The sequence below is a fragment of the Pseudoalteromonas sp. Ld20 genome, from assembly GCF_045064175.1.
Taxonomy (GTDB): domain Bacteria; phylum Pseudomonadota; class Gammaproteobacteria; order Enterobacterales; family Alteromonadaceae; genus Pseudoalteromonas; species Pseudoalteromonas neustonica.
The window spans coordinates 1-56809 of record NZ_JBISHB010000028.1; the positions used below are offsets into that span (position 1 = coordinate 1).

The 56809-nt window shown below is 41.1% G+C and carries 55 protein-coding genes, 2 rRNA genes and 1 pseudogene (1 of these 58 cut by a window edge); 35 read left to right on the forward strand and 23 right to left on the reverse strand.

Annotation, left to right across the window (positions count from 1 at the left end; genetic code table 11):
• The 3 genes and pseudogenes from ACJJVX_RS04890 to ACJJVX_RS04900 all read left to right on the forward strand — a co-directional run.
• A 23S ribosomal RNA gene (locus tag ACJJVX_RS04890) occupies positions 1–2248 on the forward strand; the annotation flags it as partial.
• Positions 2249–2438: 190 nt separating this feature from the next.
• Positions 2439–2553, forward strand: a 5S ribosomal RNA gene (gene rrf, locus ACJJVX_RS04895).
• 5 nt (positions 2554–2558) lie between these two features.
• Positions 2559–2666: pseudogene (locus ACJJVX_RS04900) on the forward strand (elongation factor Tu); the annotation flags it as partial.
• 297 nt (positions 2667–2963) lie between these two features.
• Here ACJJVX_RS04900 and ACJJVX_RS04905 read toward each other — a convergent pair.
• From ACJJVX_RS04905 to ACJJVX_RS04935, 7 genes are all read right to left on the reverse strand, one after another.
• Positions 2964–3818: a hypothetical protein gene (locus ACJJVX_RS04905; protein WP_405630451.1), complete on the reverse strand. Its 855-nt coding sequence runs from the start codon at positions 3816–3818 to the stop codon at positions 2964–2966.
• A 495-nt stretch (positions 3819–4313) separates the two neighbouring features.
• On the reverse strand, positions 4314–5252 hold the full coding sequence (locus ACJJVX_RS04910; RefSeq protein WP_405630453.1) for an alpha/beta fold hydrolase: 939 nt from the start codon (positions 5250–5252) through the stop codon (positions 4314–4316).
• 120 nt (positions 5253–5372) lie between these two features.
• Positions 5373–6278: a hypothetical protein gene (locus ACJJVX_RS04915; protein WP_054206057.1), complete on the reverse strand. Its 906-nt coding sequence runs from the start codon at positions 6276–6278 to the stop codon at positions 5373–5375.
• Between the two features lie 167 nt (positions 6279–6445).
• Positions 6446–7642, reverse strand: a complete 1197-nt coding sequence (locus ACJJVX_RS04920; RefSeq protein ID WP_054206134.1) for a dipeptidase — start codon at positions 7640–7642, stop codon at positions 6446–6448.
• 59 nt (positions 7643–7701) lie between these two features.
• A complete protein-coding gene (locus tag ACJJVX_RS04925; protein WP_054206058.1) occupies positions 7702–7947 on the reverse strand; it encodes a YheU family protein in 246 nt (81 codons plus the stop codon).
• Positions 7944–8924, reverse strand: coding sequence for a hydrolase (locus ACJJVX_RS04930; RefSeq protein ID WP_054455378.1), 981 nt, complete (start codon positions 8922–8924; stop codon positions 7944–7946). Before ACJJVX_RS04930 ends, ACJJVX_RS04925 begins: the two co-directional genes overlap by 4 nt.
• A 546-nt stretch (positions 8925–9470) precedes the next feature.
• Entirely contained in the window at positions 9471–10178 is a 708-nt protein-coding gene (locus ACJJVX_RS04935; RefSeq protein WP_405630456.1) for a pirin family protein, read from the reverse strand.
• A gap of 117 nt (positions 10179–10295) precedes the next feature.
• On the opposite strand from ACJJVX_RS04935, the gene ACJJVX_RS04940 reads away from it, so the two are divergent.
• Positions 10296–11198: a LysR family transcriptional regulator gene (locus ACJJVX_RS04940; protein WP_235575802.1), complete on the forward strand. Its 903-nt coding sequence runs from the start codon at positions 10296–10298 to the stop codon at positions 11196–11198.
• 164 nt (positions 11199–11362) lie between these two features.
• Here the strand turns inward: ACJJVX_RS04940 and ACJJVX_RS04945 are convergent, their stop codons facing one another.
• The 3 genes from ACJJVX_RS04945 to ACJJVX_RS04955 form a co-directional block, all read right to left on the reverse strand.
• Positions 11363–12184 (reverse strand): alpha/beta hydrolase, encoded by an 822-nt coding sequence (locus ACJJVX_RS04945; protein WP_054455380.1) that lies wholly within the window; start codon positions 12182–12184, stop codon positions 11363–11365.
• A 355-nt stretch (positions 12185–12539) separates the two neighbouring features.
• The gene (locus tag ACJJVX_RS04950) at positions 12540–12962 is read right to left on the reverse strand and encodes a TIGR02444 family protein (protein WP_405630460.1); all 423 of its coding nucleotides are present in this window, start codon (positions 12960–12962) and stop codon (positions 12540–12542) included.
• On the reverse strand, positions 12946–14871 hold the full coding sequence (locus ACJJVX_RS04955) for an ATP-binding cassette domain-containing protein (protein WP_054206063.1): 1926 nt from the start codon (positions 14869–14871) through the stop codon (positions 12946–12948). Before ACJJVX_RS04955 ends, ACJJVX_RS04950 begins: the two co-directional genes overlap by 17 nt.
• Positions 14872–15002: 131 nt before the next feature.
• Between ACJJVX_RS04955 and ACJJVX_RS04960 the strand changes: the two genes are divergently transcribed.
• Complete coding sequence (locus ACJJVX_RS04960; protein WP_054206064.1) at positions 15003–15206, forward strand: YheV family putative zinc ribbon protein; 204 nt, start codon at positions 15003–15005, stop codon at positions 15204–15206.
• 14 nt (positions 15207–15220) lie between these two features.
• Here ACJJVX_RS04960 and ACJJVX_RS04965 read toward each other — a convergent pair whose 3' ends face one another.
• Positions 15221–15436 (reverse strand): SlyX family protein, encoded by a 216-nt coding sequence (locus tag ACJJVX_RS04965; protein WP_054206065.1) that lies wholly within the window; start codon positions 15434–15436, stop codon positions 15221–15223.
• Positions 15423–16421: a WD40 repeat domain-containing protein gene (locus ACJJVX_RS04970; protein ID WP_054206066.1), complete on the reverse strand. Its 999-nt coding sequence runs from the start codon at positions 16419–16421 to the stop codon at positions 15423–15425. The genes ACJJVX_RS04965 and ACJJVX_RS04970 overlap by 14 nt, the downstream gene beginning before the upstream one ends.
• A gap of 203 nt (positions 16422–16624) precedes the next feature.
• Between ACJJVX_RS04970 and fkpA the strand changes: the two genes are divergently transcribed.
• Entirely contained in the window at positions 16625–17377 is a 753-nt protein-coding gene (gene fkpA / locus ACJJVX_RS04975) for an FKBP-type peptidyl-prolyl cis-trans isomerase (protein WP_054206067.1), read from the forward strand.
• A 302-nt stretch (positions 17378–17679) separates the two neighbouring features.
• Here the strand turns inward: fkpA and ACJJVX_RS04980 are convergent, their stop codons facing one another.
• On the reverse strand, positions 17680–18150 hold the full coding sequence (locus ACJJVX_RS04980; protein ID WP_054206068.1) for an Rsd/AlgQ family anti-sigma factor: 471 nt from the start codon (positions 18148–18150) through the stop codon (positions 17680–17682).
• A 502-nt stretch (positions 18151–18652) separates the two neighbouring features.
• Between ACJJVX_RS04980 and hemE the strand changes: the two genes are divergently transcribed.
• The gene (gene hemE / locus ACJJVX_RS04985; RefSeq protein WP_054206069.1) at positions 18653–19717 is read left to right on the forward strand and encodes a uroporphyrinogen decarboxylase; all 1065 of its coding nucleotides are present in this window, start codon (positions 18653–18655) and stop codon (positions 19715–19717) included.
• A gap of 79 nt (positions 19718–19796) precedes the next feature.
• Here hemE and sthA read toward each other — a convergent pair whose 3' ends face one another.
• Both sthA and ACJJVX_RS04995 read right to left on the reverse strand, forming a co-directional pair.
• Positions 19797–21224: a Si-specific NAD(P)(+) transhydrogenase gene (gene sthA, locus ACJJVX_RS04990; RefSeq protein ID WP_054206070.1), complete on the reverse strand. Its 1428-nt coding sequence runs from the start codon at positions 21222–21224 to the stop codon at positions 19797–19799.
• 13 nt (positions 21225–21237) lie between these two features.
• Positions 21238–22371, reverse strand: a complete 1134-nt coding sequence (locus tag ACJJVX_RS04995; RefSeq protein WP_405630466.1) for an acyl-CoA desaturase — start codon at positions 22369–22371, stop codon at positions 21238–21240.
• A 126-nt stretch (positions 22372–22497) separates the two neighbouring features.
• On the opposite strand from ACJJVX_RS04995, the gene fabR reads away from it, so the two are divergent.
• The 6 genes from fabR to ACJJVX_RS05025 all read left to right on the forward strand — a co-directional run bounded on the left by fabR (position 22498) and on the right by ACJJVX_RS05025 (position 30604).
• The gene (gene fabR, locus ACJJVX_RS05000) at positions 22498–23133 is read left to right on the forward strand and encodes an HTH-type transcriptional repressor FabR (RefSeq protein ID WP_054206072.1); all 636 of its coding nucleotides are present in this window, start codon (positions 22498–22500) and stop codon (positions 23131–23133) included.
• Between the two features lie 396 nt (positions 23134–23529).
• Positions 23530–25083, forward strand: a complete 1554-nt coding sequence (gene leuA / locus ACJJVX_RS05005) for a 2-isopropylmalate synthase (protein ID WP_054206073.1) — start codon at positions 23530–23532, stop codon at positions 25081–25083.
• Positions 25080–26156 carry a 3-isopropylmalate dehydrogenase gene (gene leuB, locus ACJJVX_RS05010; RefSeq protein WP_054206074.1) on the forward strand — a complete coding sequence of 359 codons (1077 nt, stop codon included), beginning with the start codon at positions 25080–25082 and terminating at the stop codon, positions 26154–26156. The genes leuA and leuB overlap by 4 nt, the downstream gene beginning before the upstream one ends.
• A gap of 60 nt (positions 26157–26216) precedes the next feature.
• A complete protein-coding gene (gene leuC, locus ACJJVX_RS05015; protein WP_405630470.1) occupies positions 26217–27617 on the forward strand; it encodes a 3-isopropylmalate dehydratase large subunit in 1401 nt (466 codons plus the stop codon).
• The gene (gene leuD, locus ACJJVX_RS05020) at positions 27617–28216 is read left to right on the forward strand and encodes a 3-isopropylmalate dehydratase small subunit (RefSeq protein ID WP_054206076.1); all 600 of its coding nucleotides are present in this window, start codon (positions 27617–27619) and stop codon (positions 28214–28216) included. The genes leuC and leuD overlap by 1 nt, the downstream gene beginning before the upstream one ends.
• A gap of 48 nt (positions 28217–28264) precedes the next feature.
• The gene (locus ACJJVX_RS05025) at positions 28265–30604 is read left to right on the forward strand and encodes an Ig-like domain-containing protein (RefSeq protein WP_405630473.1); all 2340 of its coding nucleotides are present in this window, start codon (positions 28265–28267) and stop codon (positions 30602–30604) included.
• A 42-nt stretch (positions 30605–30646) separates the two neighbouring features.
• Here the strand turns inward: ACJJVX_RS05025 and ACJJVX_RS05030 are convergent, their stop codons facing one another.
• On the reverse strand, positions 30647–30958 hold the full coding sequence (locus ACJJVX_RS05030; RefSeq protein ID WP_054206078.1) for a hypothetical protein: 312 nt from the start codon (positions 30956–30958) through the stop codon (positions 30647–30649).
• A gap of 181 nt (positions 30959–31139) precedes the next feature.
• On the opposite strand from ACJJVX_RS05030, the gene ACJJVX_RS05035 reads away from it, so the two are divergent.
• Positions 31140–31733, forward strand: coding sequence for a hypothetical protein (locus tag ACJJVX_RS05035; protein WP_054206079.1), 594 nt, complete (start codon positions 31140–31142; stop codon positions 31731–31733).
• 3 nt (positions 31734–31736) lie between these two features.
• Here the strand turns inward: ACJJVX_RS05035 and ACJJVX_RS05040 are convergent, their stop codons facing one another.
• On the reverse strand, positions 31737–32108 hold the full coding sequence (locus ACJJVX_RS05040) for a hypothetical protein (protein ID WP_054206080.1): 372 nt from the start codon (positions 32106–32108) through the stop codon (positions 31737–31739).
• 66 nt (positions 32109–32174) lie between these two features.
• Here ACJJVX_RS05040 and ACJJVX_RS05045 point away from each other — a divergent pair, with 66 nt between their 5' ends.
• A complete protein-coding gene (locus tag ACJJVX_RS05045) occupies positions 32175–32618 on the forward strand; it encodes a TerB family tellurite resistance protein (protein ID WP_054206081.1) in 444 nt (147 codons plus the stop codon).
• A 331-nt stretch (positions 32619–32949) separates the two neighbouring features.
• Here ACJJVX_RS05045 and ACJJVX_RS05050 read toward each other — a convergent pair whose 3' ends face one another.
• A complete protein-coding gene (locus tag ACJJVX_RS05050) occupies positions 32950–33519 on the reverse strand; it encodes an NADPH-dependent FMN reductase (RefSeq protein ID WP_054206082.1) in 570 nt (189 codons plus the stop codon).
• 127 nt (positions 33520–33646) lie between these two features.
• Between ACJJVX_RS05050 and ACJJVX_RS05055 the strand changes: the two genes are divergently transcribed.
• The gene (locus ACJJVX_RS05055; protein WP_054206136.1) at positions 33647–34531 is read left to right on the forward strand and encodes a LysR family transcriptional regulator; all 885 of its coding nucleotides are present in this window, start codon (positions 33647–33649) and stop codon (positions 34529–34531) included.
• An 8-nt stretch (positions 34532–34539) separates the two neighbouring features.
• Here the strand turns inward: ACJJVX_RS05055 and norR are convergent, their stop codons facing one another.
• Positions 34540–36123 (reverse strand): nitric oxide reductase transcriptional regulator NorR, encoded by a 1584-nt coding sequence (norR, locus tag ACJJVX_RS05060; RefSeq protein ID WP_235575803.1) that lies wholly within the window; start codon positions 36121–36123, stop codon positions 34540–34542.
• Between the two features lie 144 nt (positions 36124–36267).
• Between norR and ACJJVX_RS05065 the strand changes: the two genes are divergently transcribed.
• Genes ACJJVX_RS05065 through hmpA form a run of 3 tightly spaced genes read left to right on the forward strand, consistent with a single transcriptional unit; the run spans position 36268 to position 38973 of the window.
• A complete protein-coding gene (locus tag ACJJVX_RS05065; RefSeq protein WP_054455393.1) occupies positions 36268–36537 on the forward strand; it encodes a hypothetical protein in 270 nt (89 codons plus the stop codon).
• A complete protein-coding gene (locus ACJJVX_RS05070) occupies positions 36537–37769 on the forward strand; it encodes an NnrS family protein (RefSeq protein ID WP_054455395.1) in 1233 nt (410 codons plus the stop codon). The genes ACJJVX_RS05065 and ACJJVX_RS05070 overlap by 1 nt, the downstream gene beginning before the upstream one ends.
• 22 nt (positions 37770–37791) lie before the next feature.
• The gene (gene hmpA / locus ACJJVX_RS05075) at positions 37792–38973 is read left to right on the forward strand and encodes an NO-inducible flavohemoprotein (RefSeq protein WP_054455398.1); all 1182 of its coding nucleotides are present in this window, start codon (positions 37792–37794) and stop codon (positions 38971–38973) included.
• 182 nt (positions 38974–39155) lie between these two features.
• Here the strand turns inward: hmpA and ACJJVX_RS05080 are convergent, their stop codons facing one another.
• The gene (locus ACJJVX_RS05080) at positions 39156–39809 is read right to left on the reverse strand and encodes an endonuclease (protein WP_054206086.1); all 654 of its coding nucleotides are present in this window, start codon (positions 39807–39809) and stop codon (positions 39156–39158) included.
• A 202-nt stretch (positions 39810–40011) separates the two neighbouring features.
• The gene (locus ACJJVX_RS05085; protein ID WP_054455399.1) at positions 40012–40722 is read right to left on the reverse strand and encodes a hypothetical protein; all 711 of its coding nucleotides are present in this window, start codon (positions 40720–40722) and stop codon (positions 40012–40014) included.
• A 208-nt stretch (positions 40723–40930) separates the two neighbouring features.
• On the opposite strand from ACJJVX_RS05085, the gene ACJJVX_RS05090 reads away from it, so the two are divergent.
• Complete coding sequence (locus tag ACJJVX_RS05090) at positions 40931–41311, forward strand: hypothetical protein (protein ID WP_054455401.1); 381 nt, start codon at positions 40931–40933, stop codon at positions 41309–41311.
• Here ACJJVX_RS05090 and ACJJVX_RS05095 read toward each other — a convergent pair.
• Positions 41289–41750, reverse strand: coding sequence for a PaaI family thioesterase (locus ACJJVX_RS05095; protein WP_054206089.1), 462 nt, complete (start codon positions 41748–41750; stop codon positions 41289–41291). The genes ACJJVX_RS05090 and ACJJVX_RS05095 overlap by 23 nt on opposite strands.
• A 178-nt stretch (positions 41751–41928) precedes the next feature.
• On the opposite strand from ACJJVX_RS05095, the gene lexA reads away from it, so the two are divergent.
• From lexA to ACJJVX_RS05120, 5 genes are all read left to right on the forward strand, one after another.
• Positions 41929–42546: a transcriptional repressor LexA gene (lexA, locus tag ACJJVX_RS05100; protein ID WP_054206090.1), complete on the forward strand. Its 618-nt coding sequence runs from the start codon at positions 41929–41931 to the stop codon at positions 42544–42546.
• Positions 42547–42964: 418 nt separating this feature from the next.
• Positions 42965–44107: a cytochrome c oxidase subunit II gene (gene coxB / locus ACJJVX_RS05105; RefSeq protein WP_054206091.1), complete on the forward strand. Its 1143-nt coding sequence runs from the start codon at positions 42965–42967 to the stop codon at positions 44105–44107.
• Positions 44107–45708, forward strand: coding sequence for a cytochrome c oxidase subunit I (gene ctaD, locus ACJJVX_RS05110; protein ID WP_054206092.1), 1602 nt, complete (start codon positions 44107–44109; stop codon positions 45706–45708). Before coxB ends, ctaD begins: the two co-directional genes overlap by 1 nt.
• Positions 45708–46235 (forward strand): cytochrome c oxidase assembly protein, encoded by a 528-nt coding sequence (locus tag ACJJVX_RS05115; protein WP_054206093.1) that lies wholly within the window; start codon positions 45708–45710, stop codon positions 46233–46235. Before ctaD ends, ACJJVX_RS05115 begins: the two co-directional genes overlap by 1 nt.
• Positions 46236–46270: 35 nt before the next feature.
• Positions 46271–47146 carry a cytochrome c oxidase subunit 3 gene (locus ACJJVX_RS05120; protein ID WP_405630480.1) on the forward strand — a complete coding sequence of 292 codons (876 nt, stop codon included), beginning with the start codon at positions 46271–46273 and terminating at the stop codon, positions 47144–47146.
• Here the strand turns inward: ACJJVX_RS05120 and ACJJVX_RS05125 are convergent.
• Complete coding sequence (locus ACJJVX_RS05125; protein WP_082379065.1) at positions 47046–47360, reverse strand: DUF2909 family protein; 315 nt, start codon at positions 47358–47360, stop codon at positions 47046–47048. The two genes, ACJJVX_RS05120 and ACJJVX_RS05125, sit on opposite strands and share 101 nt — an antisense overlap.
• A 12-nt stretch (positions 47361–47372) precedes the next feature.
• Between ACJJVX_RS05125 and ACJJVX_RS05130 the strand changes: the two genes are divergently transcribed.
• From ACJJVX_RS05130 to ACJJVX_RS05175, 10 genes are all read left to right on the forward strand, one after another.
• Positions 47373–48110: an SURF1 family protein gene (locus ACJJVX_RS05130; RefSeq protein WP_405630484.1), complete on the forward strand. Its 738-nt coding sequence runs from the start codon at positions 47373–47375 to the stop codon at positions 48108–48110.
• On the forward strand, positions 48110–48604 hold the full coding sequence (locus tag ACJJVX_RS05135; protein WP_054206096.1) for a hypothetical protein: 495 nt from the start codon (positions 48110–48112) through the stop codon (positions 48602–48604). The genes ACJJVX_RS05130 and ACJJVX_RS05135 overlap by 1 nt, the downstream gene beginning before the upstream one ends.
• A 17-nt stretch (positions 48605–48621) precedes the next feature.
• Positions 48622–49611: a heme A synthase gene (locus tag ACJJVX_RS05140; protein ID WP_054206097.1), complete on the forward strand. Its 990-nt coding sequence runs from the start codon at positions 48622–48624 to the stop codon at positions 49609–49611.
• Between the two features lie 8 nt (positions 49612–49619).
• Positions 49620–50528, forward strand: coding sequence for a heme o synthase (cyoE, locus tag ACJJVX_RS05145; protein ID WP_054206138.1), 909 nt, complete (start codon positions 49620–49622; stop codon positions 50526–50528).
• A complete protein-coding gene (locus tag ACJJVX_RS05150; protein ID WP_054455411.1) occupies positions 50525–51136 on the forward strand; it encodes an SCO family protein in 612 nt (203 codons plus the stop codon). The genes cyoE and ACJJVX_RS05150 overlap by 4 nt, the downstream gene beginning before the upstream one ends.
• Positions 51137–51312: 176 nt before the next feature.
• Entirely contained in the window at positions 51313–51585 is a 273-nt protein-coding gene (locus tag ACJJVX_RS05155) for a lipid asymmetry maintenance protein MlaB (protein ID WP_054206099.1), read from the forward strand.
• A 9-nt stretch (positions 51586–51594) separates the two neighbouring features.
• Complete coding sequence (locus ACJJVX_RS05160) at positions 51595–51957, forward strand: response regulator (RefSeq protein ID WP_054206100.1); 363 nt, start codon at positions 51595–51597, stop codon at positions 51955–51957.
• A gap of 14 nt (positions 51958–51971) precedes the next feature.
• Positions 51972–54053, forward strand: a complete 2082-nt coding sequence (locus tag ACJJVX_RS05165) for a chemotaxis protein CheA (RefSeq protein ID WP_170174273.1) — start codon at positions 51972–51974, stop codon at positions 54051–54053.
• Complete coding sequence (locus ACJJVX_RS05170) at positions 54050–54547, forward strand: chemotaxis protein CheW (protein WP_054206102.1); 498 nt, start codon at positions 54050–54052, stop codon at positions 54545–54547. The genes ACJJVX_RS05165 and ACJJVX_RS05170 overlap by 4 nt, the downstream gene beginning before the upstream one ends.
• 33 nt (positions 54548–54580) lie before the next feature.
• On the forward strand, positions 54581–56809 hold the 5' portion of the coding sequence (locus ACJJVX_RS05175; RefSeq protein ID WP_405630492.1) for a methyl-accepting chemotaxis protein. 492 nt of this gene lie beyond the right edge of the window; 2229 of the gene's 2721 nt are visible here — the first part of the coding sequence; it begins with the start codon at positions 54581–54583; its stop codon lies off the right edge, out of view.

Consider the following 56809-nt stretch of genomic DNA (forward strand, 5'->3'; position numbering starts at 1 on the left):
AGTTGCAAGGTATAGACCCGAAACCCGGTGATCTAGCCATGGGCAGGTTGAAGGTTGAGTAACATCAACTGGAGGACCGAACCCACTAACGTTGAAAAGTTAGGGGATGACCTGTGGCTAGGAGTGAAAGGCTAATCAAACCGGGAGATAGCTGGTTCTCCCCGAAATCTATTTAGGTAGAGCCTCGGACGAATACTTACGGGGGTAGAGCACTGTTAAGGCTAGGGGGTCATCCCGACTTACCAACCCTTTGCAAACTCCGAATACCGTAAAGTAATATCCGGGAGACACACGGCGGGTGCTAACGTCCGTCGTGAAGAGGGAAACAACCCAGACCGCCAGCTAAGGTCCCAAAGTCATAGTTAAGTGGGAAACGATGTGGAAAGGCCCAGACAGCCAGGAGGTTGGCTTAGAAGCAGCCATCCTTTAAAGAAAGCGTAATAGCTCACTGGTCGAGTCGGTCTGCGCGGAAGATGTAACGGGGCTAAACTATGCACCGAAGCTGCGGATTCAGAATTTATTCTGAGTGGTAGGGGAGCGTTCTGTAAGCGGTTGAAGGTGTACCGGGAGGTATGCTGGACGTATCAGAAGTGCGAATGCTGACATGAGTAACGATAATGGGAGTGAAAAACTCCCACGCCGGAAGACCAAGGGTTCCTATCCCATGTTAATCAGGGTAGGGTAAGTCGACCCCTAAGGCGAGGCCGAAAGGCGTAGTCGATGGGAAACAGATTAATATTTCTGTACTCGATATAATTGCGATGGGGGGACGGAGCAGGCTAAGCAAGCATGGCGTTGGTAGTCCATGTGAAAGTGAGTAGGGCGTTTGTTTAGGTAAATCCGGACGAACATTAAACCTGAGACACGAGACGAGTCACTACGGTGATGAAGTTGCTGATGCCATACTTCCAGGAAAAGCCTCTAAGCTTCAGATTATATGGAATCGTACCCCAAACCGACACAGGTGGTCAGGTAGAGAATACTAAGGCGCTTGAGAGAACTCGGGTGAAGGAACTAGGCAAAATCGTACCGTAACTTCGGGAGAAGGTACGCTCCTATCTGTGATGAGACTTGCTCTCTAAGCGGACGGGAGCCGCAGTGACCAGGTGGCTGGGACTGTTTATTAAAAACACAGCACTGTGCAAAATCGCAAGATGACGTATACGGTGTGACACCTGCCCGGTGCCGGAAGGTTAATTGATGGGGTTATCTTCGGAGAAGCTCTTGATCGAAGCCCCGGTAAACGGCGGCCGTAACTATAACGGTCCTAAGGTAGCGAAATTCCTTGTCGGGTAAGTTCCGACCTGCACGAATGGTGTAACCATGGCCACGCTGTCTCCACCCGAGACTCAGTGAAATTGAAATCGCAGTGAAGATGCTGTGTACCCGCGGCTAGACGGAAAGACCCCGTGAACCTTTACTACAGCTTGGCACTGAACATTGAACCTACATGTGTAGGATAGGTGGGAGACTTAGAAGCAGCGACGCTAGTTGTTGTGGAGTCGTCCTTGAAATACCACCCTTGTAGTTTTGATGTTCTAACGTTGGCCCCTGAATCGGGGTTACGGACAGTGCCTGGTGGGTAGTTTGACTGGGGCGGTCTCCTCCCAAAGAGTAACGGAGGAGCACGAAGGTTGGCTAAGTACGGTCGGACATCGTACGGTTAGTGTAATGGTAGAAGCCAGCTTAACTGCGAGACAGACACGTCGAGCAGGTACGAAAGTAGGTCATAGTGATCCGGTGGTTCTGAATGGAAGGGCCATCGCTCAACGGATAAAAGGTACTCCGGGGATAACAGGCTGATACCGCCCAAGAGTTCATATCGACGGCGGTGTTTGGCACCTCGATGTCGGCTCATCACATCCTGGGGCTGAAGTCGGTCCCAAGGGTATGGCTGTTCGCCATTTAAAGTGGTACGCGAGCTGGGTTTAGAACGTCGTGAGACAGTTCGGTCCCTATCTGCCGTGGGCGTTTGAGAATTGAGAGGGGTTGCTCCTAGTACGAGAGGACCGGAGTGAACGAACCGCTGGTGTTCGGGTTGTCATGCCAATGGCATTGCCCGGTAGCTACGTTCGGAACTGATAAGCGCTGAAAGCATCTAAGCGCGAAGCAGGCCTCGAGATGAGTTCTCACTAGAGCTATAAGCTCTCTGAAGGGCCGTTGGAGACTACAACGTTGATAGGCAAGGTGTGGAAGCATAGTGATATGTTAAGCTAACTTGTACTAATTACCCGTGAGGCTTAACCATACAACGCCAAACGCGTTTTATGTGATAGTTGATAGCGCAAGAAGTTAAGATTGTAGGTCGTGATTTATCGCGACAACTAAAGTAGATTTACTAACAGCTGTAAGCGATAAGCTTAAAGTTGTAAGAAGACAATTATCAGCATTTTCAAATTTTAGTTAGTGCGTAGAGATACGAACTGACACCCAATTTGCTTGGTGACAATAGCGTTTTGGACCCACCTGATCCCATGCCGAACTCAGTAGTGAAACGAAACAGCGCCGATGATAGTGTAGCATTTGTTATGTGAAAGTAGGTCATCGCCAGGCTCCAAATTGTAACTCTAATCTCGCCAATCGCGATGGATGAAGGTCTTCGTTTTGCTATCCGTGAAGGTGGCCGTACTGTAGGTGCTGGTGTTGTAGCAACTATCGTAGAGTAATAATTAACGTTTAAGTTAATTGTTAGAAAAAGGTCACTTCGGTGGCCTTTTTTAATGTCTGTAGAAAAGTTCGCGAGCTGCCCGGTATGAATTCAAACGCCGTAGCTTGGGTTGAGTTTTACGAAACCCGAGAATCGGGTATATTAGAGCAAAGTCATTTAGTGGCCTTTTTAATGCTTGTAGAAAGTTAGAAAGTTTACGGGAGTAAAGTGTGCTAGCTGCACAATGTGAATTCAAACGTCTTAGCTTGGGTTGAGTTTCGCTAAACTCCACCCAAACTAAGGGGATGTTTAAAATTTATTTTTTATTTTGTTCTGTTAATTTCGAAATTAACTCAATAATGTCATTTGTAGATGATTCAGAGTAGTTATTCACTTTCATTATTTCTAGCACATTTTCCCAGTCAGCGACCTTATTGGAATTAACTCCTTCTAAAATGGCTTGAGTGACAATTGGCGGTTCACTTAGGGCATTCTGAGAATTAATTGAATTGATAAATTGGTCCAAGTCACTTGCCTCATAAGTATCAACGACCATCAGTAGCGTTTTATTGTTGCGCATCTCAAAATATTCGAAACCAAAGTTGTTAGTTATTATGAAAGCATTTCTACCATTTATCCTAATTGCACTTGCTGTATTACTACGAGCATAAAGAGATTTCGTGGTAATCATAACCGATTGCTTTATGAGGGTATTCATTTCTTCTGGCATGGCTATATTGCAATTAACATCATCAGGTGTAACAGATAGGCTCTCTTTAATTATTTCAAAAACAGTATCTGGGAATGGTGGTGGGAATTTTTTCTCAGCGCTTTGTGACAGTAATGAGTTGAAAAAGAGTATTTGAGATTTAAAACCACCTTCGTCATCATCTTCATCCCGCTCCATTATGGTTAAGCCTGGGGAGTTGCTGTCATAAAAAGCACTATATTCCACGTTTTCAGTAACAATAATAGGTACTTCAAAGCCATTCATTTGAATTTTTTCAATAGCCATTAATTTACTCGTGGAGTAGTCACCCCAAACTAAATTGGCATTATTCTTCGCTTTTAGGACACTTTTAAGTTCATAGCATTGGGCTTTATAGTCATTTGCCATTGTAATAGTAGGAAAAATAATTAGTAGCTTTAGGATTAAATTGCAAAGTTTCATGTGCTTCTTCTATTTTTTGATTTTTATATGTACCCAAGCCACCTCAAGATGCGAGTTTCAGTTGGAATTAAAAGCAATTTAGGCAAGGCATTGATTGCAAATAATGGTTGTTCCCTTGTTAAAATTAATAACGCAGTATAAATTGCTTTTAAACCAACCCGTTGGGCGTTTCACAGGCGCTTACTCTCATCGTTGTTACTTCTTAAAAGGGACTGCCATTATTGCAAAGTAACGCCTTGATATTAAACACCTGTGAAACGCTGAAGTCTGCATCTTGAGGTGGCTTGGGTATAGCTTTAACAATGGTTGTATTTTGATCTTATATGCATCGCAAAGCAACTCTGAAGGTGTAATTTAAGCTACGGCTATTACAGTTGCGTGCAACTATTTGTTTTTTAAGAAAGAAACCTCTGGGGGCTTGCCCCCGAGTAACTATCAAAAAGTTCTGGTTCGTCGGAGACAAATCAAATCGGCGTAAAGCTCGGTCGCGGCAAATTAGTCGATTTGAAATAATTTTTTTAACTTTTTCTGGGTGCGTTTTTTCTCTGCTTTTTTAACGTGTTTACTGATCCACTTGGTCATTTTTGCCATTAATGCAGGTGGGAAATTATGACCCATGCCTGTGACTATTTTTAGTTTCGCTTTACGTATTTGCATCGCGGTTAATTTACCCGCGGCAACGGGCATAACTGGGTCTACATTGCCGTGAATGACTAAAGTAGGTGCTTTTATTTTCGGCATTAAATGTTGCCTGCAATCACTTGCGGCAATGGCTGCTAATTGGCGATTGAAACCCCGAGGGTTATACGCACGATCTACCCCTGAAATGGCTTGTTTGCGTAATACTTGCTCATCTTGGGGATAAGCGGGACTGCCGATTCGTTGATTAAGTTTAATATTATACTGAATGGCGCTATTGCGGTTAGGGGACCTAGGGCGATGTTTTACTAGTTGTAGAAATAATTTTAGCCCAGATAATGATAGTTTCAGTTTGCCAGAGCTAGACATGATTGAGGTTAGGCTCAGGACCTTTTTTTTATATTTTGCGGCAATAATTTGTGCAATCATGCCCCCCATAGATGCGCCAACTAGATGGGCTTTTTTTATGTTCAGTGCATCCATTAACTCAATCACATCAGTTGCCATATCATCAAGAGTATACATATTGCTGGATGTCAGTGGCAGACGTTTACTTAACCAAATTTTTAGTAAGCTCGGATCGCCATACTGTTCTAATTGGCTCGAAAGGCCAGTATCGCGATTATCAAACCTGATCACTCTAAAGCCACTATTAACCAAGCCAAAATAGAGTTCTTCAGGCCACACGATGAGCTGCGCCCCTAAGCCCATAATAAGTATAATCGCGGGGGCTGATTTATCTCCTTGGTCTTGGTAGCTAATAGTAATGCCACTTTTAATTTTAATCGTGCGCATATTACGTTATGTTGATAGCTTATTTATGGGCTGATATAGACAAGTATAGGCAAAGCTCAGTGATCCTTGATAAATACAAGTATGAATTTTTTATATCTAACAGCTCAAGCCTTTAAATAATTAGCCCTCAGTGTGTTTTCGCATTTCTTCTAGTAAGCTCTCATTGCCCATCATATCGTTTAATACTGACTTCACAGTACTATCAGATGTATTTTGATAGAGTGATAGGATGTGTTGGGCAATCTGTTTACTATATTCATTTTGCGAATCTTGGGCTTGGTAATACTGTGCCAGCAGCCCCTGACCAGCTAAGCGGCGTATATAGTCATTAGAGTCTTGTTTTAATAACGAGGTAAAACGCTCTGCGAGGCGATAGTCAAGTACAGGTGATTGAGTGGTCACTTCTATCGCTTGAATTTTAAACTTATCATCAGTACTATTTTCAGCCAAATCTAAAATGTTATCGACTACTTCAAAATCATATTCAGGCATTTTTGATTTATTCAAAATATACATATTCATTTGTAGTTGGCTTAATGCTGCCAGCCTATCAATATCGGCAAGATTAGGGTTAAGAATTTGTTCCCGTAATTGCGCAGTAACCTTTTTGGCATATTCAGGCTCTGATTTGATACGCAGCTCATAATCTTGTGGCAAGTCTGCATAAAAACCGTATAACGGGTTTTCTTCACGCATTTTTTCTACTTCTTCTTGCTCTTTCTCTACTAACACGGCTAATACTAACTCTTTAAATTCATCCGTATTTTGTACTTTGTTAGCTGTAGGGTTTTGTAAATTCAAGTTTGCTACTTGTCGCTGTAAAGCGCTTATCTTGTTGTGAAGTTCTGTAATAGAAGGCGGACTATCGTGGCTATTTTTTGGTAAGTCTTTTACTGATTGTTGTAAAATTTCGGTATCAAGCTGGTGAGCAACAAGGGGGGCAGATTTGAAAAATGCACCATAGCATGAGATTGCAACAGCAATTGAAGCAAGGGCAATAGCAAAAGATCCTTTACTAATTGGCATGTAGGAGACTCCATATTAAAAAGCAATAATCTACCGCTTTTGGGTATTAAAGTCTGTTAAAAGATGTAGAGAAAAAGCCCTGAAAGAGAGTTGCAAATAGTTTTAAATAGATGATTAGCGTAAAGGTACGCCCATAAACTATGGGCGTACCTTTATTAAATTAACGCTTAATGTTTTGCTGCATAGGCTTCGGCTTGTTGCCAAACTCGTAGCGTGTTGCCACTAAGTATTTTTTTAATATCAGTATCGCTGTAACCTCTATTCATTAAACCTTGCACAAGGTTTGGATAGGTTGATACATCCTTTAAACCAATAGGTAATGAGTCACCCACACCGTCATAATCAGAGCCAATACCAACATAATCGATACCAATTAGCTCAACAACGTGATCAATATGATCAAGTACTTGCTCTAAGCTTGCAAATGGGAATGGGTTTTTAGCACGATAAGCGGCATCAAAATCTTTGCTTAATTTAGTGCCTTGTTTTTTCGCTGAATCTTTGGTGTTATTGAGTTGATCGTACCAATTACGAGAGCTTGAAGTGACAAAACTTGAGCCAAAGTTGATTTGAATAACACCACCATTCTTTTTAAGCGCTAATAGCATTTTATCATCCATATTACGCTCAAAACCTGGTGTATATTTACGCAATGATGAATGTGAAGCAATAACCGGTGTTTTAGATAATGCCATTACTTGATAAAACGCATCATCTGAAATGTGTGATACATCGATTAGCATGCCAATGTTATTCATCTCTTTTACTAGCTCTTTACCAAATGGGCTTAAGCCTTTCCATTTACGGCGAATATCATACGACGAGTCAGAAATATGATTGCTTTGTGAATGAGCTAGCGTTATATAGCGCACGCCGCGGTCAAAAAAGTGTTGTAGGTTTTTTAGCTCACCTTCAATCGGAGAGCCATTTTCCATGCCCATCGCCAGCGATATTTTACCTTGCTTAAAGTGTTCTTTAATATCTGTGGTCGAATCTGCAATTGCAAATCTATCAGGTGCACGCTGTGCAATTGCTTCCATACCATCAATTAACTGGTTTGCCAGTTGGTAGCTTTTACCTTTGCCTTCAAACTCTAAATGAGCAGGAATATATATCGACATAAAAGGGGCATTTAAACCGCCTTTAACTGCACGTGGGTAATCAAAATCACCGCCGTCAGTCGCTTGTGTTACATCGGCCCAATTTCGGTGTATACGATACGGTACGTCAATATGGGTATCGATCAATATTGTATCTTTAGCGAGTTTAATTGCCTTGTCGGATGCGGTAATACTTGTAGCTTGTAGGGTATGGCAGGACAAAGCAAGTGAAACGGCAATAACTACTGAGCTTAGTTTTATCATTTTTAATGGCTCTTTGAGTGAAAAAGCCATTGTCTATTTTTGTAACTCGGGTTACAAGTTTACTCGCTAAATTGCACTTCACTTTGAAGGGCTTTAAATTCGCTTTTAGAAATAATGGTCACCGACTCATGTAACTCTGAAAAGAACACCATGGCTTCGCCATTGTGTAGCTGTTTTTTTACCTGACTAACTTTTGCCTCAATACTGTATTCAACATCACCGTAATCGGTGCCTTCGCGCAGCACATAGCTCTCGATTAAATTGTATAGGGTGTCTTTATCTAACTGCTCATGGGGGATGATCATAACGGCTCTTTTTTAACGATCTGGGTAAAGTAGTGTGGCACGACCTGTTCTAACCAATAAATGGGCCTGAATGGGTTTTTACCACTTATAAAGCCAACATGGCCGCCTTTTTCTGAGATGCGCAGCGTAACATGCTCACTCACATCTTGCCTACTGGGCACGGCTTTTATTGACAACATTGGGTCGTCTTTGGCGTGTACAAGTAAGGTAGGCGTTGTTATATGTTTTAAAAAAGGCATGGCGCTAGCTTGCTGGTAGTAATCTTCAGCACCCACAAAGCCGTGTAATGGTGCGGTAAGCTTATCGTCAAATTGCCATAAATCGTTAATACCCATAAGTTGTTCAGGCGTTAAGTTAATTTGTTGCTTGATTTGAGGGAGCTTTCGCTTCATTGATTTTTTCATGCGATCAAGTAAGTACTTTTGATAAATTTTAGCCAAGCTTTTACGAATTACTTGGCATGAAGGCGATAAATCATAAGGGGCCGAAATAACCGCCGCTCCATCGAGTAAGCATTGCTCACCTTGTTCACCTAAATATTTAGCCAGTACATTGCCACCGAGCGAAAAACCCACAGCAACCATTAAACGCTGAGGAAACTGTTGTTTAAGTTGTTTGATAAAAAAGTCGAGATCACCTGTTTCACCACTGTGATAAGCACGTGGCAAACGGTTAACTTGCGTAGAGCAGTTACGAAAATGCATTAAGACAACACTAAAACCCTGCTTTTTTAGTGCTTTCATCATGCCTTTAGCATAAAAGCTATTGATATTGCCTTCGAGGCCGTGCAGCACAATAGCAAGTGGTGCGTTATCGTCTTTAGGAAGTGACCAAGCAAGTTCTAAAAAATCACCGTCGGGAGTATCAAGCTGCTCTAATTGGTAGCGCGTGGTATGAAATGGGCGAAAAAACCGCGGCATAATTGTTTGCACATGGCGGTTGGTCATCCACCAAGCAGGCTTGAATTCTGTAGACATAATTTAAAACTGTTTAGCTAATTGAATCGCTAGTGTAACAAATTTTTAGCAATAAAAAGCCCCTAATCAAATAACTTGATAGGGGCTTTGTGCGTCGTGCTTAATGCTGTTCTGGAATATCTGCATCGTGTATTTTTTTCATAAAGAAATACACAAAGAAAAGGCATAAGCTAATAACTATTCCTAAAAAACCAAATGATAAAAATAGTACTGGGTCGCTAAAAAAATCTCTAAAGAATACGTCCATAACCTGCCTCCTGATGTCTATGGGTTAATCATAGGCCGACTTAGCGGGGGGGGATATGATCCAGATCAAGCTATTTTCCTGATTATAAAAACAGCGGTAAATAAGTTGATATGGATCATGTTTTGAAGACTGTTAACGCATTAAAAAAGTAGCTAAGGGCCTTTACACTGCTGGTTTTTAAAATAACAAAAAGTTAGATCAATCTAAGTGTGCTTATAAAAATTGTCGGGATAAATCCGCGACCTACATTAACTTTTAAGCTCAGGTATTCATCGTGTGGGTCGTCATTTATGTTTAACTTAGTCTGTAAGCTTTTTAACAACCAGCATGTGTAAATCTGTTTTAGCTAAGAAGAGAATACCTTGGCTTGAGATTAAGTCACCCTCGTTTAGAGATGTAGTTTCTGCATCCGTACCGATTGTTAAGTTATCAGCAACAGCAGCGCCTGAAATAATATAAGCAAGGTTTTCTTGTGCGATTTGCATTGATTCATTTGCTTGTAAATGCACTATTTCCATAACCGTATGACTGTTAAAAGTAGTATGTTGGTTGTTATCACCGCCATAAATACGGGTGACGCCTGATTTGCTGGGGGTGTATGTTTTGTAGTCGGCTGGTTGGCCGTTTTTCTCCGGTAAGGCCCATACCTGTAGCATGCGGTTTTGCTTGTTGTCAGGGTTGATTTCGTTGTGGTTAAAGCCTTCACCACCGGCTCTTTGTACTTGCACATCACCTGCTATTAAATCTTTACCGTGTTCCATCGATCCTTCATGGCTCACTCTGCCTTCAATAATAATTGAAATAACATCGATTTCACTATGTGGGTGCATACCAGAGCTGCCTAATGGATTGTATCGAGCATCAGCAAGGTACACCATGTTACCAAAGCCTTCGAAAGTTTCTGGTTTTTTACGCGCCCCAAAAACCCTGCTATCGGTCACTAAGCGATGCTCTGTAATGCCTGCAAAGCCGCCTAACTTTAATGAATCTCTAGATAATACTTTCATACTTAATACCTTACTGGTGCGTTGAGTTGATGGAATCATTTTAGAGAGATATGATTGTTTGATAAATACGTAGAAATGCAAATTGCTTTTTCAAATTCAACAACAATAGGTGTTTAAGTGTCTGACATTGATTTAAACGACATGATGCTATTTATAGCTGTAATCGATGCTGGTAGCTTTACGTTAGCCGCCGAGCGAGTCAATATTCCTAAAGCCAACTTGAGCCGTAAAATAGCAAGGCTAGAAAGTAATTTAGGGGTTACCTTATTAGAGCGTACAACACGCACACAGCACATTACAGAAGTGGGTATGCGTTATTTAGAACATTGCCGACGTATTCAGCAGGAGCTTGAGCTTGCTAAAGTGTCAGTGGCAAAATCACTTGATACAGTCAGTGGTAAGTTAAAAGTGGGGGCATCTGTAGGAATAGGGCATGAAGTACTAAAAGAGAGCTTAGCGCAGTTTATGCGGCTGTATCCTAACGTAAATTTACAGCTGGAATTAATAAACCGTCGCGTAGATTTAATTGAAGAAGGGTTTGATCTGGTGATCAGAATCGGGGATTTAGATGACTCCCGCTTGGTTGCAAAGCGTTTGGGTAAAATCAGTCGTAAACTATATTCAAGCCCGCAGTATTTACAATCGCAGGGTGATATTAAGTCAGTACAGCAGTTAAGTGAATGTGATTTACTATTGATGAGCAGCGCGCAAAAGAGTACTAAGTTGACGTTGTCTGCTGGTAAGCAGCATTATGAATGTAAATTAGAGCCTAAAGCTATCGTTGATGATTTCACATTATTAAAGCAACTCGTTATTGATGGTTTAGGTGTGGCTGTACTTCCTGATTATATGTGTCAAGAAGCGTTAATAAAGTCTGAGTTGGTTTCAGTACTCCCTAATTGGGGGATGGAGACTGTTGATATATTTGCCCTCTACCCAAAGCATCGTTTAGATATCCCTAAAGTACGCGCATTTTTAGAGTTTATTCAAACATTATTTGCGCAAAGGTTAAGTGTATAAATTAATTAAGGCGGCACGTCGCTAAATCAAAAATTAATGCAGAGACATTTACTTGCCATTGAGCTGTGACGATACGGGCACTACAACAACCACTGCTCACTCGGATTTTGGTAAGCGCTCTGCTTGCTAATTTCGCCTAAGTTAAAGTATTTCTTATGATACTTTTACTGCTCCATATAAAACTGCTTAAATGCATCGTAAACAGCAAGGTGTAAAGTCTCGTTATAATCAAGTTGTTCAAAGTAGGTGAAGTTAACTTGCGAAGACGTAGGAAGCTCTTTTTTTAATTTGTTGTAAACTTGTTTGGCACCTTCTTCCATAACCTTACCTTCTTTACCTACCGCCACATAAACAGCTTTGGGTGAATGAGTAGGGCTTACGGGGTTATTTAATAATTTTGCGTCGTTAAACCACATGCTTGGACTGATAATTATATAGCGCGAAAAAAGTTGAGGGTGCTTTAGTAGTATTTCAGTCGCGAGTAGCCCGCCTAAAGATTGGCCAATTAACGTGTTTTCTTGGTTGCTACGATAGGTTTTATTCACTAATGGCTGTAATTCTTTTCCTATGAATTGAATAAATTTTGCAGAGCCACCATGAGTTGGTAGATCGCGTATGTCTAAAGGGTGTGTGCTTGGTGGAGTGTAATCATGCTTTCTATCAATATTGGCTATGCCTACAACAATACTTTTTGGCAACATTTTTAGCGAAGAAAATGAGCCAAATTGAACCAAACCAGCAATATGTATAAAGTCTTCTTCTTTTGAGCCATCTAACAAGTAAATGACAGGGTAAGTTTGTTCGCCATTATGTTTATAGCCTTCTGGTAGATAAACATTTATCTCTCTTTTTTGGCCTAAAATGGAAGATTGAAATGATAGTGTGTCACCAAGTATAAAAGGAGTTTTACTGATCTCGTTGCAAAAAGCATTAAAGTTGATGATAAGTGCTAGCAGTATGAAGGGAATTGTTTTTTTATACTTCATAAGTAATCCTTTTAGTTTTTAATATACGGTTTTTAAGCTGTTCAATATACACACTAAAAACATTCATCGTACAGTTAATTAACTCATGAGAGAGTGATAAAAAAATCATAGAACGTTTTATACCAATCTGGATAGATATGGGGTCTATTTAATTCGTTAAATTGTTCAAATATTTATGTAGATTGGTATTAATTACCGTTTTGGGTTTTAGGCTGCAAAAGGCAAAGCCTACCGCAATTGAGAGTAGTCATGAGCTGGGTCGTGTTTAGCCTGTTGCTTATCAATTTTTAAAGTTTCCTGAATACAACCAAGCAAGGTGATGATTCTACTTGGCTGTGGAATTAACGTTTAAAGCTCAAGTGTTTGCCAAATACATCTCAATATTATGCGGCGCTGCCTGTTTTGCTAAATCCATGCAATTAACCGCATCAATCAATATTTGCTGCTGTTGTTTTTCAAGCTTTAGTTCGGCGCTGAGTAGTTCTTTGCGAATACAAGCGTAGCCGCTGATGGTGGCTTGATTCGCTTTTAGGTGGGCGCGGGCGGTGCGTAGCGGGTACATTACGTTTTGATCAAAATCGCTAATGGTGGCCACTAAAATATCGAGTTGGTTGCTATTAATTTTTAATCCTAGCGAATCTAAATAATGCAGCAATAAACACAGGTTGACGTTTTTACCTTGCTGGTTTTGTAGTGCCAGCAAGGTTTTTTGGTTGTCGCATTGCTCATAAAAAGCGCAGGAGAATTGCCAAAAATTATCGCTATTGAGCAAGTTCATCGGCAAACGCTTGTTCTTTTTCTTCCATTTCTTCGAGCGCCATTAATAGCGTTTCTTCAACGTCGTTTAATTTAGGCGTAAGAGTGGCTTGTTTAGTTAGTAGCTCTTTTAACTTCGCCTTATTGTCATCGCTGTAAAGTTCGTTATCGCCGAGTGCTTCTTCAACTTCAGCTAGCTCTGCGGTGTATTTGTCGAGTTGCTTTTCGAGCTTTTCGATTTGCTTTTTAAGTGGCTGCGTGGCTTTTCTAAACTCCGCTTCTAAGCGTTTTTGTTCTTTACGGTTAACACCTGAGTTGGCTTTTGGCTCATCGTCAGGTTGTGTTGCTTTAGCTGCTTCTTTATTGGCATTGAGTAACCATTGGTAATAGTCATCGAGTTCGTAACCAAATTGCGTTACTTCGCCGTTATCTACTAGGTAAAACTCGTCAGCGGTATTTTTAAGCATATGACGGTCATGCGATACCGTCACCATAGCGCCTTCAAATCCTTGCAATGCCATGACCAATGCATGACGCATTTCTAAATCAAGGTGGTTGGTTGGCTCATCCAGTAATAATAGATTAGGTTTTTGATACACCAACATAGCGAGTACTAAACGGGCTTTTTCGCCACCAGAAAACGGTGCTACAGGCTCAAGCGCTTTATCACCAATAAAAGCAAAACCGCCTAAAAAGTCACGCAGTGATTGCTCGGTGGCTTTAGGGTTTAAGCGCTGTAAATGGGTAATTGCGCTGGCTTTTAGATCTAACGATTCCAACTGATGCTGGGCAAAGTAGCCAATATTTAAACCCTGATGCTGAAACACTTCACCTGCTTGTGGCTGCAAATCGCCAGAGAGTAATTTGATCAGTGTAGATTTACCCGCGCCATTACGGCCAAGTAGAGCAATGCGACTGCCCGGCACTAAGTTAAGCTTAATACTATTTAAAATGGTGACATCGCCATAACCTGCTTGGGCTTTATCAAGCGTCATTAATGGGTTTGGTAGCGCGGTTGGTTCAGCAAACTCAAAATCAAAAGGCGAGTCAGCATGTGCTGGGGCGAGCTTTTCCATACGCTCAAGGGCTTTAACACGGCTCTGCGCTTGCTTGGCTTTACTGGCCTTTGCTTTAAAGCGGGTAATAAATTGTTCAAGGTGAGCGATTTGATCTTGTTGCTTTTCGAACATTGCTTGCTGTTGTAATAGGCGTTCAGCTTTTTGACGCTCAAACTGCGAGTAGTTGCCTTTGTATACATTGATTTTTTGTTTGTCGATATGCCAAATCTGATCAACGACAGCATCTAAAAATTCGCGGTCATGAGATATCAATACCAGCGTGCCGGTATACGCGCGTAAAAAGCGCTCCAGCCAATACACTGCATCTAAATCTAAGTGGTTTGTTGGTTCATCTAGTAGTAATAAGTCGGCATCACGAATAAGCGCCTGTGCAAGGTTTAAGCGCATACGCCAACCACCAGAGAAGTCACTAACAGGGTTTTCAATCTGGTTATTGGCAAAGCCCAAGCCATGCAGTAGTTCGCCTGCTTTGGCTTCGATGCTATAGCCTTTAATATGTTCAAGTTGGATATGAACTTTGGCTTGGGTATCACCATCATCATTTTGTTCTGCTTCACGCAGGGCAATGCGCAAGGTGTAATACTCCGGGTGGCCTTGTAATACGTAGTCAATTGCGCTGATATCAAGCGCAGGTGTTTCTTGTTTTACTGATGCGATAGACCAATCTTTTGGAATACTGCAATTACCGGCGTCCAGCTGCAGCTCAGATTTTAATAAACTAAATAGCGTTGATTTACCGCAACCATTTGCGCCAACTAGGCCAACTTTATGTTCTGGAAATAACGTCGCTGATGCGTCTTTGAGCAGTGCTTTACCGCCACGTAATAGTTCTATTTCTGAAATTTGGATCATGAATACGTTACTTTACTGTGCCCTGATTGAATTGCCTATATCATAGCACGGATCGACTTATGGTTATCAATCGTATCACCTTGGTAGATATTAGGATAAAATGATGACAGTTAAAACTGTGGGGAAGTGCTGTGAAACAGAAAAAACGATTTATTGCTGGTGCAACATGTCCTGAATGTAAAACCATGGATATGATGATGCTTTATAAAGAGCATGATGTAGAAAAAGTTGAGTGTGTGCAGTGTGGTCACAAGATGACTCAGCCAGAGCAGGCAGTTCAGGCATCAACACGCCAATTTGAACAAGTTATTGGCGTGTTTAAGCCAGGTGATTGATCACCTCTGCGCTTTTAATAGTGCGGTGGTGGTGGCTCTGGGGTATCAGACATCATCATTGACGATGATTGTGATTCTTTGATTTTTTCAGCCAGTAGCTCTGTTTGGCGTTTCATTTTTGCCAATAGCTGCTGGTGAACTTTTATTTCATCATTTAAAATTTCAATCGTTTCATCTTGAAAGGCGACTTTAGCCTCAAGTTCCATTAAGCGATGTTCAATTGTGTTCATTTTGTTCTCGTATAGTAAAACGCTCAGCGATTCCGCTTGAACTCTCGGTTAACAACGCTGTGCCGTTGTCAGTAAAAGCAACATCCAAAACCACCGCCGACTTAGGCTTGCTGCCTTCGCGTGGGGTTACATGCCAACTCTGAATTTTTTCACCGTCTGATAATTGCCATAAATCAACCAAGCGATTTGGCGAGCCTGTTACCAGCAGTGTGCCTTGTTCATTAAAGCGAGCTGTAGTGAAAATTTTCTGTCGAGCAATATACGCCAGTTTACTAACAAGATCACCTGTTGTCAGCTGCCATACACGTGCTTGTGCCATACTGTCGGCGGTAAATGCATAGCGCCCTTGCGGATCGAGTGTGACATGGGTAACACGGTTGGGGTGATTAAAACGATGAATAACTTGCCCGGTACGGGTATCCCAAAAATAGGCAACGTAATCATTCGAGCCACTCAACGCAAAACGGCCATTAGGAGCAAGATCAACCACATTAATTTTTTCTTGGTGACCAAGGAACTCAATGCGCCTGCCGGTCTCTAAGTTGAGGTAAACAACAACATTGTCGCTGCGGCCATATAAAACACTGCGCCCTTGGTTGCTGATAGCAATATCGCGAATGGTGGCCGTTTTGATTTTGTAATAACCGGTATTGGCGCCAGTGGCGATATCCCACACTGCGAAGGTAGTTTTTTCTGCGGTAACAGCGTGGCTATTATCGTATGAAATAGCCACTGTATGCACTAGGCTATCTTGGTCTTGCTGTTGAAACCACTGGTATTTGAGTACCTGCTGTTGATTATCCCATAGGGCGACCCCATGGTGTATAGATGAAATCAGGCTATATGTACCATCGTGAGAAATGGCAGAGGCAAACGCACCTTTAGCGGCATGCTCGTAGCTGGCCGTTGCTTGGTTTTTTTGCTCTGAGCAAGCGATTAATAAAATACAACTCAGAAGATACAAAAAAGTACGAAATATCGACATATTACAGGTATTTCCCCTTAACTCTTAGTGATTGAGAGGTTAGACTAGGTACGTTAAAAGCCTAGGCAGTTTATCTAATCACCAATATGATGACAGGTGGTCTGCGTATGGTAATTAGATAAGCAGCCTATCATGTAGGCCGTTAATCTTTAACTAGTAATAATACAATAAATGACATCTGCAAAGTTTGTCGGAGATTTAAAATGAAAAAGACGATTAAATTGTCATTGATTGCAGCGTCAGTTTTAGCGCTTACTGCTTGTAATCAAGAAGCAAAACAAGAACAAGCACCAGTAACGCTTGATACAGAAGCACAACAACAAGCATACGGTATTGGTGCGTCAGTTGGTAACTTTTTAAATAAAGATCTTGCTGATAAAACTGAGTTAGGCATTGAGCTTGATCAAGCACTATTAATTCGCGGCTTTAAAGACGCGCTTGCTGGTGAAGCAAAAATTGACGAAGAAAAAATTCGTGAAGTATTAACTGCACTAGATACATCTGTGCGCACTAAGCAAGAAGCACATGCAAAAGTAGAAGCTGAAAAAAGCCAAGCGGCAGGCATTAAATTCTTAGCTGACAATGCAGCGAAAGCTGGTGTGACAGTTACTGAGTCTGGTTTACAGTACGAAGTACTAACAGCCGGCGAAGGCGAAAAGCCAGTTGCAACAGATGTTGTTAAAGTGCATTACAAAGGTACTTTATTAGACGGAACTGAGTTTGATAGTTCTTATTCACGTAACGAACCAACTACGTTCCCTCTAAATCGCGTAATTCCAGGTTGGACTGAAGGTTTGCAACTTATGCCAGTAGGCGCTAAGTACAAATTTACTATCCCAGCTGACCTTGCATATGGCGATCGTGACCTAGGTAAGATCCCAGCTAACTCAACACTTGTTTTTGAAGTAGAACTACTTGAAATTCAAGATGAAGAGCAAGCTGCCGCTGCTGAGTAATTTTTAGCACGCAATACTTAGCACGCAATAAAAAAGGGACCAATTGGTCCCTTTTTTATTTTCTCCCCATAACTAGGCGATAACGCAGTATAAATGGCAAACATGGGCTGCCCAAAGGGTTCTTTCTAGGGGCGATTAACTCTTTGTTGCCTACATGGAGGTAGGTAAGGGGCGTGAGCAGGACGCGGAAGCTTTGCTCGATTTTTACTTAGCCTGCTAGGTTACAAACCTCGCGCCGCGATTAAATCGCCCCTAGATTGAACAAGTTTCAATCCACAAAGGTCAACACGCCCTGGGGGATGTTAATCAGTATGATTAGAATACAAGTTGTCGATTAGTTCATCTTCTAACTCAAAGCGTAGCTCTAACGCTTCGCCTAATTTTGACAAGTCTTTATCAAAATCATTTAGTAGATCATTTTTATTCACTTCAGCATATTTATCGTTAAAGTCTAGCGCCGTATCTGTTGTTTCTGAAATACGCGGGTAAAGTTCACTCGCTAGCTGTTGGCTTTTTGGGCCTTTTTGTTCACATGCTTTGGCGATGTTATCGTAAATTTCAAAATGACCAGCAGACAAGTAGTCCATCAGAATTTGGCAAAAGCTTTGAATTTGTAATTGATCTGGCAAAGCCTGATCTTTTTTATCGTAAGGTGAAAAGCCAGCAATTCGACAATACAGAACCAGTAGCTCTTGGCGTTCAGCTAGCCATTTATCGATAACAGTGTGACTACCACCCCATTTTTTTTGAGCTTTCTCTAAACGCGTCAGCATTATCATTCTCCTTAGCTGGGTTGGTTTTCTTTATTCTTTACATAACAATGAAATATGAAGCAAAAATCAACACATTTTTTATTTATTCAGTAACTGAATCTAAACAGAATTGTATATAAGCAGTTTTTCATACTAGATTGCAAGCTATTTGGCTTATTTCAGGCAAGAAAAAACCACCATAAATGGTGGTTTAATTCTTTTTTCCATGACTTGTTTAAACAAGCTTTCTTTTTATTATGGGAAGATTTTTATTATTGTTTTTATGTAATTTTTATTGTTGTTATTGTTAACGCGGAACAAGTTATACCAAGCTTTTATTGATGTTGCAAACTTATTAATAAAAATAATTAAATGTTATTGTTTGTTGCGTGTTTTTTGCGCGCCGAATAAAAGTGTTGATCTGTATCTATCTGAGTGTGTTTTACTATCATTGCGATAGAGAGCCGCTCAATATGGTGATACAATCTGCGCAATATCTACAAGCTTTAGGATCCTTAACGCTATGAGCGAATTAAAAAACGACCGTTATTTACGTGCACTACAAAAGCAACCAGTTGATGTAACTCCGGTATGGATGATGCGCCAAGCAGGGCGTTATTTACCAGAATACCGCGCTACACGTGCACAAGCGGGCGATTTTATGAGCCTGTGTAGAAATGCAGAACTTGCTTGCGAAGTAACGTTACAGCCACTGCGTCGTTATCCGTTAGATGCGGCTATATTATTCAGCGATATCTTAACGATCCCTGATGCTATGGGTCTAGGTTTGTACTTTGAAACTGGCGAAGGTCCTAAATTTGAGCGCCCAATTTCATCATTAGCAGACGTTAAAAAAATTCCAAAGCTAGACCCGACCGACGAGCTAGGCTACGTAATGAATGCCGTTAGCACTATTCGTCGTGAATTAAAGGGTGAAGTTCCACTTATTGGTTTCTCTGGCTCGCCATGGACACTTGCAACTTACATGGTTGAAGGCGGTAGCAGTAAAGTATTTGGTAAAATTAAAAAAATGGCGTTTGCTGAGCCACAAACATTGCACTTATTGCTTGATAAGCTTGCTGATTCTGTAATTGATTACCTAAACGCGCAAGTTAAAGCGGGTGCACAATCATTAATGGTATTTGATTCATGGGGTGGTGTATTAAGCCCGCGTGATTACAACGAGTTCTCATTGCAATATATGCACAAAATTGTTGATGGTTTAATTCGTGAATACGATGGCCGTAAAGTGCCTGTAACGCTGTTTACTAAAAACGGTGGTCAATGGATTGAAGCAATCGCTGCAACAGGCTGTGACGCTATCGGCCTTGATTGGACGATTAATATCAGTGATGCAAAGCGTCGTGTTGGCGATAAAGTGGCACTACAGGGCAACATGGACCCATCTATGCTGCATGGTACACCAGAGCGTATCCGCCAAGAAGTGGGCACCATATTAGAAGATTTTGGTACAGGTAATGGCCACGTATTTAACTTAGGCCACGGTATTACACCGGATGTAGATCCTGAGAACGCAGGTGTATTTATTAATGCAGTACATGAGCTAAGTGCGCAATATCATAAGTAATAGCAAACGTAACAGCAGCTGTTATTGATAATCAAAAAAGCCCGCTTAGTAATAAGCGGGCTTTTTGTTGCTTAGCTGTTTACTTAAACAAGCGATTTAAGCCATTTAATGCCGCAACACGGTAGGCTTCAGCCATCGTTGGGTAATTAAACGTGGTATTTACGAAGTAGTCTATGGTGTTGCCACCATTTTTTTGTTCCATAATTGCTTGGCCAATGTGAACAATCTCAGAGGCACGCTCACCAAAGCAATGCACACCGAGTACTTCTTTCGTTTCGGTATGGAATAAAATCTTTAAACTACCCACTTCAGTACCCGCAATTTGCGCCCGTGCCAAATGTTTGAATTGCGCACGGCCTACTTCATACGGAATTTTAGCTGCGGTTAGCTCTTGCTCTGTTTTACCTACAGAGCTCATTTCAGGAATGGTATAAATACCCGCTGGAATATCAATAATCAGTTTTTCATCACAGTTACCACAGGCAATTGCATCAGCAGCAATGCGGCCTTGATCAAACGCAGCACTGGCAAGGCTTGGGTAACCAATAACATCGCCAACTGCATAAATATTGTCAATGTCAGTTTGATAGGTCTCGTTTACTTTTAATTGACCGCGGCTATCAGCTTTTAAGCCAACCGCTTCGAGGTTTAATGTATCAGTGTTACCAGTACGACCATTGGCAAATAAAATACAGTCAGCTTTAACACGCTTACCTGATTTTAAATGCATGATCACGCAATCATCACGGGTTTCAATACGATCAAATTCTTCGTTATGGCGAATAACAATACCGCTGTTCCAAAAGTGGTAACTTAGTGCATCTGAAATTTCAGCATCCATAAAAGCAAGCAAGCGATCACGGGTATTTACTAAATCAACCTTTGCGCCGAGGCCTTTAAAGATAGAGGCATACTCACAGCCAATCACACCGGCGCCATAAATAAGAACACGATGAGGGTCATGCTCAAGCCCTAAAATCGTATCACTTTCGTAAATACGAGAATGGGTAAAGTCGACTTCTGGTGGGCGATAAGGGCGTGAACCGGTCGCAATAACAATTGTTTTGGCTGTTAGTCGCTCAGTGGAACCATCAAGGCGTTTAATTTCAATGGTGTGCTTGTCAACAAAGCTCGCATCACCCTGAAACATATGAATACGGTTACGATCGTAAAAGCTACTGCGTAAATTAGACTGCTTAGAAATAACCGAACTGGCATGGCGCAAAATATCGGGGAATGTTAAACGAGTAGGGCGCTCTCCTACATTAAATAACGGGTTTGCTTTGTACTCAATATAGCGGCTCACAGAGTGGCGCAGGGCTTTTGATGGAATGGTCCCCCAATGCACACAACCGCCACCAACGGCTTCTTGGCGTTCAATAACGGCCACTTTTTTGTTACTTTTAGACAGGTTCATGGCGGTACCTTCACCGCCAGGACCTGTGCCTATAATGATCGCATCATATTGAAATGATGGTTGTTCTTGCTTTACTTGTTGTTTGGCCACAGCCACTCCTACATTAACTAAAAGAGGCTTTTAATAACCTCGCATTCAGTGCTAGCCAAGCCTGCTTTTGGGTTTCCCAAGCGGCTTCAAGCTCATGGTATTGTGTAATTAAAGCTGATTTTTCGCATTGTTGCAGCATGTTATTCTTTTTAACTTCTAATACCTGTTTTTTCAGGGCACAAAAGTGTTGTAGCTTTTTCAGCAATAAATCATATTCTTGCTGCAATAATGTAAGCTTATCTTGCGCTAAAGGCAATTTTGCCAAGCGATTTTGAGTTTTATTCATCAATGTTTCGGCTTTTGCTTTTTCAATACGCTCAATTGGTGTTCGTTTTAGCTTTTTAGCCAAGCCAATAGCTGCAAATGAGCGGATCATCCATTTTGTTGGATCATAATGAAACCATCTAATACCGTTGCGGTAATCGCTCGCAAAAATATGATGGAAGTTATGGTAGCCTTCACCATACGTAAATAATGCTAAAAAGCCATTATCGCGTGCGGTGTTTTTTTCAGTATAAGGGCGAGAGCCCCAAATGTGCGCGACTGAGTTGATAAAAAAAGTAAAATGTTGGCTTAATACCAAGCGCAGCAAGCCAGCCAATAACAGCATACCCATTACATCGCCAACTAATAAACCCAGCGCTAGCGGAATACCAATATTAGTCGCTAATACGAGTTTTAAATAATGGCGGTGTTGCCACATTACAATTTTGTTGCGCTGCAAGTCTCGACAGTTACTGTAATCACCATAACTATCGCCTTGGTAATCGCGCAGCATCCAACCAATGTGGCTATACCAAAAACCGTTGGTTGCAGCGTAAGGATCTTTAACTGGGTCATCAACTTGACCATGATGTACACGATGGTCGCTACTCCAGTGCAGGGCACTATTTTGTAATGCAAATGCACCACCGATAGCAAAAATCATCTCAACAGCAGGGTGAGCATCGTAGGTTTTATGTGCCCAAAGGCGGTGATAGCCCGCGGTGATCGACATCCCGGCGTAAAACATACATGCCACAAATGCGATCCAGTGCGCACTGGTAAATCCATAGCTTATACCATACCAAGGAACAAGCGTTGCGGCAGCCAAAAAAGTAAGGCTAAAGAACAGGACGTTAGTCCAAATAATCGGTGGTTTATTCATCTTTATAAATCTGAGCGTACACTTGTAAGCTAAAATAATATTTCATTCTCTCGCCGTCAAGTATTAGACTGGGGAATTGAGATAAAAATCACCATAATTTGATTTAAAATAAATCAGGAGTAGTTTATGTCGGGTGTTCGTGCGCAACAGAAGCAAAAAACACGACAAGCTTTAATTCAGGCGGCATTTAACCAATTAAGTGCCGAACATAGCTTTTCGAATTTAAGTTTACGCGAAGTTGCCCGCGAAGCTGGTATAGCCCCCACCTCATTTTATCGCCATTTTAAAGATATGAATGAGCTTGGCTTAACCATGGTTGACGAAGCCGGTTTAACATTGCGCCAACTTATGCGTCAAGCACGCCGACGTATTGCCAGCGGCAATAATAGTATTATCAGCACCTCAGTCATTACCTTTATGGAGTTTATCGACAACTCCAGTAACCAGTTTAGACTACTATTGCGAGAACGCTCAGGAACATCCAAAGCATTTAGGGCCGCAGTTGCTCGTGAAATTAAGCATTTTATTCTAGAGCTTGCGCATTATCTTGAAAGCGAAACCCCCTGCGATGCAACTCAAGCTTATATTCAAGCAGAGGCCATGGTAACACTGGTATTTAATGCCGGCGCTGAAGCACTAGACATAGACGCACAGCAGCGCGAAGAGCTTGTAGAGCGAGTCATCTGGCAGTTACGCTATATTACCCGAGGCGCGAGTAACTATGTGCGCGAAACTCATAAAGCGATTGAACCAACAATCTAGTTTTTGTGAGAAAAAACCCGAAGAGCTAATATAAGCACCAACCTTGAGGGTCGGTAAGTAATTTAAACACTATTATCGACTAATTTTTATTTATTTATGTTTTAATGTCATTTTTTAGCATAAATAAACCTTTTAATGTCGTTTTTAATTCCTTTTAAAGAAAAAATTATGCTTGCATGCACCTCTGTGGAGTGTTAAAAATACAGCTAATTAAACACACATTTAGTAAAAGTAGATGCAAAATACACACTTAATTACACTAAAACTAAACCTCTTACTGCTAACGTATGTGAGCGGGGATTAGTGTATTTTCATTGAATAATACATAAAAAAACCCCGCATCAAGCGGGGTTTTTTTATCTCGCAACGTGGGTCGTTGAACACTGAGGGCAGATTATGCAAGATCAAGATAAAGTATGGATTTTCGACACCACCTTACGCGATGGTGAGCAGGCGCTTAAGGCAAGTCTTACTGAAGAAGACAAAATTCAACTGGCGCACACCATTAGCCGCTTAAATGTAGATGTAATGGAAGTGGGTTTTCCGGTTTCAAGCCCTGCGGACTTTCGTTCAGTGCAACGCATTGCAACAGAAGTAAAAGGCCCGATTATTTGTGGTTTAGCCCGCTCTGTTGCCAAAGACATTGAAGCCTGTGGCGAAGCACTTCGCACAGCACAACAAAGTCGCATTCATACTTTTATTGCTACCAGCCCTTTGCATTTAGAGCACAAATTACGCATGAGTTTAGATGATGCGACGGCTATGGCGGTTAAATCAATCAAGCTTGCCCGTAATTATACGGATGATGTGGAATTTTCCTGTGAAGACGCAGGCCGTACACCGCATTGGGATTTATGCCGCATTGTAGAGCAAGCAATTAATGCTGGTGCATCAACCATCAACTTGCCTGATACCGTAGGGTATGTAACGCCAGATGAATATGCTGCCATGATCCGCCACTTGTTAAATAACGTGCCTAATATTGATAAAGCCCGTTTAAGTGTGCACTGTCATAATGACCTAGGTTTAGCGGTTGCTAACTCAATTGCCGCAGTGCAAGCCGGTGCGCGCCAAATCGAATGTACGATTAATGGCATTGGTGAACGTGCGGGTAACTGCTCGCTTGAAGAAGTGGCGATGATTATGCAGATGCGTAAAGATCACCTAAAAGTGCATACAGATATTCGCAGTGAAGAAATTTACCGCGCATCACGTCAGGTGGCAAAAATTTGTAATATGCCAGTACAGCCTAATAAAGCGATTGTGGGCGAAAATGCTTTTGCGCATAGCTCTGGCATCCACCAAGACGGTGTATTAAAAGCGCAAAATACCTATGAGATTATGTCGCCAGAAAGCGTAGGTGTACCAAACAACCAATTAAATATGACTTCACGCTCAGGTCGCCACGTTATAGAGCATCGCTTAGAAGAGTTGGGTTATCAAAAAACCGATTACGACATGAACAGTCTATATGACAGCTTTGTGGCACTTGCCGATCAAAAAGGCACCGTGTACGACTATGATCTTGAAGCGATGATTTACTTTAATCAAATCAGCGATAAAGACGAAAAGTACCAATTGGAATTTGTTAACTCTACCTCTAACTCACAATCAGTGGCGAGCTCAACTATTGGCATGACAATCGCAGGCGAATCTAAGCAAGAAGCAGCTACGGGTAATGGCCCTGTTGAGGCCTCATTTTTAGCGATTGAGCGCTTAACGGGCATGGCAGTGGAAATGATTGAATACAATTTAGAAGCAACCGGCGAAGGTGCAAGCTCACTAGGGCAAGTAAATATTATCGCAAAATACGATGGTCGTCCTTACCACGGCGCCGGTATAGCAGCGGATGTAGTTGAAGCGTCTGTACGCGCTATGATCCGCGTTTATAACTTAATTTATCGTGCACAAAAAGTGTCTGATTTAAAACAACAAAGGAAAGCAGGATGAGTCAAACGAATTATAGCATCGCAGTATTAGCTGGCGACGGTATCGGCCCAGAAGTGATGGCAGCAGCAGAGCAAGTGCTTGATGCCGTAAGCAGTAAGTTTGGCTTTACCTTAACTCGTCATCCTCATGCTATTGGCGGTGCTGCTATTGATGAATTTGGTAAAGCATTACCAGAGACAACGCTCGCTGCCTGCGAAAATGCAGACGCTATTTTATTTGGTTCAGTCGGTGGCCCTAAATGGGAGCATTTACCGGCGGATGAGCAGCCAGAGCGCGCATCGCTTTTACCACTGCGTAAACATTTTGGCTTGTTTTGTAATTTACGCCCCGCGCAGTTATTACCTGCGTTGAGTGCAGCGTCACCACTACGAGCCGATATTAGCGAGCAAGGTTTTGATATTTTATGTGTGCGTGAGCTTACAGGGGGTATTTATTTTGGCGAAAAAGGCCGCAGTGGCGAAGGCGAAAATGAAGCCGCATTTGATACGCAAACCTATTCACGCAAAGAAATTGAACGAATTGCGCGTTTTGCGTTTGAAGCAGCAAAATTGCGTAACAATCATGTCACGTCGGTAGATAAAGCCAACGTACTTGCATCAAGCGTGTTATGGCGTGAAGTTGTCACCGAAGTCAGTAAAGACTATCCAGAAGTAAACCTTGATTACATTTACGTTGATAATGCTGCTATGCAGTTAGTTAAGCAGCCAAGTCAGTTTGACGTATTGCTATGCGACAATTTATTTGGTGATATTTTGTCAGACGAATGCGCAATGATCACAGGCTCTATGGGCTTATTACCGTCAGCAAGTTTAAATCAGTCTGGTTTTGGTATGTATGAACCGGCTGGTGGCTCAGCACCAGATATTGCAGGTAAAGGGATTGCTAATCCAATAGCGCAAATTTTAAGTGCCGCTTTAATGCTACGTTACTCGCTAGGCCAAGATGAAGCTGCGCGCAGTATTGAAAAAGCAGTTGCCGAAGCTGTAGAAGCCGGTGTAGGCACACCCGATATCTACCCGAACGCAGGTTATACAACGCAAGACGTTGCCGCTGCGATTGTGGCTCGAATTTAAATTAATTATGCTCGTGGCAACCGTCACGTCGCGAGCTAAACCGAATTAGGGAATGAGCAAGTGGCCCAAACGTTATACGATAAAATCTGGCAAGCACATGTTGTTGCTAGTATTAATGAGCAAACCGACTTACTTTATATTGACCGCCATTTAGTGCACGAAGTCACGTCGCCGCAAGCATTTGCAGGCCTACGTGAAAAAAACCGTAAAGTACGTTGCCCTGAAAAAACCATCGCGACGATGGATCATAATGTATCGACCAAAAGTCGCTCATTAGATGCCGCAAGCGAAGTATCAAAAAATCAATTAATGGCGCTCGATGCCAACTGTAAAGAATTTGGCATTACGCTTTATGATTTAAACTCAATTAACCAAGGCATAGTACATGTCATGGGGCCTGAGCAAGGGATCACTTTACCAGGCACAACCATAGTCTGTGGCGATAGCCATACTTCAACGCACGGTGCATTTGGTGCTCTTGCTCACGGCATTGGTACTTCTGAGGTTGAGCACGTCTTAGCAACGCAAACCTTGCAACAGAAAAAAGCCAAATCGCTGAAAATCCAAATTAACGGCGTGTTGCGCCCAACTGTGACGGCAAAAGACTTGATCATGGCGGTTATTGGTAAATTAGGCACAGCCGGTGGTACGGGTTATGTAGCAGAGTTTTGTGGCGAAGGCATTGAAGCACTGTCAATGGAAGCGCGTATGACGTTGTGTAATATGAGCATTGAAATGGGTGCTAAAGCGGGTTTAATCGCGTCAGACCAAATTACATATGATTACTTAAAAGGTCGCCCATTTGCACCAAAAGAAGCTGAGTTTGATGCAGCCGTTGCGTACTGGGAAACCTTAAAAACAGATGAAGGCGCACAGTTTGATTTAGACGTTGAGCTAGAGGCAAGTACTATTCAGCCGCAAATTACCTGGGGCACCAGCCCAGAGCAAGTAATTGGTGTTGATGAGTGCATTCCTGATCCAGATAAAGAACCAGATTTAATTAAAGCCGATGCTATCCGCAGTGCCCTTAAATACATGGATTTAAAAGCAGGTGATAAATTGTCATCAGCCTCGGTAGACACTGTATTTATTGGTTCATGTACCAATAGCCGCATTGAAGATTTACGCGCCGCAGCACACATTGTTGAAGGTAAGCAAGTTGCAGCCGGTGTTGAAGCGTTAATTGTACCGGGCTCTGGCCTTGTTAAAAAGCAAGCTGAAGATGAAGGCCTAGCTGATATTTTTAAAGCCGCGGGTTTTGAGTGGCGCGAGCCAGGTTGTTCAATGTGTTTAGCGATGAACGATGACCGTTTAGGTGCAGGCAAACGCTGTGCATCTACGTCTAACCGTAACTTCGAAGGCCGTCAAGGCCGTGGTGGGCGTACGCACTTAGTGAGTCCTGCAATGGCCGCAGCCGCTGCAATACATGGTCGCTTTGTTGATATTAGTGGAGAAGCATAATGAGCATTTATTTTAGTGGCTTAATGGCCCCGCTTGATAAAAACAATGTGGATACCGACCAAATCATTCCAAAGCAGTTTTTAACGTCAACCAGTCGTGATGGCTTTGATGCTGCACTGTTTTACGATTGGCGCTATTTAGATAACGGCGAGCCAAACCCGGAGTTTATTTTAAACCGCCCCTGCTACCAAGGCGCGCAAATTTTGTTAACGCGCGATAACTTTGGTTGTGGCTCATCACGTGAGCATGCACCTTGGGCACTTAAACAATACGGTTTTGAAGTGATTTTGGCAGAAAGCTTTGCTGATATTTTCTTTAATAACTGTGGTAATAACCAAATGCTTGCGATTGCATTACCAGCGCAAACATTGGAAGACTTATTTGTACTGAGTGAAAAGCACGACGATATTCATATCGACATCGATCTTGAAAATCAAACGCTTACCAGTAACAAGTTTGCACCAATTAGCTTTGATATTCGCAAAGACGTAAAAGAACGCTTATTAAGTGGCTTAGATTTTATCGGCGTGACCGAAACCCTAAACCCACAAATCGACGCCTTTGAAGCTAAGCTTAACGCCGAGCGCCCTTGGCAGTAGTGGTTTAAAAGTTATTAAACAATGAACGCGGCGAAAGTCGCGTTTTTTGTGAGTCAAGGAATTAATTTACAGCATTACATTTTTTTATTTTATGGGTACAATCCACAATATACTAATGATAAAAATCAGGTGAATTACGTGAATTGTAAGTTGCAAAGAAATTTTTGGGCGCTTTTAGTCGCTGCTTTAATGATTGCTGGGTGTGGTGGTAGTGGAGGTGGCGCAGAAACTCCCGTTGAGCAGCCATTAACGGTTTCAATAGATGGTCCAGATAGTGTATCGGAGGATGACGGGTTTACCTTACAAGCCAATATAAATAAAAGTGGTACTGATGTTGTGGTGCATTGGTATGACTCTGGAAGAAGCCTCATCAGTGAAGAGGCTACATTGAACATAGAGCCATTCGATGTAACAGAGGATACCTCTGCGGTGTATAAATTGTACGTTGCTCATAATGGGCAAGAAGTTGAGATTGAACATACAATTGAGGTAAAACACCGTATTAATGTTGAAAAGAAACCAAAAGATGCAGCAAAAACAGTTTTGTTAATACAAAATTTGTTACTAGAAGAAGCGCAAACTTTTAGTAATCAGCTATTAGCGAAGCTTGATGGAGAAGATATAGAGCTCGACAAAGTGTGTGAAAACGGGGGCTTATATACACTTTCATATCTGGATAATGATGATTCCAGCACTATTACAGGAGGGGATATATTGCAGCAATCTTTTCAGGATTGCTCGGATAATTATCGGAATGCATTAAGTGGCCTCAGAGTAGTCACGATTTTAGACGCTGATTTACAAAATGGCATCATTGAGTTTAGTGTCAATAATGATGATATTAAAACCTTGGAAAGTACTTACTCATATAATGAGCTAATGACGTTTAAGGGAAGTTACTCAACTCGCTTTGCATATTCGCCGAGCACTCGAACCATTGCTATAGCTGTAAATGAAAAACTTAAAGGAAAAGCTTTAAAGCCATTTAGTTATGATGAAACTTTTTATTATGTCAACATTAAAGAATTAACGATTGAGAAGGTAATTGACTTTGATACAGCAACATACAGCATAAAAACAAATGGTACTGTTGATGATACAAATTTGAATGGTGAATTCAGCTTTTCTCAAGAAGATGCTTGGTATGGGTATTTTATGGAATATCCACATAAGGGCTCTATTAAAGTTAGCTCAGAAAAAGAGTCGATACTACTAGCCAGTAATTTTGTTTCAGATTCTGATAAGTTAAACATTAGCTATGGTGAAGAACAGCTCCAGCTTCATTGGTCCACCTTCCTTCCCGAAGCTATGTCTACGTTTAATATGTATAACAATATCAGAGCATTTCGTGCAGATAATTTTGATCGAGTACTTGATCCTGGAAGTGTTAATAATAATTCAGTTCAGTTGGATGGCCCCGTACCTCTAATTTTTTCAAGAGCTGTAGCAGCTGACACTTCTGCTTCTGTACATTTCCAAACTCAATCAGGGTACGACTATATCAATATTCCTGGTAGAGTTGAGGTTGCTGGCGCGTTAATAAATATTTACCCAGAACAGCCATTAAAGGCTGATACAGACTATGATTTACAGGTTTCGGGTATTACAAGTGTCACAGGGCAAGAGCATGATTGGATATTTTTAGATATAAAAACAACAGATAGTATTATTCCTAATTTAACAAGCTCCAATTATTTCTATCAAGACAATCAATATCCTACGTTGAGTATTGAGGACAGTATTTTAAATAAAGGGCAGGCTCTATTTTATCAATGGGTTGATTTAAATGGTGTAGGCATTGAATTTGATGACGAAAATGCAGTTTCTACAAGTTTTAGTTTACCAGAAGGAATTAAATCAGATATCACCGTTGAAGTGATACTTACTAATGACTTAGGCGATCTTGCAAAGGAAAGAATAACTTTACAGTATTTGCCTTACTCAGGAACGTATCTTTTTATAGATGGCATAAAAGATGATTATGTTAGCTTAGGGAAGAAGATCATAAAGACGCAGGAAAAAGGTAATTTCTCTGTGTCGCGTGATTCAAATAATCAATCTCATTTAGAATTTACTTTTGAAAGTGATGAAAGCAGTTGGAGTTTAAATCTAAAAGCCCCTGGTGATGCAAGCTTGTCTGTTGGAGAGTATTTAAATGCTACCCGTTACCCTTTTCAAGGTGAATCGTCGGCAGGTTTAGATCTCTCTGGGGAGCATCGAGGGTGTGGTAGGCTTTATGGGCAATTTGAGATTTTTGAGTTAGAAGAAAATGCTAAAAATGAAATCCAAAAATTGGCTGTAAATATTAAGCAGAGTTGTGAGAGCAGTGAATCTCCAGAATTAAAGGGCTATATCCGATTTAATTCAGCAGTGCCTTTGAATCCATAATTATAAATAATGAAACGCGGCTCAGGCCGCGTTTTTTTGTGGTTAATACATATAAGCAATCGTCAAACCTAGTACTGCAAGTGCAAAGCAAATAGTCATACTAATAGTTTTAAGCTTTTTAAATTGGCTAATTTTTGGGTCATCTAGGGTTGAGAACATACCACTTTTTAGTGATTCATTTAAGTTAGCAGCAATAGCGGAGCGCGAAGTATCGCCTAGTGTATTTTTCGCTAATTGTTCCCATTGAGTTGGGTATGTCTGCTCTAAGTAAGTCAGTAATGCGTTATATTTTCGGTTTTGTATAATGAATAGCGCACAAATTAAAATGAACGCCAACAAAGGGTAGTTTTCCATCTCATCACTCTCAATTTATTTCTTATAAAACATAAGTTTTTACATCCAAGCGCAAGTGCTGAAGCCTTCTTTTAACTATCGCTGATAGGCTAACTTATATCTTAATGGCCACTCACCGTGATTACTTCCTTTGCTTTTACAAAAACGCTAAGCTGCTCTTTTATACTTTTAGGAATTTGCTATGAAATTATTAACTGTGGCTACTTTATTGCTGGCTTCTACGGCAGCTTTTGCACGCCCAGCGCCGTTGGTGTCTATTCCAAGTCATGATGGCTTTTTTGATAATATTGCTGCCCATTGTGGCAAAGCGTATGAAGGAACGGTAACGGTTGATAATGCCGCGGGCCCTAGTTCGTTTGCGGGTAAGAAGTTAGTAATGCATGTGCGTCGTTGTGACGAGCGTGAGCTGCAAGTTCCGTTTCATGTAGGTGATGATGCGTCACGTACGTGGATCATTACAAAAACAGGTAGTGGCTTGAGCTTAAAACATGATCACCGCCATAAAGATGGCACTGATGATATATCAACTATGTATGGTGGTCATACGGTTGATGCGGGTTTTGAGAGCGTGCAGTCTTTCCCAGCTGATCAATACTCAAAAGAGCTGTTTGTAAATCAAGGCATTCCACAGTCGATTGGTAATACATGGCAGATGTATATTTACCCTGAAAAGTTTACTTACCGTTTAATTCGCCAAGGCCGCGAGTTCCGTGTTGATTTTGATTTAACCAAACCAATCACACCACCGACTGCGCCTTGGGGTTATAAAGACTAAAGATTAATCTTTATTTGGCTCAGTTTCACACTGTAGTAATACCGTTAAAGGTGGCTGATAGGCGTGTGGCTTTGTGGGCATTTGTTCATACTCTTGCACGCCGCCAGTCACTTTTAGCATAAAGGTGTTACCACGGCATAAACGGTTTGCGTGGCGCAGTAAAAATACGCTTTGGTTTTTAAAATGCGGGTAATCGTCTGACTGAATAGTGAGTTGGTAGTTATTGTCGTCTAACTTAGTCTGGTGATAATGGACTTTTTCATCAAAGTCGTAGAGTTTTTCGGTATTGTTCTTTTTTGCGTTTGCGGGATTGCTCCCCAGCAAAAGTGTAAGCGTGGCTGTTATTGCTAAAGCAGTGACTGTTTTTCCTCTCATAAAGCTTTACTCCATTATTGTATTGCACCTATGATTTAAGTCTAACACCCATAATAGGAAAATGTGATGTTCAAGCAAATTAAGCAGCTTTTTTCGACATTTAACGATCAGCCCGCTCAGATACAAGAGCACGATCTTAAAACTGCGGTAGCGGCATTATTGATTGAGGTAATGCGCGCAGATAGCGAGCAGCAAGATGATGAGTTGCAAACTTTAAGTGCAACTTTAAAAAAGTATTTTAATTTGAATGATGCAGAAGTTAGTGAGCTCATGCAAAGTGCTGGTAAGAGCTTAGATGAAGCGATTGATTATTTTCAGTTTTCTAAACAAATAAATAGTCAATGTAGTGCCGGGCAGCGAATTGACATTATCGAGTTACTATGGCGTTTAGCGTACGCTGATGGGCAATTAGATCCACAAGAAGAATACGTTATACGCCGTGTTGCAAACTTACTATATGTAAATCATACCGACTTTATCGCCGCCAAACTGGCAGCGACAAAGCAGTAAGTAACCTGAGTTCGTGATAATCTATATCTTAAAATTCAGATTAAGCTAGGCTGTTTATACGTTGTAGATGAGCAATCACATAAAGGCCAGCTGCGAATAGCGGTGATTCAACCAGTGCGTGGCCAATATAAATACTAAAATTAAACCGCTGTACTCAACAGTTAAAGTTTTCTGCTCGCCTATTTTTCCAAAGTCAGCCTCATGCCACCTTGGCAGTACGAGAAAAGGCATCAGCATGCGCGGGGTCAGCTGGCGTATGCCAGCGGTGGCAACGCCGGGCCAGTATTTTAAAAGTAGATAGACCGCTAATTATTTAACCTCGAAAACGAAGTTATTTATTAAGTTTGCTCGCTACGCTCACAAGTTGTTGTGCAAGGCTAGCCACTTTATCGGCTGTAACGGGGTCACTGATTTGTCCACTTTCATCAAGCACAGTGTGTATAGCAGGTACTGCTAGTTGGTCAGCTAATACCAAGCTACCAATGCCTGATAAAATATCACGCACATGATTTAAGCCACGTAATCCACCCAACCCCCCCGGCGATGATGCATATAAAGCAGTTACTTTATTACGAAAAGCAGGAACCGAACCTTGCTCTGTTCGCGACGCCCAATCAATCGCATTTTTAAGTACGGCAGTAATTGAGCCATTGTATTCTGGGCTAGCGAGTAAAATACCATCAGCTGCGCGTAACTTGTCTTTTAATAACTGTGCGCCAACGGGTGTGCCTTGTGCTTCAATGTCTTCATCAAACATGGGTAAATCTAAATCGGCAAGTTTAATAACTTCAACCTCTGCACCGCTTTCTAATGCAAAACGTGCTGCTTCATTAATTAATTTTTGGTTAAAGCTGTCTTTACGTAAGCTGCCTGCAAGGGCAATAATTTTTGGTGCAGTCATGGTGGTCGCCTTAAATGTAGTGATTGGGTTTGTCTGTTAGCTACTTTAACAAATATTTACTTGCAGAAAAGCCAAATAAACGCAAAACTTATGTGCATATACGCACAACTAAATGATGAGTTTGAAAGTGGCGATTCAATTTGATGATTGGCAAGATGTAAAAGTGGCCTTTGAAGTAGCCCGATTAGGAACTTTAACCGCGGCAGCAGAAGTACTTAATGTGCACCATAGTACGGTATTAAGACGTATAAACAATTTAGAAAAAAACTTAAACGCAAGGCTGTTTCATCGCCATGCCCGTGGTTATAAAGTGACGGAAATAGGCGCTAAATTATTTACCACAGCACAATCTATTAATGGCGAACTGGAGCGTTTACATAACGATATAATTGCAGCCGACAGTACATTACGCGGCAGTTTGCTGCTTACTACGGTCAGTGGTTTTATAGATGTACTGAGTGATGTATGCGAGCAGTTTCAAAGTTTGCACCCGCAGGTACAACTTGAAGTGATTTTAGATCAAAAGCGCTTGCGACTTGATCATGGCCAAGCTCATATTGCTGTGCGCGCTGGTCCAAGACCTGATGAAGGTGATTATATTGCGCAGCATTTAGCGCATTTATCATCGGGGCTTTATGCATCACAACGTTATATTGATAAATATGGGATACCTAAAACGGTGAAACAACTGCCGTTACATAACTTTGTGTCAGGTGTAGTCGGTTACAACGCAAGAGTGCCTTATTTTGCATGGGTTGATGAGAATATTCCAGCTGGGCAAGTTAAGCTACGAGTGTCAGAAACATCAGAGGCAACCCGTGCTATTGTAAAAGGATTAGGTATTGGTGGTTTGCAGCATAATGTGGCGGCGCAGTATCCAGATTTAGTGCAAATTCTACCTAATGAACTTAGTTGGCCAACAGATCTATGGCTTGTGACGCATCATTTGGTACATAGAACAGCGAAGGTGCAGGCATTCAGCCAGCTTTTAAAAGCCTATTTTAAAAAGTAATGTGTAAATTAAATGGATTTTTTTACTTCAATACCAAGGCGCTTAGCGAGCCGTACTAAGTTAGCGCGATCAACTTTTAGTGTTCGTGCCACACTGGCCCAATTATAGTTATGTTGTTCAAGTTGTTGGCTTATTAAGTGATGCGTAAATGTATCTGTTGCTTGTTTGAGCGAGAGGTTGTGATTATTAATTTTATCGCTACTCTCTACTATGAGTGTCGTCGGTGGAGCGGGAGTTGCATTAAGATTAAGCTCACAATGGATAGGTTCGATAGTGATTATTGCTTGTTGCCACTGACTTTGTTTTGCTTTTAAGGCTGCACGGCTGATCACGTGCTCAAGTTCGCGGACGTTGCCTGGCCACTCATATTGAGTGAGTAACAATTGAGATTCAACGCTGAGTTTTAATTGTTTGATGGCGAGCTTACGAGCAGTTTTTTCAACAAAGTAGCCCGCGAGTAAAATAACATCGTTTTCGCGTTGTTTTAGTGGTGCAACATTGAGGGGGTAAACACTTAAACGATGATATAAGTCGGCTCTAAAGCGTCCTTGGGCGACTTCGTCTTTTAAGTCTCGGTTAGTGGCTGCAATAACGCGTACATCTACATATTTTATCTCATCTTCGCCAACAGTTTGGATCTCGCCGCTTTGCAATACGCGCAATAGCTTGCTTTGCATGGCAAGCGGGAGCTCACCAATTTCATCTAAAAATAACGTACCGCCATCGGCCAGTTGAAACTTACCTTGGCGCGCATTATGAGCGCCAGTAAATGCGCCTTTAGCATGCCCAAAAAATTCACTTTCGGCGAGGTTCTCTGGTAATGAAGCACAATTTAAGTGTATTAGCGGCTGTTCACTACGTTTTGAATGCAAATGTATGTTGCGAGCAACAAGCTCTTTACCTACGCCAGTGTTACCTTGGATCAGCACGCTAAACTCAGAGCCTGCGACGAGCTTAATATCGTTTTTTAGGCTTTGTATTGCTGGGCTTTCGCCGATGATCTCGATGCCATCGCGGGTGATAGCTTCGTGATTAAGCGCTTGTACTAAAGCGCTGCTATGTTGTGCGTGGTGCTGATACTGCTGTAGTTGCAGCGCGGTATGCAAATGCGCGGCGCACAATGTGCCAAGCTGAGCTAAGTAATCAAGGTTTAGTGTATCAAATGCGTGCGCATCAAGGCTGTCGAGTGTGATCACGCCTAGTAATTTACCTTCACTATCAAGCAAAGGCACACCTAAACAAGCATGCACAGGAATATCGCCCGTTTTAGCATACAACAAACCATCGTATGGGTCAGGGAGTGGGCAATCATGGGCAAATTGAAGTGGTTGACTGGCGCTACAAATGGCTTGTAAACGCGGGTGTTCATCAATAATAAAGCGCCTGCCGAGCGTGTCAGGCATGAGACCTTGAATAGCCACTGGCTTTAATACATCACCTTGGCGTGTAAGCAGTGCAATTGCATCGCTAGGCACGACCTCATTAATGCATTGGATCAGTAACTCAAAATGTGGGTTTTGGGTGCTGAGCGTGGCTAATTTAAGCGCGCTACTAATCAAGGTATTGTTATTGAGCATGTCAATTTGACTCATATGTGTTTATTTGCACTTTCAAGGATGAGTCATAATGACATGGTTGTCAATGTGTTTAATTTTAAGTTTATGTATTTAATAGGAATTTAATATTGGCTCGCTCTGTGCAATAGCTTGTTATATGTAACGTAGTGAGGGTTTTTTATGTTGATACCAATATCGAATGATTATTATCCTGCTTCCACTGTTGGTGATTTTTATACTCGCTTACTAACGGGGGCAAATGTTGCTTTAGGTGTAAGTACAGTGTTTATGCTGGTGACGGTTTTATTGAGTTATCCGTTTGCTCATTACTTGCCGATGACGTTACAAATAGTGGCGCATATATCAACAATTCTTGCTGCGACTGTTTTGAAAATTAGTTATGTGCTGCGCTGTGTGGCGCTTAATGGATTAGGAAAGGAAGTACGCTAATGCAACCAATAAATCTGACGGAACCAGTGCCTGCACGCATTAAGTTTTATCAAGTAAACCAATGGCCATTATGGATGTTGGCATTTAGGCCTTATTTTTTAGCCGGTGGTCTACTGGCTTTTTTTTCGATCGGTTATTGGTTACTTATTTTAACGGGCCATGTTAGCTGGGGCTTAAGTATGCCCGCGACACTTTGGCATGCGCACGAGATGATGTTTGGCTTTGCCGGTGCGGTTGCTGTTGGTTTTTTATTAACAGCGGCTCAAACGTGGACCGGTGTGCCGAGTTTAAGTGGTTACAAATTAATGCTACTCACGGTGATTTGGCTCCTTGCTCGAGGTTCATTTTTTATTACTGGATTGGGGCTCGAGAACGCCAATTTATATGCGGTATTATTTTTCCAATTAATCTGGTGGCTAGGCGCAATTGCAGCGCTGGCAAATATGCTACTAAAAGCCAAAAGTAAAAATAACTACCAGTTTTTGCCAATACTAGGTGCATTGTGCGTGCTCAATAGTGTTTATTTATGGCTCGCCATTGAGCAAAAAATGCTGTTGGCTTTGGCTACTGTCGATACCGCCGTTTTGGTCATGACCTTATTGGTAGGCGTGGTGGCAGGGCGAGTACTGCCCTTTTTTACCGCTCGCGGCTTAGATTTAGCTGAACAAGTACGTATTCCACGTTTGGATAAAGTGCTGCTTTACAGCTCGTTATTTGCTGTCGCGTTTTATTTTATCAGCCAACTATTCATATCAAGTGTTAATCCCGGTTGGGTATTGGCCGTTGTTGCTGTATTGCATTTAAGCCGCTCATTGTTGTGGTGGAATAATAAAATGCTCAAAGTGCCACTGCTATGGTCGTTGCACTTCTCGTATCTAGCTCTTGGGTTTGGTTTAGCATTGGTTGCACTAAGTTTCTATAGCCCTGTTATTTTGTTTAAAGACGCACTACATATGATCACCATCGGTACGATTGGCATGATGATTCTTGCGATGATGACACGCGTATCTCATGGCCATACAGGCCGGCCTTTAATTATTCCACACACAATGGCCGTGGCGTTTGCTTTGGTGCTTGTTGCAGCGATTGTTCGTTCGTTATTACCCTTTGTTATTGGGCCGCATATTACGTGGCAGCTAAGTGCTGTTTTGTGGTTAGTGGCCTTTTTGTTGTTCTTGATCCATTGCATTCCTATTTTAACGCGGCGTCGTGTTGATGGGCGTAATGGTTAGTAATTTAGCTTTAGGAAGTAGTATGTTATCTGATAAAACCATTGAAATAGTTAAAAGCACAGTCCCTTTGTTAGCTGAGGCCGGTACTGTGGTTACTGATCATTTTTATAAGCGTATGTTTAGCCATAACCCTGAACTGCAAGATATTTTTAATATGGCTAATCAACGCAGTGGTCGTCAGCAATTTGCGCTTTTTAATGCGCTGGCTGCATATGCCCAAAATATTGATAATTTAGGTGTTTTGAAAGAGTCGCTTGCGCGTATTAATCATAAGCATGCCAGTATGCATATTTTACCGGAGCATTACCCGATAGTTGGCGGTCACTTAATTGGCACATTAAAAGAGCTGATCCCAGAGCAGTTTACCCCAGAAGTTGAATATGCTTGGCGTGAAGCGTACGCATTACTTGCAGATATCTGTATTACCGAAGAAGCGGCTTTGTATGCCCATAGCAAAAATAACCATGGTGGTTGGTCTGGGACGCGTCGTTTTATCATTGCACATAAGCAGGTTGAATCGCAGTTAGTGACCAGCTTTATATTAAGACCATTAGATTCAAAAGCAGTGATCACTCATAAACCCGGGCAATATTTAGGGATTAAAGTACAACCCGATAATGCACAGTACAGTGAGATCCGCCAATATTCTATTTCACAGCAAAGTAATGGTAAAAGTTACCGTATTAGCGTGAAAAAAGAATTGCTTCCAGCACCGGGGATTGTGTCTAACTATTTACATTCATTGGAAGAAGGCAGCTTTGTTGATCTTTATCCGCCAGCGGGAGATTTCTTTCTACGTTCAGAAGATAAGCCTGCGGTATTAATCTCTGCGGGCGTTGGGCAAACACCTATGTTAGCAATGCTGCAAACATTACTAAGTGAGCAATCTAATCAGCCAGTGACGTATTTACATGCCTGTGAAAATAAACAACAGCACTCGTTTGATCAATTTATTCGTGAGCAGGGCGAAGCGCATGCTCGATTAACACACCATACTTGGTTAAACCAAGGTGGCGAGGAGTCTGACTTTTCAGGTTTAATGGATGTTGCACGTGTTGCTGAGCAATTACCACTGGCAGAAGGCGACTTTTATATTTGTGGGCCAAGTGGTTTCATGGCGGCAATTAAACAGCAGTTACTTACTCTAGGCGTGGATGCTGCACGCATTCATTATGAGGTATTTGGCCCACATCAAGATCTTTAACTGGCCTGAAATTAGGTCGGGTGCTTTATATATCCAAGTCACCTCAAGACGCTTGCATCTTGAGGTGACTTGGCTAGAAAATATAAAAGTACCCTTTATAAAGCTTAATATTGCGGATTTAATAAAGCGAGTTTACGCGTCAATATTTGACTTATTGCGAGTTAGCCCAATCAACCGTTTACCTATAACTTGGTGTTGCTGATTTTTTGGGCTAATTCTTGATGTTGCCATGCGCTAAATAGCTTTTGTTGTTTGCTCGAAATTTTTAATCCATACGTTTTTTGCATATAAAAATAAGCATCTGCGATACGTTTTCTCGAGTAAAGAGGGGGTTCAACTACGCGTTGTTTAAAGTCGACCTTTACTTGGCAACGGCCATATTGGCTAGCATCCCCCGCTATCATTCCAAATCGATAATTAGAGCGATCTGCATTTATTTCACCAATGGCTGGCGCGAGGTTATGTATATCGGCTTCCATCTTACGAAATTGAGCACTGGTTTTAACGCAATTTTTTCGCCCGCCATCTTGCCAGCATTGTAGTTGGTGACCAAATTCCCATGCAGGTACAATGTGCTCCCACTCAATGCGTACAGCGCGTGCATTTGGTTTTCCTGAGCGGGTTATTGCATTACGCGGTACATAACCGCACTGAGTTGGATCGGGAACGAGCTTTTTACCTTGGCGTTTTATGTCGCAGCCACAATAAATGCTTTTAGCGTCGGTAGGTAATGTTTTGATTAAATGTCTTTTCGCTGTAGAAAAGCGAGTAAATTGCTCGGCATTAAGGTTAAAACTAAACAACGATGCCAATAAGGCAATAATAAAATACGGCATATCCAATCACTTAAGTGAACTACAGGAGGGCGTATTTTAGAGTTATTATTCAATAGCGTAAATCAGCTGAACGGACGAGCTTAAGTACTTAATAATTAAACTAATGTATATTTTTATAGATCAGAAAGTTTACATTGCATATTTTTATATGCAATTTAGTCGGCGATGGCGTGTGGTTATCGCCATCACCATTAAGAGAATTTTATGTGCGAGTTCGTTTACGTCGAGGCAACCTGAAGTTTTGTAGTAGTAAAATAAATCCAGTGATACAAAATAACACGCTACAGGCAGAAAAACTGATCAGTAATGGATTATTAAAGTCTTCTCGTTCGTCGTAATCCATAATATGTAGCATCCAAAAAAAGTCAAAAATACGCCAAATAGTACTGCGTACAGTAATAACGTTTCCATTATCTGCTGATAGATATAACGTTGTGCTAAAGGAGTCATCAAAAGTTACTTGCCAAATATTTTGTTTATAACCCACCTCACGAGGGCCTGTTGTTAGTATTACAGCATTATTAACTTTTGCTTCTATTAATAAATGAGCGTAGGCATTTGCAATAATTTGGGTTTTACTCGGTGCTAAAAGCGGGCGCCCAGTAAGGCCATTAAAGCTATGCTCACCTTCGCTGTTATTCACTGTAATTATTGGGGTGGTTAAAAAATGACTATAAGTTATTTGAGTTGGCTGTGGAACTTGCAAGACAATATTATCAAGTGAGGTAGGGTAATCGGCTTGATTAAATGGGTTATTAATTGAGCGTGCTGCAAGATGCTTACCGTGCACTTTTTCAAGAGGGATTGCGCTCATTACTAAACCACCTAACAACCAGGCAAAAATTTGAATTGCTAGTAAATACCCGAGCCATTTGTGAAATTTACGAGCGTGTTTAAAAATGCGTTTATTCATATTACTACCTGTTTGTTATTATTTTTCAGCGCGGTATTTTATAAGCTATACTCGGTTTGCCAATGTGGCAAATTGTCGCATGTAGATTTTAGCTTAGATAAAACGTTGAATTATGTATCTTGAGGTGACTTGGGGATAGATTATTTGGTATAAAAGCAAAAATAGGTTAAAGTTTGCATTGTTTTTAATGTGAGATAAAAGAGAAATAATGTCGGAAATTCAATTTTTAAATGTAGATCTTGAGCTTGAATCCAAACAAGATATTAGCCTGTTAGTTGCAGACTTAAAAAAGAGTGCTGTGGTTTTACATTATGATAAAGATGAGTACCGACAGCTTGCACGCATTGAATCTAAAGGAGAAGTAACCTCTCCTGATAAGGCGATTAATCACTTATGCGAGTTAATAGAGTCGTGTTCGCGTGCAGCATTAAAACAATGGTTATCGTGCTCAAAGCGTACTTTTGATCTTGGCTTTGAATCAGGTACCTCGCCAAAGTGCTTTAATCAAGCATTACAGGTTGATACCTTGTTACGCATATCTGCAATAGGTGCCGGTGTTGAAATTACTATTTATCCTGTTCAGAGCTAATTTTACGCTCAACAACTGCTGCGGTCATCCTCGATACGCAGCATAATTCACCTCGGCTGTTGGTTATTTTTACTTCCCATACAGATGTTCGCTTACCCAAATGCAGTGGCTTAGCTATTGCTGTTAACGTGCCATTACGTGATGCTTTTAAATGGTTCGCATTGATCTCTTGTCCAACGCAGTAAAAGTTTGTGAAATCGACCACAAAATTAGCGGCATAACTGGCGACGGTTTCAGCTAAAACAACATTAGCACCACCGTGCACTATTCCCATTGGGTTATGATGCTCAGGGATAGCTGGCATAGTTGCAACGAGGTAATCGTCACCAATTTCACTAATCTCAATGCCCATGGTTTTCATTAATGTGCCTTGTCCACTTATACCGTTATCAAGATTTTTGCATTGTTCAAGGGTGATAGGTTGATACCAAATACTCATATGTTCATATTCTCCAATGGGTTTAAATTTACTTTATACTTTTTAACATTCATATCGGTAACTTCATACTAATAAATTCAATCAATATTTATGGTTTTATTTAAGCCAATTTAAATTTGCGATTTTCATATAACTGTATATACTCACAGTTAAATGTACTGTATGGAAACCCAGTTGTATGCGCCCATTAACGAATCGCCAAGCTCAAATTCTCGAACTTATTAAAGCTTTTATCAAAGATACAGGCATGCCACCAACGCGTGCAGAAATTGCGCAGACGCTAGGTTTTAAAAGTGCAAATGCGGCAGAAGAGCATTTAAAAGCACTTGCTAAAAAAGGTGTGATTAAAATGAAACCTGGTGCAAGCCGAGGTATTCAACTGGTTGAAGAAGATGAGCCAGAGCAACTAGGTTTACCGCTTATTGGTAGGGTGGCCGCGGGTGAACCAATATTGGCTGAGCAACATGTTGAAAGCCATTGCCAAGTTGATCCGCTGTTATTTAAGCCAGCTGCTGACTTTTTACTGCGTGTACAAGGCATGAGCATGAAAGATATTGGCATTATGGATGGTGATTTATTAGCTGTACATCGTACTCAAGTGGCTGAAAATGGCCAAGTAGTGGTGGCACGTGTTGATGATGATGTAACCGTTAAGCGTATTGAAAAAGCTGGGAAAAAAGTTTTCTTACATGCTGAAAATGATGACTTCTGCGCAATTGAAGTTGATCTAGAGCATGAATCTTTCAATATAGAAGGTTTGGCTGTTGGTGTTATTCGTAACGCCGATTGGATGTAATAACTTTTTCATAGAGTGGCATCAAATAGCTGAAGTTTGATGCTTTACATTTTTTAACCCCTAATATATTAGAACCCACACTTGTAAGTACCATTCAAAGCCTTATTACCCCTACTTATCCACTGCTTTTAGCTATTTAATATTGCCTTCCTTTGGAAAATAACGCGCTGATTTTTAGTTGTTATTTTTGCAGTAAAATAAAATTTAATTGCCATTAAAACTTGCTAATTGTTCATTTTTTAACTAATTGGTTAATACACTGTATTAACAATTGCTCTTTAATGAGTGTGTTTATGCCTGTGGCATAAATGAATTGTTAACTTTCAGTTAAAATAACAATAAACGAATTGGCGCGATTTAATAGCAGTGCCGCCTTTTCGCTTTGCATTTTTGCAATAGCATTCAAAGGAGTCGTCACATGGGTAAACTGAGCTCTACCTTGTGGCTTATATTGTTTGTTCTACCGCAGCAAGTATTGGCAAATAGCCAATTTAATATGCGAAAGGGCGTAACAGATATAAGTAATGATGTTTATCAACTGCACATGACAATATTTATTATATGTTGTGTGATTGGTGTAATTGTGTTCGCGGTTATGTTTTGGGCACTAATCCATCACCGAAAATCAAAAGGGGCAAAACCTGCCCAATTCCATGAAAGTACAAAAGTAGAAATCCTCTGGACGGCAATACCATTTGTAATCTTAATCGCTATGGCGGTACCCGCTACTAAAACTCTAATTTCGATGGAAGATGCCAGCAAAGCTGATTTGACCATTAAAATTACGGGGTCGCAGTGGAAGTGGCATTATGAATACATGGGTGAAGACGTTGCTTTTTACTCTATTCTATCAACCCCTCAAGATCAAATTTCCAACCAAGCAGATAAAACAAACACCTATCTACTTGAAGTTGATAAACCATTGGTATTACCAATTAATAAAAAAGTACGTTTTTTGATGACTTCAGACGATGTTATCCACTCTTGGTGGGTACCTGATTTTGCTGTTAAAAAAGATGCAAACCCTGGCTTTATCAATGAAACGTGGACCAAAATTAATGAAGAGGGAATTTATCGAGGTCAGTGTGCTGAACTATGTGGTAAAGATCATGGTTTTATGCCTGTTGTTGTTGAGGCTAAGTCTGAGCAAGCGTTTACCGATTGGTTGCAACAAGCGAAGCAAGCCAAAAAAACGGCAGCAGCAGCAGATGCAGCCCTGCTTGACCAAACCCTCCCTAAAGAGGAGTTAATGGTGTTGGGAGAGCAAGTGTATATGGCTAGTTGCGCCGCATGCCATCAACCAACAGGAATGGGTTTACCAGGTGTATTTCCTGCGCTCAAAGGTAATCCTGTAGTGTTGGGGGATATTAATGATCATATTGATGTGGTGATTAATGGTCGCCCAGGTACTGCGATGCAAGCATTTGTTAAGCAGTTATCAATTAAGCAATTGGCAGCTGTCGTTACCTATAAACGTAATGCATGGGGTAATGATACTGGGGATGTGATTCAACCGAGTCAAATACAAGCCGCGATTGATGCAACTTCGGAGGCTAAATAATGAGTAGCGTAACAGAGCAACAACATAATGAAGCTGGGCATCATGACGGCGGACATCATCACCCTGCAAAAGGGTTTAAGCGTTGGTTGTACACAACTAATCATAAAGACATTGGCAGCTTATATTTAATTTTCTCGTTGACCATGTTTTTAATTGGTGGCGCGATGGCGATGGTTATACGCGCTGAGTTGTTTCAGCCGGGTCTACAATTAGTTGATCCTCACTTCTTTAATCAAATGACTACAGTACATGGCTTGATCATGGTATTTGGTGCTGTTATGCCTGCTTTCACAGGGCTGGCAAACTGGATGGTGCCCTTGATGATCGGTGCGCCAGATATGGCGTTACCTCGAATGAATAATTGGAGTTTTTGGATTTTACCATTCGCGTTTTTAATTCTATTAGCCTCATTATTTATGCCTGGTGGTGGCCCTGCATTTGGTTGGACATTTTATGCACCACTTTCTACTACATACAGTAACGATAACACCGCGTTTTTTGTATTTGCTGTGCATATCATGGGAATTAGCTCAATCATGGGAGCAATCAATGTCATTGTGACCATTGTTAATATGCGAGCTCCAGGTATGACTTGGATGAAGCTACCGTTATTTGTATGGACTTGGCTAATAACGGCATTTTTACTTATTGCTGTAATGCCTGTATTGGCAGGTGCCGTGACTATGGTCCTGACGGATAAATACTTTGCGACCAGCTTTTTTGACGCGGCTGGGGGCGGTGATCCGGTGATGTTCCAACACATATTCTGGTTCTTCGGGCACCCTGAGGTGTACATCATGATATTACCGGCCTTCGGTATTATCTCAACAATAGTACCTACCTTTTCGCGTAAGCGGCTATTTGGCTATGCCTCTATGGTTTACGCGACGTCCTCAATTGCGTTGTTGAGCTTTATTGTTTGGGCGCACCATATGTTTACGACGGGTATGCCGGTCGCTGGGGAGCTATTTTTTATGTATGCGACCATGCTGATTTCGGTGCCAACGGGCGTTAAGGTATTTAACTGGGTAGCCACTATGTGGCGGGGTTCGATTAGCTTTGAAGTACCCATGTTATTTAGCATCGCCTTTATTGTGTTGTTTACGATTGGTGGTTTCTCTGGGTTAATGTTGGCAATCACCCCTGCAGATTTTCAATATCACGACACTTACTTTGTGGTGGCACATTTTCACTATGTATTAGTGACAGGTGCGGTCTTCTCAATCATGGCGGGGGCTTATTATTGGCTGCCAAAATGGACGGGTAATATGTTTAATATCACTTTGGCTAAATGGCACTTTTGGTTGTCGTTAGTGAGTGTGAATGTGCTGTTCTTTCCAATGCACTTTGTTGGTCTTGCAGGTATGCCACGTCGGATCCCTGATTATGCGCTGCAATTTGCCGATTTTAACGCGATTATTAGTATTGGCGGCTTTGCTTTTGGCCTTTCACAATTGCTGTTTGTTGTTGTGGTGTATAAATGCGCACGCGGTGGCGACAAAGTTCCGGCAAAAGTATGGGATGGTGCTGAAGGTCTTGAGTGGGAGGTTGCTTCTCCAGCGCCTTATCACACATTTGAAACCCCACCGGAGATTAAGTAATGAGTCATGCACCATTACTTAAACGCTTAGTTTTAATATGCCTAGGCATGTTTGCTTTTGCGTTTGCAATGGTGCCGTTGTACGACGTTTTTTGTGATGTTACAGGGCTTAATGGTAAGCCCTCGCTAGAGCAAGCAAAGCAAAGCACGCATATAAATGAAAAGCGTGAAATAGATGTGAGCTTTACTACGCATGCACAAAGTGGCGCGCCGTTTAAGGTGAAATCACATGAATATAGTGTGGTTGTTAAACCTGGTGCTATGCGTGAGGTGTTATTCAAAGCAAAAAATATCAGTAATGAAGATAAAGTAATGCAAGCTGTGCCGTCGGTATCGCCAGGTAAAGCAGCTAAGTATCTACATAAAATGGCCTGTTTTTGTTTTGATCAACAGCCCTTAAAAGCAGGGGAGGAGGTTGAGTTTAAATTACTTTTTTATGTTGATACGGAACTCCCTGATGATGTGGAAGAAATAACTTTATCTTATACCGTTTTTGATATTAGCAAGCAGTTAGTCGCCAGTAATTAGGCCACCAAACTAATCGCTATTTAGGAGCAAGTAAAATGGATAAAAATCACGAAAAATACTATGTGCCCGCGCAAAGTCCGTGGCCAATAGTCGGTGCATTTGCAATGTTTTTTATTGCAGTGGGTGCCGCGCTTACTGTGATGCAGGCTAAGAATGAAGGTGGCAATGGTCATTATATTCTCTATGTAGGCATTGGCGTGTTGTTGTTTATGTTATTTAGTTGGTTTAAAAATGTCATTGAAGAGTCTGATAAGGGTTTATATTCAGCGCAAATGGATCGCTCTTTTCGTCAAGGTATGAGTTGGTTTATTTTCTCTGAGGTGATGTTTTTTATGGCGTTTTTTGGTGCATTGTTTTATGCCCGTATCCTCTCTGTGCCTTGGTTGGGTGGAGCGGGTAATAATGCAATGACCAATGAGGTGCTATGGCCAACCTTCGAGGCTATGTGGCCATTAGTCACAACACCAGCAGGAGGTACAACACAAGCCATGGGTTGGCAGGGGTTGCCACTGATCAACACATTAATATTACTCACCTCATCGGTCACTTTGCATTTTGCACATGTCGCAATGGAGAATAATAAGCGCGGACCATTAAAGGTATTTTTGGCATTAACGGTTGCGCTAGGAATTTGCTTTTTAGGCCTACAAGTTGAAGAGTATATTCATGCCTACCAAGATCTTGGGTTGACCTTAGATGCTGGTGTATACGGCAATACATTCTTTTTACTGACCGGTTTTCATGGCCTGCATGTGACCTTAGGTACGGTTTTATTATTGGTCATTCTAATTCGAATTATTAAAGGCCATTTTAGCCCGGATAAACATTTTGCTTTTCAAGCGGCTGCTTGGTATTGGCATTTTGTTGATGTGGTATGGCTGTGTTTATTTGTATTTGTATACGTGCTGTAATTTTGTGAATAGGCGATGCGTTACTGTGGATAAAACCGATCTTTAACGCTGCAATTACAATCACTAATACAACAACAGAAAATAATACACGACGGCCTAAATAGTGAGACATAGGCCGTCCATCCGCTTTACCTGAGACCATAATAAATAAAGCTCGGAACAAGTTAAAAAGTATAAATAGTAGCAACAGTACGATAATAATTTTAATAATCACTGGGTCACCTTTATGCAGTTAATTTTATGGCGTAAACAAAAGCTTAGCTCAATTATCATACTTTGCGTGGTGGTGATTGTGATTTTAGTGTGCTTACGTTTGGGGTATTGGCAGTTACAAAGAGCTGAAAACAAAGCACTACAGCTAACACAAATAGCCGAGCTACAAGAGCAGGGAGTTTTGAGTTGGAAGCAAATGCATCAGCTTCCAACTAAGTGGAATAAAACCGGGTTGCATGTAACTGTGACGGGCATGCTTGATACAGAGCAATACTGGCTGTTAGACAATCAAGTCTATCAAGGGCAAGTTGGCTACGATGTTGTTACTTTATTAAAATTGACCAACAGTGATGATAACTTATTAGTAAATTTAGGATGGGTTAAGGCCCCCATTAGCCGCGAACAGTTACCTCTGGTTCATTTACCAGCAACCCCTTTCACCATGACAGTGCAATTAAAGCAAGGCACGCTCAGTGGCTTTACGTTGCAAAAAGCAGCGCAACACATAGATTCAAACTGGCCTAAGCGCATACAAATTATTGACTTAGCATTATTTACACAGCAGACGGGTCGTAACATAGTTGAATTTATGGGGTATCGTCAAGGTGATGGCGATAACATCGCTGTGCCTCATTATAAAGCTGTGGTGATGAGCCCCGAAAAACATCAAGCATATGCTGTGCAGTGGTTTTTAATCGCTGTTGCTTGCCTAGTTATTGCAATATTCGCTAGTAAAAAGAAGGAATTATAATGAAAAATAATCCATTAATGATATTTATTGGTTGTTGTTTAGTGCCTTTAATAATGGCGTATTTAGCCTTAAAACTTGACTGGATCCCAAGCGCATCGAGTAATAAAGGCGAGTTTTTAACTCAAGAAATTAAACTGCAAGATTGGCAACAATCTGAGCATAAACAGTGGACTATAGCGCTTAATCACCCTGCACAATGTGAGCAAGCGTGCGCTGAGCAATTACACGCACTAAACAATCTTTATGTTGCCCTTGGTAAAAACCAAGGCAAAGTCGATATGGCAATACTTGGGCAGGCGCAACAGCAAACATTGCGCTGGCGTGAACTCCCTGCAGTCGATGTGCTCCAGCCAGCAAGTTTATATTTAATTGATCATATGGGGTTGGTCGTTTTGCAGTACCCGTATCATGTAGAACCTCAGCAAAACCGTTTAACTCAAAAAGGATTGTTAAAAGATTTAAAAAAATTACTTAACTACTCGCGTTCAAGCTAATTTAAGGAGTGCTAACTATGTATAAAAATTATAAAAACTTGGTATTAGCTACGTTTATGTTGTCGATTTTAGTTATTGGGCTTGGCGCTTATACTCGTTTAAGTGATGCGGGTTTAGGTTGCCCTGATTGGCCAGGGTGTTATGGATTTTTAACCGTGCCCAAGCATGCAGCTGACCTCGCTCATGTAGAGCAAAGTTACCCTGATATGATGTTTGAAACCGCGAAAGCGTGGAAGGAAATGATCCACCGCTATTTTGCAGGTACCCTTGGCTTATTAATTTTAGCGCTATTTATATTGGCTTTTTCAAAGCGTCAACATCCGACCACGCCTGTTAAGTTACCATTGTTACTACTTGCGTTAGTGGTTTTTCAGGCCGCGCTAGGCATGTGGACTGTTACCATGAACTTGCAGCCTGTCATTGTAATGGGCCACCTTTTGGGCGGCTTTAGTATTTTGTCTTTAGTTACACTGTTGTATTTACGACTTACTGCACAGCCTATTAGTGGAGGCGATGCCCCTGCAAGGCGTCATTTTAAGCTGAGCTTGGTTGCGTTAGTGGTACTGGTAATTCAAATTGCGCTAGGCGGCTGGTTAGCTGCTAATTATGCTGCCCCACATTGTAACGGTTTACCGCTGTGTAGTTATGGCCAACCATTTTCGCTTAGTAGTGTATTTCAATTACCGTTAGAGCAAAGTACTTATGAATATGGCGTGCTTTCACAGCAAGCAAGAATGTCGATTCATTTACTGCATAGAATATGGGCTTTGGTTACGTGTGTAGTGTTAGCACTGATCATGTGGCGCATTTATAGCCATGCACTATCTAAAAAGATAAAACATTGCACTGTGGCGGTCTTAATTGCACTGCTATGTCAGATTTGTTTAGGATTAGCGGTTGTGCATTGGCATTTTCCTTTAGGTATCGCACTGGCACATAACCTAATGGCTGCCATACTCTTATTAACGGTAGTTCGTTTATGTTTTTACTTAAAAGTACGTACTTAGGGGCAGTTATGACACAACTAATAGCAATAACAAAGTTAGCACCTAGTCAAATTAGCGCGTTAATTAATGATTATCTCGCAATTTGTAAATTCAAAGTAGTCGCCATGTTGGTACTAACAGCATGGGTGGGGTTAGCGCTTGCACCAGATGTTGGTCGAGGGATGGGTGTACAGCTAATCAGCTTGTTAGGGATCGGGTTATTATCAGCAGCGGCAGCTGTTATTAATCACGTGGTTGATAGCGAAATAGATAGTAAAATGGCGCGCACACGTCATCGTCCAGTTGCTAAGGGGCGGTTATCTAAGTTTCATGCATTGAGTTTTGCAACAGTGATTGGCGTTAGTGGTTTTATTATGTTGATGCTATGGGCTAACCCGTTAACTGCAATATTGACCTTATTTGCATTGGTTGGTTATGCATTTATTTATACTTCATTTTTAAAACGAGCAACCCCACAAAATATAGTTATTGGTGGGCTCGCTGGTGCAATGCCACCATTACTAGGCTGGGTCTCTGAAACTGGGCAAATGGCAGCTGCTCCTTGGTTGTTGGTAATGATTATTTTCACCTGGACGCCTCCACATTTTTGGGCTTTGGCAATTGCCCGAAAAAGTGATTATGAACGAGCAAAAATACCCATGTTACCTGTTACCCACGGTATTGATTTTTGTAAAACATGTGTAGTCGCTTATTCAATTTTATTAGCACTGGTATGTGTACTGCCTTACTTAATTGGCATGTCAGGTGCTATTTATTTAATAGCCTCAACGGTACTTAATGGGATTTTTATTTATAAAGCAGTAAAACTTAAAATGGCAGGAAGTGACGACACTGCGATGGATTTATTCCGTTTTTCAATCGTTCATTTAATGGTACTCTTTGTGGTCTTATTTGTAGACAAATGGCTTGTTATATGAAGTTTAATGCGAATGTATTATTAGTTTTAAGTTTGTTTTTTTTGGTTGCTTGTAGTGAAAATAAAGTAGCTACGGTTGACGCACTTGTTTACGAGCAAAGTAAGCCGCTTAATGATTTTATCTTGCAAGATCAAAATAGTGAACCGGTGACTAAGCAAGCGTTTTTAAATCAGTGGAACTTGGTTTTTTTAGGCTATACGAGCTGTCCAGATATTTGTCCGCTTACCTTAGCTAAACTTAATAATGTTCATAAGGCATTAAAAGACAAGTATCCGCTGCAAGTTTGGTTTTTATCCGTTGATCCACAACGAGATACACCCGACAAGCGCAAAGCGTATATTGACTATTTTAATCCAGATTTCTTAGCTGTTTCAGGCCCACATAAAGACTTATTCCCATTAGTGCGAGAACTGGGGCTAATATACGCAATCAGCGATAGTGATGAGCAAGAGTATGCTGTCGATCACAGTGCATCAGTTGCAATGGTTGATTCAACTGGAGCTGTTAGGGCTATTTTTAAACCTGAATTTAAAGCAGGCAGCACGCCTTTGATTAATGCAAAAAAACTAATAATTGAGTTTTCAGTAATTGCAGATCAATATCAATAATTAATTGCTAATTAAAAACTACATGTATTCATGAAGGAGCACGATGTGCTCCTTTTTTTATCTGAATTTTTCATCATGAAATATATTTATTCTTTTTTCAGTGCTTTTGTGGCTTTTTTACTAACTCGGTCTAAGCTTTTGTTATGAATTGGTAAAACAAGGAAAGTAATAAAATTATGTTAAAGCTTCCTGCAGAATTGACTATCACCCAAGTTGAGGTTTTACATCAAGATATATTACGCGAATTAAATAGCAATGATGATGTATGTTTGGATATTAGTGATGTCTCTAGTGCGGATACTGCAACTATTCAGTTGTTATGTGCTTTGCAAAAACATTTACTTTCTGTACATCATAAAATTATTTGGGTAGGGCAGAGCGATCCATTAAAAAGTACCATTAATAGTTTGGGTCTGAGTGAATATCTAATACTCGAAAGTACAGATTAAGAGGTCAATATGAAAAGAATTTTAGCGGTGGATGATTCCGCATCAATGCGCCAAATGGTGGGATTCACCTTAAAAAAGGCAGGGTTTGATGTTACTGAAGCAAAAGATGGTAGTGAAGCATTAAGCATCGCTAAGCAGCAAGGTTTTGATGCTGTTATATCAGATGTCAATATGCCAATAATGGATGGTATTACTTTGATCCGTGAGTTACGGACTCTGCCAAACTATAAATTCACGCCGTTATTAATGTTAACAACTGAATCCGGTATGGATAAAAAAGTTGAAGGGAAGGCGGCAGGAGCCACAGGTTGGATTGTAAAGCCTTTTAACCCTGAGCAATTATTGGCTGTCATCAAGAAAGTGATTCGCTAATTTAGGGAGCGGGCATGAGTATAGATTTAAGTCAATTTTTTGAAGTCTTTTTTGAGGAAAGTTTCGAAGGCTTGGATGCAATGGAGGCTGAGTTGCTAAACTTGGTTCCCGGAGAGGAAGACTTAGAAACGATCAATACAATTTTTCGTGCTGCGCATTCAATTAAAGGCGGCAGTGGCACATTTGGTTTTAACTCGGTATCTGACTTCACTCATGTACTCGAAACTTTATTAGATCAAATACGAGAAGGCAAAAGAGAGTTAACAACAGAGCACGTTGACCTGTTACTAAAATCGGTGGATTGTTTACGCGCTTTGCTCAGTGCTTTGCAATCAGAGCAAGAACCAGATCTTGAAGAAGCTAATGCCTTAAGGCTTAAATTTGAGGCTATTTTAGGGCTAGGGCAATCCGAACACGATAATCCTAACTCAGAATGTGCAGATGAACAGCAGGCAGAAGTAAACACATACCAAATAGATTTTAAGCCCTACCATCATTTATTTAAAACAGGTAATGAGCCTTTATACATGATCAGCGAGCTAGCTGAGTTAGGTGAGCTCGAAACCCATGTATCTCATAATGAAATCCCTGATATTACAGATTTAACGGCCGATGATTGCTTTCTTTCCTGGCGCTTCTTTTTAAATACCGAAAAAGAAGAGCGTGTTATTAGAGAGATATTTGAATGGGTGGAAGATGATTGTGATTTAACAATTACGCTGTGTGGCGGGCTTTTCTCAGAAGATGATACGGCGCAAGGAGCCGAAGAAAATAACCCAGATAGTAAAATAGAACCTGCTTCATCAGCACCTATAAATACGCAAGAGGTTAAAAAAACGGTGGTAAGCAAGGCACCACCTCCAGCAACTGAATCAACTTCTATACGCGTTGGTATTGATAAAGTGGATTCACTGATCAACATGGTTGGTGAGTTAGTAATAACCCAAGCGATGTTAACGCAACTTGGGGAGCAGGAAATTACTGAAGCGACGATTGCTTCTTTGCAAGAAGGATTAGCGCAGTTAGCGCATAACACTCGTGATTTACAAGAAAATGTAATGCGAATACGGATGCTCCCCATAAGTTTTGTGTTCAGTCGTTTCCCTCGTTTAGTAAGAGATATTTCACAAAAGTTAAATAAACAAGTTGAGTTGAAATTACTCGGAGAGCAGACAGAGCTTGATAAAACGGTAATGGAAAAAATCTCCGACCCAATGGTGCATCTAGTTCGTAATTCGCTTGATCATGGCCTTGAAACTGTCGATCAGCGTCTTGCAGTAGGCAAAGACCCCGTAGGTATTGTCACGCTCAATGCATTTCATCAAGGCGGTAATATCGTTATTGAAATTATGGATGATGGGCAAGGCCTTAATACCACTAAAATCAAAGAAAAAGCTATTGCAAATGGACTGATAGCATTAGGCGACGAGCTTAGCGATGACGAAATCAACGAATTAATTTTTATGCCGGGATTCTCAACCGCAGATGCGGTAAGTGATATTTCAGGACGCGGCGTTGGAATGGACGTAGTTAGGCGTAATATTCAATCGCTTAATGGTTCTGTAGAAGTGTCGTCCGCGACGGGTATTGGCTCGACTTTTACGATTCGTTTACCACTGACGCTGGCTATTTTAGATGGTCAGTTAGTTAAAGTTGCAAAACACACATACATTATTCCTTTAATTTCAATTGTTGAGTCATTGCAAATCGATATCACCAAAGTAAGTCGAGTGGGTAAAGATCTTGATGTTTTAAGGCTGCGTGATGAATACATCCCTATTTTACGTTTGTACAATATTTTTAATCATCAAGGTGCTATTGAGACCTTAGATAAAACCTTGTTAGTCGTTGTTGAAAGCGATAATCAAAAAATAGGTTTACTAGTAGATGATTTACTTTCTCAGCAACAAGTTGTGATTAAGAGCTTAGAAGCTAATTATCAAAAGGTAGACGGTGTATCTGGGGCGACAATTTTAGGTGATGGCCGTGTTTCTCTAATTATAGATATTAGTGGTTTAATCAAATTATCTGGCTTACGAAAACCAGGAAGCCAGGAGTTGATTATTGAATCGCAAGCTAATTTGGAGGCGTCATGATCTCTGGGCAAAGCGAATTAGATAACAAGATAATGCTAGAACAAGCAAAAGGGGTGAAGCAATTTCTCACTTTTATTATGGCGGATGAGGAGTACGGTGTAGATATTTTAACTGTGCAAGAAATTCGTAGTTGGGAAGAAATTACAGTGCTACCTAATGCACCAGATTACGTCAAAGGGGTTATTAATCTACGTGGGACCATAGTCCCTATTTTAGATTTGAGGTTGCGGTTTGGATTACCGAGTATTGAGTATGGTCCTTTAACTGTTGTGATAGTCGTAAAAGTGAATTTTGAACAAGGCAGCAAGATTATGGGCGTAGTCGTGGACGCTGTATCTGATGTTTATAGCATCGCAGAAGAAGACGCGAAAACAGTGCCTAATTTTACGGATTCTGATAACTCAGAGTTTGTTGCAGGGCTGGTAAATGTAGGTGAAAAAATGGTTGCGTTACTTGATTTGAAAAAAACAATGAAGATTAAATGTACGCATTAAAAACCATAACAGATAAATAAAAAGGTGATTGGCATGTGGTGGTTTAGTAATTCAAAACAGTCAGAATCAAGTAATGACCTAGTCGTTGCTGCATTAAATAAGTCTTTAGCGGTCATTGAATTTGAGCCCGAGGGGCAAATTATTACTGCCAATGACAATTTTCTAAATGTAATGGGTTACCAGCTTGAGGAAATTCAGTGTCAACATCATGCCATGTTTGTTGATCCTACAGAGGTCGACAGCGCGCAATATCAAGAGTTTTGGCAGCGACTTAAAAGTGGTGAGTTTATCCGCGGTGAATTCAAGCGCACAGGTAATCATGGTAAAGAAATTTGGATACAAGCGACGTACAACCCTGTCATAGATGCGCAAGGAAAAGTATTAAAAGTTGTTAAGTTTGCCACAGACATCACACAGCAAAAACGCCTTGCAGCTGATGTGGCCAGTCAAATAGAAGCAATTAATAAATCCCAAGCAGTGATCGAATTTAACCTTGATGGCACCATTATTACGGCCAATGATAATTTTTTAAACACACTTGGTTATAGTTTGGATGAAATTAGAGGCAAGCATCACCGTTTATTTGTCGAACAGGAATATGCTAAAAGTACTGAATATAACCAGTTTTGGCGAAAATTAGGAGATGGAGAATTTGACTCAGGTGAGTACTTGCGTATAGCAAAAGATGGTAGAAAGATCTGGATACAAGCGTCTTACAATCCTATTTTTGACCCTAACGGAAAACCATATAAAGTCATTAAATATGCTAGTGATATTAGTGCCCAAAAAGCAGTATCTGAAAAAGCGCGCTCGACTGCAGATTTAGCGAATGCCTTAAAAGTATGCCAAGCAAATGTGATGATTGCAGATAACGATTTAAAGATTGTTTTTGTAAATGAGAAAGTAAAACAAATGCTGCAGGCGCGTGAGGCTAAGCTAAAAACCGTTTTGCCATCATTTTCAGTGGCGGATCTTATAGGTACCTGTGTAGATGATTTTCATAAGCAGCCATCGCATCAGCGCAAAGTATTGTCAGAACTTAACGAGCCACATAAAGCCACTTTACGTTTAGCGGAACTTATTTTTAGTCTCATCGCTACGCCTTGGCTTGGTAGTGATGGGCAGAGGTTAGGAACGATTGTTGAGTGGCAAGATATAACAGATAGTGAAAATAAAGCTGAGCAAGAAAAACGTGAATCACAAGAAAATTTACGTGTGCGCCGAGCGTTAGATCGCGTTGCTACTAATACTATGATTGCGGATGCAGATAATAACATCATTTATATGAATGATGCGGTTGTTAGTATGATGCGTACGGCAGAGAAAGATTTACGCAAAGACCTACCTACTTTTGATAGTAGTAAGTTATTAGGGCAAAACATTGATGTATTTCATAAGAACCCAGTCCACCAGCGTAATATATTAAGCAAATTAAATAAAACGTATAGTGCTGAAATACTGGTTGGCGGGCGAACTTTTGGCCTAGTTGCTAACCCTATTATTACACCTGATAGTGAGCGTATAGGCACTGTCGTTGAGTGGGTTGACCGTACAGAAGAAGTTGCCATAGAAAAAGAAATTAATGATTTAATTAGTGTCGCTGGAAGTGGTGATTTAGATATTAGGATAAAAGAAGCAGATAAAAATGGATTTTTCCTACGCTTAGCCAAAGGATTAAACAGTTTGGTTGGGATTGTAGATGATGCAGTGTCCGGTACAGGGGAAATGCTATCAGCGATGGCTAATGGCGATTTATCAAAACGTATTGAACAAGATTATCAAGGTTCATTTGATAAGCTTAAACGTGATGCTAATGCAACCGCAGATAAATTAACAGAAGTTATCCACCGAATAAATTCATCCGCGACTATGGTTGCCAGTGGTGCGGAAGAGATATCGCAAGGCAATGCAGATTTAAGCCAGCGTACGGAGGAGCAAGCATCAGCATTAGAAGAAACAGCATCAAGTATGGAAGAAATGACAAGTACAGTTCGTCAAAATGCAGATAACGCTAAAGTAGCCAATGAACTGGCGTCAGAAACACGAGACAAAGCACAACTTGGAGGAGAGGTCGTTAATCGAGCTGTAACCAGCATGTCAGCGATCAATGAATCCAGTAAAAAAATTGCTGATATTATAAGTGTGATTGACGAAATTGCTTTTCAAACTAACCTATTAGCGCTTAACGCCGCTGTTGAGGCCGCAAGAGCAGGAGAGCAAGGTAGAGGCTTTGCTGTTGTCGCAGGAGAGGTACGAAACTTA

What these genes read in the sequence shown, in the direction of transcription:
- ACJJVX_RS05030 (WP_054206078.1), bottom strand. Translation starts at nt 30,958, where the DNA reads ATGGAAAACTACCCTTTGTTGGCGTTCATTTTAATTTGTGCGCTATTC.
- hemE (WP_054206069.1), top strand. Translation starts at nt 18,653, where the DNA reads ATGAGCGAATTAAAAAACGACCGTTATTTACGTGCACTACAAAAGCAA.
- ACJJVX_RS05130 (WP_405630484.1), top strand. Translation starts at nt 47,373, where the DNA reads ATGCAGTTAATTTTATGGCGTAAACAAAAGCTTAGCTCAATTATCATA.
- ctaD (WP_054206092.1), top strand. Translation starts at nt 44,107, where the DNA reads ATGAGTAGCGTAACAGAGCAACAACATAATGAAGCTGGGCATCATGAC.
- ACJJVX_RS04970 (WP_054206066.1), bottom strand. Translation starts at nt 16,421, where the DNA reads ATGTCGATATTTCGTACTTTTTTGTATCTTCTGAGTTGTATTTTATTA.
- ACJJVX_RS04955 (WP_054206063.1), bottom strand. Translation starts at nt 14,871, where the DNA reads ATGATCCAAATTTCAGAAATAGAACTATTACGTGGCGGTAAAGCACTG.
- ACJJVX_RS05090 (WP_054455401.1), top strand. Translation starts at nt 40,931, where the DNA reads ATGTCGGAAATTCAATTTTTAAATGTAGATCTTGAGCTTGAATCCAAA.
- ACJJVX_RS05160 (WP_054206100.1), top strand. Translation starts at nt 51,595, where the DNA reads ATGAAAAGAATTTTAGCGGTGGATGATTCCGCATCAATGCGCCAAATG.
- ACJJVX_RS05140 (WP_054206097.1), top strand. Translation starts at nt 48,622, where the DNA reads ATGTATAAAAATTATAAAAACTTGGTATTAGCTACGTTTATGTTGTCG.
- coxB (WP_054206091.1), top strand. Translation starts at nt 42,965, where the DNA reads ATGGGTAAACTGAGCTCTACCTTGTGGCTTATATTGTTTGTTCTACCG.
- leuD (WP_054206076.1), top strand. Translation starts at nt 27,617, where the DNA reads ATGAGCATTTATTTTAGTGGCTTAATGGCCCCGCTTGATAAAAACAAT.
- ACJJVX_RS05150 (WP_054455411.1), top strand. Translation starts at nt 50,525, where the DNA reads ATGAAGTTTAATGCGAATGTATTATTAGTTTTAAGTTTGTTTTTTTTG.
- cyoE (WP_054206138.1), top strand. Translation starts at nt 49,620, where the DNA reads ATGACACAACTAATAGCAATAACAAAGTTAGCACCTAGTCAAATTAGC.
- ACJJVX_RS05155 (WP_054206099.1), top strand. Translation starts at nt 51,313, where the DNA reads ATGTTAAAGCTTCCTGCAGAATTGACTATCACCCAAGTTGAGGTTTTA.
- ACJJVX_RS05170 (WP_054206102.1), top strand. Translation starts at nt 54,050, where the DNA reads ATGATCTCTGGGCAAAGCGAATTAGATAACAAGATAATGCTAGAACAA.
- ACJJVX_RS04905 (WP_405630451.1), bottom strand. Translation starts at nt 3,818, where the DNA reads ATGAAACTTTGCAATTTAATCCTAAAGCTACTAATTATTTTTCCTACT.
- ACJJVX_RS04980 (WP_054206068.1), bottom strand. Translation starts at nt 18,150, where the DNA reads ATGCTGACGCGTTTAGAGAAAGCTCAAAAAAAATGGGGTGGTAGTCAC.
- fkpA (WP_054206067.1), top strand. Translation starts at nt 16,625, where the DNA reads ATGAAAAAGACGATTAAATTGTCATTGATTGCAGCGTCAGTTTTAGCG.
- ACJJVX_RS04995 (WP_405630466.1), bottom strand. Translation starts at nt 22,371, where the DNA reads ATGAATAAACCACCGATTATTTGGACTAACGTCCTGTTCTTTAGCCTT.
- ACJJVX_RS04915 (WP_054206057.1), bottom strand. Translation starts at nt 6,278, where the DNA reads ATGCCAATTAGTAAAGGATCTTTTGCTATTGCCCTTGCTTCAATTGCT.
- ACJJVX_RS05165 (WP_170174273.1), top strand. Translation starts at nt 51,972, where the DNA reads ATGAGTATAGATTTAAGTCAATTTTTTGAAGTCTTTTTTGAGGAAAGT.
- ACJJVX_RS04950 (WP_405630460.1), bottom strand. Translation starts at nt 12,962, where the DNA reads ATGAACTTGCTCAATAGCGATAATTTTTGGCAATTCTCCTGCGCTTTT.
- ACJJVX_RS05065 (WP_054455393.1), top strand. Translation starts at nt 36,268, where the DNA reads ATGTTGATACCAATATCGAATGATTATTATCCTGCTTCCACTGTTGGT.
- ACJJVX_RS04910 (WP_405630453.1), bottom strand. Translation starts at nt 5,252, where the DNA reads ATGCGCACGATTAAAATTAAAAGTGGCATTACTATTAGCTACCAAGAC.
- ACJJVX_RS04935 (WP_405630456.1), bottom strand. Translation starts at nt 10,178, where the DNA reads ATGAAAGTATTATCTAGAGATTCATTAAAGTTAGGCGGCTTTGCAGGC.
- ACJJVX_RS05070 (WP_054455395.1), top strand. Translation starts at nt 36,537, where the DNA reads ATGCAACCAATAAATCTGACGGAACCAGTGCCTGCACGCATTAAGTTT.
- leuA (WP_054206073.1), top strand. Translation starts at nt 23,530, where the DNA reads ATGCAAGATCAAGATAAAGTATGGATTTTCGACACCACCTTACGCGAT.
- ACJJVX_RS05045 (WP_054206081.1), top strand. Translation starts at nt 32,175, where the DNA reads ATGTTCAAGCAAATTAAGCAGCTTTTTTCGACATTTAACGATCAGCCC.
- ACJJVX_RS05035 (WP_054206079.1), top strand. Translation starts at nt 31,140, where the DNA reads ATGAAATTATTAACTGTGGCTACTTTATTGCTGGCTTCTACGGCAGCT.
- fabR (WP_054206072.1), top strand. Translation starts at nt 22,498, where the DNA reads ATGTCGGGTGTTCGTGCGCAACAGAAGCAAAAAACACGACAAGCTTTA.
- ACJJVX_RS05115 (WP_054206093.1), top strand. Translation starts at nt 45,708, where the DNA reads ATGAGTCATGCACCATTACTTAAACGCTTAGTTTTAATATGCCTAGGC.
- ACJJVX_RS05120 (WP_405630480.1), top strand. Translation starts at nt 46,271, where the DNA reads ATGGATAAAAATCACGAAAAATACTATGTGCCCGCGCAAAGTCCGTGG.
- ACJJVX_RS04930 (WP_054455378.1), bottom strand. Translation starts at nt 8,924, where the DNA reads ATGTCTACAGAATTCAAGCCTGCTTGGTGGATGACCAACCGCCATGTG.
- hmpA (WP_054455398.1), top strand. Translation starts at nt 37,792, where the DNA reads ATGTTATCTGATAAAACCATTGAAATAGTTAAAAGCACAGTCCCTTTG.
- ACJJVX_RS05085 (WP_054455399.1), bottom strand. Translation starts at nt 40,722, where the DNA reads ATGAATAAACGCATTTTTAAACACGCTCGTAAATTTCACAAATGGCTC.
- ACJJVX_RS05135 (WP_054206096.1), top strand. Translation starts at nt 48,110, where the DNA reads ATGAAAAATAATCCATTAATGATATTTATTGGTTGTTGTTTAGTGCCT.
- ACJJVX_RS05050 (WP_054206082.1), bottom strand. Translation starts at nt 33,519, where the DNA reads ATGACTGCACCAAAAATTATTGCCCTTGCAGGCAGCTTACGTAAAGAC.
- lexA (WP_054206090.1), top strand. Translation starts at nt 41,929, where the DNA reads ATGCGCCCATTAACGAATCGCCAAGCTCAAATTCTCGAACTTATTAAA.
- leuB (WP_054206074.1), top strand. Translation starts at nt 25,080, where the DNA reads ATGAGTCAAACGAATTATAGCATCGCAGTATTAGCTGGCGACGGTATC.
- ACJJVX_RS04920 (WP_054206134.1), bottom strand. Translation starts at nt 7,642, where the DNA reads ATGATAAAACTAAGCTCAGTAGTTATTGCCGTTTCACTTGCTTTGTCC.
- ACJJVX_RS04925 (WP_054206058.1), bottom strand. Translation starts at nt 7,947, where the DNA reads ATGATCATCCCCCATGAGCAGTTAGATAAAGACACCCTATACAATTTA.
- ACJJVX_RS05040 (WP_054206080.1), bottom strand. Translation starts at nt 32,108, where the DNA reads ATGAGAGGAAAAACAGTCACTGCTTTAGCAATAACAGCCACGCTTACA.
- ACJJVX_RS04945 (WP_054455380.1), bottom strand. Translation starts at nt 12,184, where the DNA reads ATGAAGTATAAAAAAACAATTCCCTTCATACTGCTAGCACTTATCATC.
- ACJJVX_RS05095 (WP_054206089.1), bottom strand. Translation starts at nt 41,750, where the DNA reads ATGAGTATTTGGTATCAACCTATCACCCTTGAACAATGCAAAAATCTT.
- ACJJVX_RS05080 (WP_054206086.1), bottom strand. Translation starts at nt 39,809, where the DNA reads ATGCCGTATTTTATTATTGCCTTATTGGCATCGTTGTTTAGTTTTAAC.
- ACJJVX_RS04965 (WP_054206065.1), bottom strand. Translation starts at nt 15,436, where the DNA reads ATGAACACAATTGAACATCGCTTAATGGAACTTGAGGCTAAAGTCGCC.
- norR (WP_235575803.1), bottom strand. Translation starts at nt 36,123, where the DNA reads ATGAGTCAAATTGACATGCTCAATAACAATACCTTGATTAGTAGCGCG.